The following is a 57,671-nucleotide window of genomic DNA, read 5'->3' on the forward strand; positions in this document are numbered from 1 at the left end:
CGCCGCGTTTTCGCGCGCCTTGCGCGATTCATCTATATTCGGCTACCGCCGAAATCGCTGAATCGCTTCTTTAGGCGTGGCGCGCGGCTGCCCTAAGGGAGGGTACTGCGCTCGGGCCGCGCGGGCCCCACGTCCCGTGGACGGGAAATGCTGGCGCATTTCAACTGGCAGCCTCTACCCCCGTTCTTTGTCCGCGCGCTGGCGGAAATCTTATTCAAACGCGAACAACGCGTTTGAATGATTTCCTTCTCCAGCAGTCGCGCGCGGATGGGCTTTGAACCGTCTTTGCTCAACCCTTTGTTCGCGCGCCTGGGGAAATCGTCAAAACGCGCCAGCACATTTTGACGATTTCCCTCTTTAGGCGAGGCGCGCGTTTACATTGAAGTAATAAAGGCCGCCCGCCGTGGCGCGAACGCGGCCGCCGGGCGGGCGGTGCGTTGACCTGCGGTCTCCCTCGCGCTTGCGAGGCATCGTCGACAAGCCGACGTGCTCTCGCTTCGCTACTCGGGTCCGGCACTCGGAAGGGGCAGCCTCTACCCTATTCTCCGTCTACCCGCAAAATCCCCCAAGGCACGCTACGACGCTGCGACCCAAAACAAAAGCCGCCGCCGCGACAGAGCGCGGAGGCGGCATAGTCTGAAAAAGGCCCAAAAACCGTTACGCCTTGATAAAGCCTTTCGCCAACAGATACTGCGCGATCTGAACCGCGTTCGTCGCAGCACCTTTCCGAAGGTTGTCCGCCACGACCCACATGTTCATCGCCCGAGGGTTCGAGATGTCCCGACGCAGGCGTCCCACGAACACTTCGTCGTGGTGCTGGGCCGTCACCGCCATCGGGTACTCCGACCGCTCGGGACAGTCCACCACCGCAAGCCCCGGAGTCCGTTCGAGCAGCGCGCGAACCTCTTCGATGGTAAAGTCCTTCACCGTCTCGACGTTGATCGACTCGGAGTGGCCCCCCACAACCGGCACGCGGATCGCTGTCGGAGAGACCAGAATCGAATCGTCGCCGAAAATCTTGTGGGTCTCGTTGACCAGCTTCATCTCTTCCTTCGTGTAGCCGTTTTCGGTGAACGAGTCGCACTGCGGGATGCAGTTGCGGTCGATCACGTGCGGATAGATCATCGGGCCGTCCATCACTCCGTTCCGTTCATTCTCCATCTGGGTCACAGCCCGCATCCCCGTGCCCGTAATCGCCTGATAGGTCGAAACCACGATCCGGCGAATCCCGTACGTCCGGTAGATCGGCGCCAGGGCCATCAGCATCTGGATCGTCGAACAGTTCGGGTTGGCGATAATGCGGTCTTCGGGGGTCAGGACGTCGGCGTTGATCTCGGGAATCACCAGCTTTTTGGTCGGATCCATCCGCCAGGCCGAGCTGTTGTCCACCACATAGCACCCCGCTTCGGCGAACCGGGGAGCCCAGTCCAGCGAAACCTGGCCGCCGGCCGAGAAGATCGCCAGCGCGGGCTTCATCTCCAGCCCTGTCTGAGGAGTCACGACCGTCCACTCGCGGCCGCCGAACGAGACCTTTTTACCCGCCGAACGCTCCGAGGCGATCGGAATCAGCTCCGTGACCGGAAAATTGCGCTCTGCAAGCACCGCCAACATGCGTCCGCCCACCAGACCGGTGGCGCCGAATACTGCTACTTTCATATCTGTGTGTCTTTGTTTTCGTTCCGATTGAAAGTCCGTCCGAAGTCCGGACGGAGCGACAAAGGTACGTTTTTTCGGGTCGGGTCGGTGCGAAAAAGGGACGTTTGTTGAATTCTTAACATATTTATCCGAAATCGATTATTTTCCCGTCGCGCCGGAAGCAAATAGTTCCTTATCTTTGCATGCGGGCGTGTGGCGGAGGCGCGCCCGATCACCCATTCAATCGCTATGTCGAAAACTGCGCTCATCACGGGAGTCACGGGGCAGGACGGCGCCTATCTGGCCGAGTTCCTGCTCCGGAAAGGATATGTCGTACACGGAATCAAGCGGCGAGCTTCGTCGTTCAATACCGAACGGATCGACCACCTCTACGAAGACCCGCACGTGGACGGACAGCGGTTCGTGCTCCACTACGGGGACATGACCGACTCGCTGAACCTCACGAAGATCATTCAGGAGGTGCAGCCCGACGAGATCTACAACCTCGCGGCGATGAGCCACGTCAAGGTCAGTTTCGACACGCCGGAATACACGGCCAACGCCGACGGGATCGGCACCCTAAGACTCCTGGAAGCGATCCGGCTGCTGGGCCTGACGGAGAAGACGCGCATTTATCAGGCCTCCACGTCGGAGCTCTACGGGCTGGTGCAGGAGGTGCCGCAATCGGAGCGGACGCCGTTCTATCCGCGGTCGCCGTACGCCTGTGCCAAGCTCTACGCCTACTGGATCACGGTCAACTACCGCGAGGCCTATGGGATGCACGCCTCGAACGGGATTCTCTTCAACCACGAATCGCCGGTGCGGGGCGAGACGTTCGTGACGCGCAAGATCACGCGGGCGGCGGCGCGCATCGCGCTGGGGATGCAGGAGCAGACCTATCTGGGCAACCTCGGCTCGACTCGCGACTGGGGGCACGCCAAGGACTACGTGGAGGCGATGTGGCTGATTCTGCAACAGCCGAGGCCGGACGACTATGTGATCGCTACGGGGGTGACGACTTCGATCCGGGAGTTCCTGCGGATGACGTTCGCCGAACTGGGGATCACGGTCGAGTTCTCGGGCGAGGGGATCGACGAGGTGGGGACGATCGCGGCAGTGGATGCGGCTAAATTTACCGAAGCGGTGGGCGAAGAATACCTGGCGGCGATCGAACGGCGGATCGGCTCGCGGGTGGCGAGCGTAGACCCGCGCTACTTCCGGCCGACGGAGGTGGAGGCTTTGATCGGGGACGCGACCAAATCGCGCACGGTGCTGGGCTGGACGCCGAAGTACGACTTGCCGGCGTTGGTGGCGGATATGGTGGAGTCGGACATCCGGCTCTTCAAGCGCGATGCCTATCTGCGGGCAGGGGGATTCACGGTAAACAGCTATTTCGAATAACCAAACTCTCATACATAATCTTTCATGAAATCGATTCTTACCGTTTGTACGGCGGTGCTGGCGATGAACTTCGTTTCGGCATCGGACGCTCCGAAAGCGAAAAAACAGAAGACGCAAAAGGCCGATACGGCTTACGTGTTCACGGACGTGACGGTGGTGCCGGTCACGCCGATCGACAACCAGAGCAGCTCGGGCACCTGCTGGAGCTTCGCCGGGACGGGGCTTTTGGAAAGCGAGGCGCTGCGGCAGGGGAAAGACACGCTCAACCTGTCGGAGATGTGGATCGTGCGGCACACTTACCTGGACAAGGCGATCAAATACGCCCGCACGCACGGGACGTCGGCTTTCTCGGCGGGGGCCAATACGCACGACGTGCTGACCATCCTGCGCAACCACGGCATCGTGCCGCAGGAGGCTTACGCCGGACTGCGGTACAGCCGGGACAGTGTGCACCGGCACGGTGAGCTGGATGCGGTGCTGGCGGGGTATATGGCAGCGGTGATCAAGGCGCCGAATCGGTCGTTATCGCCGGTGTGGCAGGAGGGGCTGAACGGCATTCTGGACGCCTATCTGGGCGAATGCCCCGAGAAATTCGTCTATAAGGGCAGGGAGTATACGCCGAAGTCGTTCGCCGAAGCGATGGGGATTCGGGCGGACGATTTCGTGTCGTTCACCTCGTTCACCCACCATCCGTTCTACACGCGGTTCGCGGTCGAAATTCCGGACAACTGGGCGTGGGAACCGGCGGCCAATGTGCCGGTGGACGACCTGATCCGGATCATCGACACGGCGCTGGCGCAGGGCTACGCGGTGAACTGGTCGGCCGACGTGAGCGAAAAGGGATTCCGCTACAACGAAGGCTTCGCGATCGTGCCGGTGGACAAGCCGGAACAGGTGGCAGGCTCGGACATGGCGCACTGGACGGGGCTCACCAAAGAACAGCTGGCCAAGATGTCGCGCCGGATCACCGGGCCGATGCCGGAAAAGACCATCACGCAGGAGATGCGTCAGGAGGCGTTCGACAACTACGAAACGACGGACGACCACGGAATGGTCATTGTCGGGACGGCGCACGACCAGTGGGGCAATAAGTTCTATAAGGTCAAAAACTCGTGGGGCGAGACGGGCAAGTACAAGGGATTCTTCTATGTCTCGGAACCTTACGTGCGGTACAAGACGATGAATATCATGGTCAATCGCGCGGCGGTGCCGGAGGAGATCGCCGGACGGTTCGACCGGCTATAGGATGTCGGTCGTGTGCCGGGAAAGGCGCGGCCGATCATTTCGGAACGGGGGAGTGTGGCGCTCTCCCGTTTTTGTCTTCCGGCCGACGCATTCTGGCACGCCGATTGCCGGAGGATCTTTTCCGATCCGACCGACCGGGACGATGTAACTTCGGGCCGTTTCGCACGTCAAAGAAGTAAAACGCAACTACCGCTATGAAAAAATACCTCATACCGCTGCTTCTGGCCGGATGGACGGCAGGCAGCGTCGCGGCGCAGAACGCAGGCTACGTGGACGATCTCTACCGCGGTTCGACGCGGGCGAGCCGGGCGGAGCAACAGCAGCTCCGCGAGAACCGCCGGGCGGCCCGGATCGCGGAGTCCGAACGGAGGCAGGCGCAACAGATGCCGGCCCAGTGGACGCCGAACAGGCCGTCTCAGCCTGCGGCGCCGACGACTGCCGCGGCGCAGGGAACGCAACGGGACGAACTGGTCACGTCGTTCGACGACGCGCTGCAACGCCGGATCTCGGCCTATCGCAACTACCGCGAGATGGACGATGACTATTGGAAGCTGATGGAGGGCTTCCACCGGACGCTCTCGGGCCGGTACGATCCGGATCTCTACAACGTGATCACGTTCGGTAACGACATGTGGGTCGAACCGACCTACATCACCGCCCTCTTCGACGGGAGCGACCCCTCTGCGCGGCTGCGCACCAAGGAGCTCTGGGACGACGACCGCAGCGGCCGGAGCAATGTGAACATCACGCTGAACGTCTCGGCGGGGAGCGGATGGGCAGATCCGTGGAACGCTTACTGGTATTCGCCGTGGAGCCGGCCGTGGCGGTGGAATTCCTATTATTACGGCACGTGGGGCGGCCCTTACTGGAGCTGGAGCTGGAATTGGGGCCCGTCATGGAGCTGGGGGCCGTCGTGGAGCTGGGGATGGGGGCCCGCCTGGGATTGGGGCCCTTCCTGGGGCTGGGGTCCTGGATGGGGGCCTGCCTGGGGGCCGGGCTACTATCCGCCGCCGCCCGCTTGGGGCGGGCCCGGCGGGGGCAGACCGAGACCGATCTACTGGGGAGACGGCCGACCGGCCGGAAGACCGACCTATCGACCGGGTAACGGGCCGAACGGAGCGGGGGGCAGGCCGACCTACTCGGGCGGCTATCGCCGCAACGACAACGGCACGGGCGTAACGATCAATCAAGGCGGCGGTACGCGGCGGCCGGCAACGACGGGCACTCCGGCGGCGACGATCCGACCGGGCGGCAGCAACAACCAGTACACGCCGCAAGGCACGACCCGACCGGGTGTGAACGGCAACGACGGTTACCGGAGACCGGTGAATACGGATCGTTCGTACCGGCGCGAAGTCCGTCCGAACACGACACCGGCCGAGCGGCCGCAACGCTCGGTGCAACGCTCCGAACCGACCCGGACGCCGGCGGTATCGCCGTCGCGACCGGCGGGCGGCAGCTATGGTGGAAGCGGCTCGGGCGGAGGAGGAGGCTACCGGCGACGGTAACCCGACCGAAACGAGCGCCGGTCATCACAACCTGACGTATCAACTAACGGACATGATAAGACGATGAAAAGGAATCTCATACTCTCCGCCTGTCTGACGGCGGGCGCGCTGGCGACCGTATCGGCGGCCCGGGCGCAGGGGCCCGAAGAGCTGCTCCTCTTTTCGCGCCAGAACTTCGGACTGGCCACCGCCCGGACGGCGGGGATGGGAGGGGCTTTCACCTCGCTGGGGGCCGACGGGGCCTCGATGAGCCTCAACCCGGCGGGGATGGCGATGTACAGCCGAAGCGAACTGGCATTGAGCCCCGGGCTCCGGATATCGGCACAGGAGGCCGACTACCGAACGCCGAACGGGAATCTGGACAAGCACCTCAACCGGGTAAAGGCCAATATCGGGAACTTCTCGATGGTCTATGCGGGGAACAACTTCGCGATCGGTTTCGGGATGAACCGTCTGGCGGACTTCAACGGTCGCAGCCGGGCGATCAGCTTCGACGACCGGACGGCGCTGGGCGAGGGGTTCTCGATCGGCGACATGTTCGTCGAACAGCTCTACGGCATCCCGGCTTCGACGATCGGGGCGCCGGAAAAGGACATCTACAAAGCTTTCTACGACTATCCGCCGGCTTTGTGGGGAGCGATCATGGGCTATCAGGCGGGGCTCTTCGACCCGGTGGCGGGTACGGGGGGAGACGGGCAACCGCCGCAGCAATACACCACCCGGGGGATGATTCAGGAGGGAACGCTGCTCTTTCCGGAGTGGTATCGCCGGACGGCGGGGGCGATCAACGAATATACGATCAGCGGGGGATATAATTTCAAGGATATCTTCTACATCGGGGCGACGCTGGGGATTCAGGACATCTACTACAGCCGCGTGGACACCTACTCGGAGATCACTTCGGCGAATAACGTGGGGCTGCTCTCGACTTACTACAACCAGGCTTACGACCTGTCGGGCGTGGGGGTCAACCTGAAGGTGGGGGCGACGGTGAGGCCGGTGCCGTGGCTGCGGATCGGGGTGGCTTACCACTCGCCGACGTGGATCGGCATGACGGACGAATATGCGGCGGACATGACGGTCAATTACACCCATTCGATCGGGGGCTACGACTACGGTTTCAGCGATACGCCGATCCAGCGGCAGGAGTATCGCATGCGGACGCCGTCGCGGCTGATGGCGGGGGTATCGGCGACGATCGGGACGGTGGGGATCGTGAGTGTGGATTACGAACGGACGTGGTATCAGCACATGAAGTACACGTCGGACGACTATCGGGACATCAACACGGGGATCGGGGAGACCTACGGGCCGACGGATGTGATCCGGGCAGGGGTGGAGTTCCAGCCGGCGCGGTCGCTCTTCCTGCGGGCGGGGTACGGCTACAGCACGTCGGTCTATCGGGACGATGCCTATGCTTCGTTCGGCGAGTATCAGCAGATTTCGGGCGGGATCGGTTTCCGGAACCGGTCGGTGAGCGTCGATCTGGCTTACGTCTACGGCAAGGCGAACGGGATGCCGTACAAACCGTTCGACTACACGTCGGAAGACGGCTATCGGGTGGCTACGGAGGGGACGATCTACACGAAGGAGCGGTATCACAATGTGATTCTGACGATGGCGTTCCGATTCTGAGGCTCAGGGGATTTAAGAGGCTTGCACGCTACCCATTTTCCACAGGGGGACTCACCGCGAGTCCCCTTTTTTTATTGCCACTGACAGAGCTATTGTTGTTGAATTATTTTATTTATAAAATAATTCAACAAAATATTACCGCCTTCGATTCTTTGGATTATATTTGAAGTGCGATTTCTCTGAAAACCTTCGGAAAGACACACTTTTTATTTACCTTTAATTTTTGAAGTCATGAAGAAAATGACCAAAGCCCTGTTGGCTGCCGGTGGCGCAGCCCTGATTTGCGGCGGAGCCGTGATGACCTACCTGAAAGCTCAAACCCAGCAGCCGGAAATGTCGGCACTGACCTTAGCTAATATTGAAGCAATGGCTGATCTTGAGGAGGATATTCTTGATTTGCAAAACCGAAGAGAATGGTATGTTAAAAAACTTGACAACAACGGTTCAAAAGACTGTATACCAGGTGGAAGTAGGCGTTGCAAATTTTAATTCCTCCAAGATTCCCTTATCTTCGTGAGGGAATCTTTTTGTTTTAATTCAATGACAATCACGATGAGACCCTTTTTCCTCAGTCTTTGGGGATTACTTCTGGTCGCCTGCGGCAGCAAGCCGCAGCAGACCGCCTCGGAACAGATCACCATCGACTTCGACGCCCCCGAGCCCACCCGGAAGATCGAGAAAGTCGTCCCGCTCGAAACGAACTCCGAATCGCTTTACGGTCGGTTCTTCCGGGTGAGGACGACCGACACCCGCATCTTCGTACAGGACATGCAACAGATTCTGGTCTTCGACGCGAACGGAAAATACCTCTCGAAAGTAGACCGCGTGGGTCACGGGCCGCAGGAATATATCAGTTTATCCCATTTTTGGCCCACCAAAGACGAACTATACGTAGTGGCTGGTCGAAGCGAAAAAATTCTGGTCTACTCTTTTTCCGGTCAATATTTGAGAAGTATCGACGTAGGTTTTCAGGAAGACGCCATAGCGGTCATGGAAGACTATATAGCCTCCCAGTCTACGTATAACGAAGCCGGGACACTGGTCGTTACCGACCGCGACGGGAAAATTCGGTATGAGACCATTGCCCCCATCCTGCCGATAACTACATTTACCATCAGCTCCCTTTTCCCGTTTACCGAAGCCAACGGACAACTCTATTATTTTCCGGATTTCGCCTCGGACATTTATACAGTCGGCCCCGACTCCTCAGACGTAAAACGCATCCACCTCGATTTCGGGCCGCATACCGTAACGGCGGAATATATCAGTACTCTGGGAGATTGGGACGACGTTGATCCGGACGAACAAATGGCCGCCGATCATAAAGTTTGTTTCCCGAGCTTTTTCCCGAGCAACCGTTGGTGGGGCATGACCTTCTCGCTGAGCGGTAAGGAGTACACGTGGTACTACGATCCGGCCACCGGCGCCCAGCGCATCGCTTCGGCCGAAGGGACGATCGCTGTCAAACCGATCGCCTGCGCTACGGAACAGGGCTTCGTCGCCTCGGTAGACGCCGCTCGCTTCTTGGAAGAGCCGGAATACGCCCCCTACCGCGAAGACCTCGACCTCGACGAGAACGACAACGCCGTACTCATCTTTTACACCGTCGAGTAGCATCGCAGCCACCCCAATTAGCGGAAAAGACGCGAAATCACATAGTCGGAAATCAACCACCGAGCCGGAGGGATGGCCCAGCCGAACGGCGTCCGACAGAGATCGCCCGCTGCTTCGAAAACCGTACATTGCGTTTCGAGGCGGCGGGTCTCCGTTTCGCCGAAACGGGCCGAAAACTTGGCGGTGGAAAGGCCGTCGACGGTACGCAGACGGGTCATCAGGTATTCGTTCTGAAGGTCGGTGTCGGTCAGGAGCTCCTCTTCGGGCGGAGTCCCGGACAGATAGAGCGGGTTGCTGGCTACGTTCCAGCTCCGCCGCCGAGAGCCGTCGTAGGAGTGGGCGGAGGGGCCGACGCCCAGATAGGGCGCGCCGAGCCAATAGGCGCTATTATGGCGGGCCCGATAGCCGGGACGGGCGAAGTTCGACACTTCGTAGTGTTCGAAACCGGCGGACTGCAACCGCTCGCGCAGGAGGGAGAAGTGTTGTTCGGAAACGGTCTCTTCGACGGGGGCCAGCCCCTGTTTGCCGAAAACGGTGCGGGGCTCGACGGTGAGGTGGTAGGCCGAAATATGCTGCACGGGCAGGGCGACGGCCTGTGCCAGGTCTTCTTGCCACTCGCGCAGGGTCATGCCGGGCAGGCCGTAAATCAGGTCGATCGTCAGGTTTTCGAAACCGGCGGCATGGGCGGCTTCGACGGCCTCGACGGCGGCACGGGCGGTATGGCGGCGGTTCATCCGTTCGAGGTGTCGGTCGTGGAACGACTGCACGCCGATGCTCAGGCGGTCGATGCCGATGTCGCGCAGGGCGGAAAGATAACCGGGGGTCAGGTCGTCGGGGTTGGCTTCGAGGGTCACCTCTTCGAACCGGTCGACGGCCCACTGCTCCTGCACCTGAGCGACGAGCGGGGCGATCTCGTCGGGGGTGCAAACGGAGGGGGTGCCGCCGCCGAAATAGAGGGTCTCGACGCTCCGGGGGGCGACTTCGTCGCGGCGACGGGCCAGTTCGCGACGGATGGCTTCGATCATCTCTCCTTTCCGAGCGAGGGAGGCGCTGTGGTGGAAGTCGCAGTAATGGCAGAGCTGGCGACAAAACGGGATGTGTATGTAAATTCCGGACATGTAATCTCTCTTGGGGGTTTTGTTCTTGAGGTAGATTTTGGGGGGCGGAGGTTTGAGGTGAAAACAACCGGTTTTCGAGTGCCGGGCGGCGCGCCCCGGGCTACCGCGAGAGGGACAATGGCGGACTGGTGGATGTCGGCAGCCACGGCTATTGCTGGTCGGCTTTGGTGAGCAGTATCTACGTCGATTCTTGTGGTTCGGCACGCAGGGTCTAGGTTCCTGCCACGCGCACGGTCGCGCCTACGGCCTTCAGTTGCGTTGCCTCTCGGAATAAACAGGGACACGAAACACTCGAACCGGGCCGCCTCTACCCTATTTGAGTTGAATCCCTGCGGTTCGCAGAGCCGCGCGGGCCGAAGCCTCCCCCAGCGGAGGCCCGCAACTGACGTTGCTTTTGGGCCCCGCAGGCTTCGACCCGACAAAGCAATGCCCTGATTCTTCCGAGTTCGCAACAGTTCAGCCCAACCCACAGCTCTAAACTCGCCTCAATTCTGTCGGGTTCGGCCTGTCGCCCATCCCCCCCGAGGCGCTCCGCGCCTGGGCGACGAGGCCGGCGACCTAAAGGTCGCAAAAGCAACGCATCATTCAACCGCCCCTATTCTGCGAGGTTCGTCCTCGCCCTATTTACAGATGTTCGCCGCCAGCGGAGAGCAGCAACGAGCCCCGACGAGTTGCAATCCGCCGCGCGGGGTGGCGGCGAACTGCGCGACTCTGCGAGTCGCAGAAGCTCGGCCCAAAGCACTGGCCCTGTGTCCGCCTCACTGCGGCTCCGCTTTCGCTCCGCCGCGTTTTCGCGCGCCGTTCTTTGGCCGCGTGCTGGCGGAAATCTTATTCAAACGCGCATTACGCGTTTGAATGATTTCCTACTTCAGCGATCGCGCGCGGTAGAGCTTTGACCCGCCTCAAACTGTTCTCTTTGTTCACAAAGAGAACCAAAGAAACTTTCAAGGATGCTAACGCATCCTCAAACTGCCGACGGCCCTAATCTCTGTCCGCGCGCCTTGCGCGATTCAACTATTTCGGCAGTGAGCAGAAATAGTTGAATCGCTTCTTTAGGCGGGGCGCGATTACTTTGAAGTAATAAAGGCCGCCCGCCGTGGCGCGAACGCGGCCGCCGGGCGGGCGGTGCGTTGACCTGCGGTCTCCCTCGCGCTTGCGAGGCATCGTCGACAAGCCGACGTGCTCTCGCTTCGCTACTTGGGTCCGGCACTCGGAAGGGGCAGCCTCGGCCCAATTCCTCACCCCGTTCTTCGTTCGCGCCGCTCAGAGCTTCGCTGAGCCCGAACGAACCAACGACTGATAACGGCGCGATGGAGATGGCAAGGGTTCGCCGCTAAAACCGTACTCCGACCAACGCACGTCCACCCGCTCGATCACATCCGGCGACATCGTCACCACGTTCGGCCAGCCCCGTTCCACCTCCGAAGGCTTGAACCGGGCATCCAGCCTCAACACGCCTGCCGAAGTCACCGAAACATCCCGTCCCGGATCGGTATTCCCCGCCGCCAGCCAAACCAAATCTTCGAACTCCAGCCCCGCCGACTCGACAAAATCGTCCCACACCACCTCGACCGGAATCTCCTCACGCCGAGGTCGTTCGCCCCCCTCCTCTTCCAGTTTGCGGGTCAGATCGAGGCACAACTTGCCCCCGAATCCCAGTTGCGGCGACGAGTGATCCAGCACGTCGAGCACCCCTCGCGAAAAAAGCGCATCCCGAGTCGGATCGAATCGATGAAGCCGCTCCCGGATCACCTCGCGGTACCCCTCGCCCGAAACGTCTGCCGCATCTTCCGCCGAAAGCATCACCAGAAACTTATTGAAACTCATCTGCCCTGCCCCCCACAACGCATGGGCCACTTTGAAAGCCTGGCCCGCATAACTCTTTTCGATCACGCACACCGCCAAATTGTGAGCCACCCCCGCCGGAGGCATCCACAGGTCGACCACCTCCGGAGCTACGGACAAACGGATCGGCGCAAGAAATATCCGCTCGGTAGCCAGCTGAATCCAGGCATCCTCCATCGGCGGCACACCCACCAGCGTCGCCGGCCACACCGCATCGCGACGGTGGGTGATACACGTGACATGGAACTGCGGGTAGAGGTCTTTCAGGGAGTAAAATCCCGTATGGTCGCCGAAATCGCCCTCGACTGCCTTCGGCTCGGCCGGGTCGACATACCCCTCGATCACGAAGTCGCAATCGGCAGGCACCCGCAGGTCGTTGGTCAGGCACTCGACCAGCTCGACCGGACGACGACGCAGAAATCCGGCCAACAGGTACTCGTCCATCCCGTCGGGCAACGGGGCGGTGGCGCAGTAGGTGTAGACGGGATCGCCCCCGAGGCAGACCGACACGGGCATCCGCTCGCCCCGCTTTTTATATTCCTGATAGTGCCGCTCGCCGGTCTTGTGGCGATGCCAGTGCATCCCCGTAGTGCGCGCATTGAATACCTGCATCCGGTACATGCCGACGTTCCGCACACCGGTCTCCGGATCGACGGTGTGCACCAACGGCAGGGTCACGAACCGACCGCCGTCGTGGGGCCAGCATTTCAGCACGGGCAGTTTCGACAAATCCGCCGCCTCGCCTTTCAGCACCACCTGTTGACACTCGCCTTTGCGGGAGACGTTACGCGGCATCCACTGCGCCACCTCGCCAAGCAGGGGCAGCATCCGGAGCTTCTCCATCCATCCCGCTTTGGGCCGCAGGGCGTCGGAGAAGAGGGATTCGATCCGTTCGCCGACTTCCGAAAGCCGCTCGACGCCGAGGGCCATGCAAATCCGCCGCTCGGAGCCCATCAGGTTGGTGAGCACGGGGAAGCCGGTGCCGGTATGCTCGAACAGCAGCGCCTTTCCTCCGCCGGGCTGCTTGGCCTGCCGGTCGGTCAGCTCGGCGATCTCCAGCACGGGATCGACGGGGACGGGAATCCGGATCAGTTCGCCGGCCTGCTCCAAGGCGCGGATGTATTCCGTCAAGTTTTTGTACATGGTCGATACATTGGTGGTTCAAAATTAATACTTTTGTAAAATAGTCTCAATCGTTACACCGTTTCCGAGTATGGCCAAACCGATCTACCTTTACAATACCCTGACCCGGCGCAAGGAGGAGTTCGCGCCGTTGCATGCACCGGCTGTGGGGATGTACGTGTGCGGGCCGACGGTCTACGGCGATCCGCACCTGGGGCATGTGAGGCCGGCGGTGACGTTCGACCTGCTGTTCCGGCTGCTGCGGTACGAGGGGTACAAGGTGCGTTATGTGCGGAACATCACGGATGTGGGGCACTTGGAAAACGATGCGGACGCGGGGGAGGACAAGATTGCGAAAAAGGCGCGGCTGGAGCAGCTGGAGCCGATGGAGGTGGCGCAGTACTATACCAACCGGTACCACGAGTTTATGGATCGGCTGGGGGTGTTGCGGCCGTCGATCGAACCGCACGCGTCGGGACATATCATCGAGCAGATTGCTATGACGCAGGCGATTCTGGACGCGGGGTATGCGTATGTGAGCAACGGGTCGGTCTACTTCGATGTGCGGAAGTATGTGGCGGATGGCAACAAGTACGGGATACTGTCGGGCAGGAATCTGGACGACATGCAGTCGGGGGGACGGTCGGAGGACTATGAGGGGGAAAAGCGTTTCCCGGCGGATTTCGCGCTGTGGAAACGGGCTGCGCCGGAGCATATCATGCGGTGGCCGAGTCCGTGGAGCGAGGGTTTTCCGGGGTGGCACATGGAGTGTTCGGCGATGGGGGCGAAGTATCTGGGCGAGACGTTCGATATTCACGGGGGGGGGATGGATCTGATGTTCCCGCACCACGAGTGCGAGATCGCGCAGTCGACGGCGGCGCTGGGACATGCGTCGGCCAGATATTGGGTGCACAACAACATGGTGACGATCGGGGGACAGAAGATGGGGAAATCCTTAGGGAATTTCATCACGCTGGAGCAGTTCTTCACGGGGGATCATGCGCTGTTGTCGCAGGCGTATTCGCCGATGGTGATCCGGTTCTTTATCCTCCAGGCGCACTACCGGTCGACGCTGGATTTCAGCGATGAGGCGTTGCAGGGGGCGCAAAAGGGGCTGGAACGGCTGATGAAGGCGTGGAATCTCTTGGCTTCGGGGCGCATCGCTCCTGCGGCGGCTTCTACTATGCCATCTCCTTCGGCTTTACTGGGCGAGTGCGAGGAGGCGTTGTGCGACGACCTGAACAGTCCGGTGGCGATCGCCCGACTGTTCGACTGGGTGCGGCATGTCAACGCGCTGAACGACGGGACGCTGGCGGCGACGGAGGAGGATTTGCAGACTTTGCGCACAGCATTCGACACGGTGTTGGGGACGCTGCTGGGGCTCTCTCTCTCTGCGGAGGGCGGGGGGGCTCCTGTCGCGGGCGGCAACGACCGATTAGGCGGGGTGATCGACATGATATTGGAGGTGCGCCAGCAGGCGAAGGCGGCGAAGGACTGGGCGACGTCGGACTTGATCCGCGACCGCCTGGCGGCGCTGGGCATCCGGGTCAAAGACCGCAAGGACGGGGCGGACTGGGAACTGGATTGATGGGTTCAAGGGTTCCGGCGCTTTAACCTCGGGAAACATTCGGCAGACACGGCCAAAGAACAGGGCCGTCGGCAGCTTGAGGATGCGTTAGCATCCGTCGAAAGTCTTTTTGGTTCTTTTTCTTCAGAAAAAGAACAGTACCAGCCGGAGCAATGACCAGATCGCGCGCCACGCCTTAAGAGGGAAATCGTCAAAATGTGCTGGCACGTTTTGACAAGATTTCCGCAAGGCGCGCGAACAAAGAACAACGCGCAAACACCGGCGCCCGCCCGCTTAAGAGGGCATATTCTGCCGGGTGGCACTCGGCCAATCCGGCGAGAATTGCCGCGGGCGACGTTTAAGAGCAGATACGCCCAGCTTTCGGGTGCTGAGCGGCAGTGGCGGAGCAACAGCGGAGCCGCAGTGAGGCGGACACAGAGCAATGCTTAAAACTGTGCTCTTGCGACCCTTTAGGGTCGCGCGGGCCGAAGCCTCCCGCAGCGGAGGCCCGCAACTGACGTTGCTGTGGGCCCCGCAGGCTTCGTCCGCTTGAACTGAGAGCAAATAGCGCGATTCCGAGAGGAATCGCCCTTCTTGGAGCGCAGCGACCGCCGTAAGCTGGTGCCGGGGGTGGCTCCGGCCCGCGCGGCTCTACGAGCCGCAGGGTCTTGACCTTATTTTTTGTCCGCGCCTGAAAATCCCAGCCCAACGAAACAAGGCGGAGAGAACACGTGGTCGGCCCAACGGGACGACCTCTGTAAAAGTCTTTTGGGTACCTTTTCTTCAGCGGGTAGACACAGATAAGCGAACGATATAAAAACATGCGATATATGAAACCGGAAGAAATCGACTGGAATAACCTCAAATTCGGATACACGAGAACCCCTGTGAACGTGCGATGCTACTGCCGAGACGGACAATGGGGAGAGATCGAAGAACACGCCGAAGAGACTGTAACGATGCACATGGCGGCGACGGCTTTCCACTACGGGCAGACTGCTTTCGAAGGGCTGAAGGCGTTTCGCTGCCCGGACGGGAAGGTGCGGGTGTTCCGGATGGACGAAAACGCCCGGCGGATGCAGAGCTCCGCGGAATACCTGCGGATGGGGGTGCCGAGCGTCGAACTGTTCTGCGAAATGGTCACCCGCGTCGTGACGTTGAACAAGGAGTATATTCCGCCTTACGAATCGGGCGGGTCGCTCTATATCCGACCGGTGATCGTCGGATCGGGGCCGCAGTTAGGGGTGAAGCCGGCCGGCGAGACGCTGCTGCTGATGTTCGTGAGCCCGGTAGGGCCGTACTACAGCGGGGGGATGAAGGGGATCAGCGCGATTATCGACCGCACGCACGACCGGGCGGCGCCGTTCGGAACAGGACATACCAAGGCGGGGGGGAATTACGGTGCGAGCCTTACTTCGGCGCTCGAAGGACACGAAAAGGGGTATGACAGCGTGCTGTATCTCGATCCGGCACAGCATCGCTACATTGACGAGTGCGGGGCGGCGAACTTCTTCGGAATCCGGGTCGACGCGGCGGAGGGCGGACGGGCGCATTACATTACGCCGGCGTCGCATTCGATTCTGCCTTCCATTACGAACAAGAGTCTGCGGCAGATTGCAGCGGATTTCGGCATGGAGGTCGAAGCGCGGCAGGTGGAGCTCGACGAACTCAATACGTTCAGCGAGGCGGGCTGCTGCGGGACAGCGGCGGTGATTACGCCGGTCTCGACGATCTTCGACCCGGCGGACGGCAAAACCTATCGCTTTGGCGAGGGGGTGGGGACGTGGAGCAAGAAGCTGTACGACGAACTGGTGGCGATCCAGCATGGAGAGGTGGAGGATCGGCACGGGTGGAATACGGTGCTGGATTTATAGGCGGTTTCGGCATAAAGGATTGTATATGCGAAGGGGCGGCTCCACCACCAGTGGAACCGCCCCCTCTTCATATACAAGCGGGAACTAAAATTCCGCATTCTTCGGCGTCCGCGGGAACGGAATCACGTCCCGGATGTTGGTCATCCCGGTCACGAAGAGCACCAGACGCTCGAATCCCAGCCCGAAACCGCTGTGCGGCGCGCTCCCGAAACGACGGGTGTCGAGGTACCACTGCATCGAGTCGGTCGGCACGCCCATCTCTTCCATCCGGGCCACTAACTTGCCGTAGTCGGCCTCGCGCTCAGAACCGCCGATGATCTCGCCGATCTTCGGGAAGAGCACGTCCATCCCACGAACTGTCCGCCCGTCGTCGTTCTGCTTCATATAGAAGGCCTTGATCTCTTTCGGGTAGTCGGTCATAATCACCGGACGTTTGAAATGCTGTTCCACGAGGTAGCGTTCATGCTCGGCCGCCAAATCGGCCCCCCAGAAGACCGGGAACTCGAATTTCACCCCTTTCGCGTCCCGTGCCTCTTCCAGTATCCGGATCCCCTCGGTGTAGGTGAGCCGCACGAAGTCGTTGGCGGTTACGAACCGCAGCCGCTCGGTCAGCTCCTTGTCGTACATCTTTTCGAGGAAGGCGAGGTCGTCGGCGCAATGTTCCAGCGCGTAGTTCACCAGATATTTGATGAAATCTTCGGCCAGATTCATGTTGTCTTCGATCTCGTAGAAGGCCATCTCGGGCTCGACCATCCAGAACTCGGCCAGGTGCCGGGGGGTATTGGAGTTCTCGGCCCGGAAGGTCGGCCCGAAGGTATAGATCTGTCCGAGGGCCATCGCCGCCAGCTCGCCTTCGAGCTGCCCGGAGACGGTCAGGTTGGTCGGACGGCCGAAGAAGTCTTCGTTGAAGTCGGTCTCGCCCGGAGCCAGCGTGGTCACGCGGAACATCGCACCCGCTCCTTCGGCATCGGAGGCGGTGATCAGGGGCGAGTTCCAATAGTAGAAGCCCCGGTCGTTGAAATATTTGTGGATGGCATAAGCCATGGCGTGACGAATCCGGAACACGGCGCCGAAGGTATTGGTACGAGGCCGCAGATGGGCGATCTCGCGCAGAAATTCGAGGGTGTGCCCCTTTTTCTGCAACGGATAGCTGTCGGGATCTGCCGTCCCGTAGATTTCGATCTGCCGGGCCTGAATCTCGACGGGCTGGCCCGAGGCGGGCGAGTCGACGAGCGTGCCGGTCACTTTCAAACAAGCGCCGGTGGTGATCTCTTTGAGCAAGGCTTCGTCGAAGGCGGCGGTGTCGGCCACGACCTGTATATTATGAATAGTCGAGCCGTCGTTCAGGGCGATGAAGGCGACGTTCTTGTTCCCGCGCTTGGTGCGTACCCATCCTTTGGCCACGACTTCGACGTTCCGCTCGCCGGAGGCGAGCAACTCTGCTATTCTCATGGTTCGTACTGTATTATTTTAGACTTCCGTGTGAAAGGCGAAGATATGCAAAATTTCCGTATCTTCGTCAGGCGCCGGGCGGGTTTCGAACGACGGCGCGAGTCGGAATATGCAATTCAAAGATATTATCGGTCAGGAAGAGGTCAAACGACGGCTGCGCGAAACGGTGCGGCAGGGGAGGATCAGCCATGCGCTGCTCTTCACGGGGGCCGAGGGGACGGGGGCGTTGCCGCTGGCGCTGGCTTACGCCCAGTATGTGAACTGCCGCAACCGGACGGAGGAGGATTCGTGCGGGGAGTGTCCGGAGTGTTACCGCATGCAGCGGTTGGAGCATCCGGACTGCCACTATATCTACCCGGTGAATGCGTCGAAGGAGGCGGTGGCGACGGGACGGGCGGACGAAAAACCGCGGAGCGAGCAGTTCGTGCATCTCTGGCGGCAGATGATTCCGGAGACGGGGGGCTATCTGACGGAGCAGGAGTGGTATGCGCGGCTGGGGATCGAGAATCAGCAGGGGATCATCAACAAGACGGATGCGAACGAGCTGGTGCGGCAGATGGGGTTCAAGGCGTTCGAGGGGGGATACAAGACGGTGGTCGTCTGGCTGCCGGAGCGGCTGCACGAGACGGCGGCCAATACGCTGCTGAAGCTGGTGGAGGAGCCGCCGGAACGGACGCTCTTCCTGTTCGTGAGCGTGGAGCCGGAGAAGATCATCGCGACGATCCGATCGAGGACGCAGACGGTGGCGCTGGCGGGGGTGGCGGACGATCTGATCGCCCGGGAGTTGGTGGCTCGCCGGGGGATCACGGCGGAAGGGGCGGAGCAGGCGGCCTATCTGGCGCAGGGGAGCTGGGGGGAGGCGGTACGGCTGGCGACGGGGACGGAGGGGGCGGGAGGCGGGACGGCGGAGCATGGGGAGCGGTTCATTCGGTTGATGCGGCTGTGTTACCAGCAGAAGTACCTGGATCTGTTCAGCTGGGCGGAGGAGATGGCGCCGTTGGGGCGGGAGGTGCAAAAGCAGTTCTGCATAGCGGGGTTGGAGTTGCTGCGGGCGTGTTACCTGACGGGGATCGGCCTCCGGAGGCTGGCTTATACGAATCCGGCGCAGGAGCGGTTTTGTCAAAATTTCGCGCCGTATGTCTCGCATGCGACGGTCGAGGAGTTCGTGCGGGAGTTCGAACTGCTGTTGGGGCATATCCGCCAGAATGGCAATGCGCGTATCCTCTTTACGCATTTCGCGATGAGTATCTGCAAAATCATCGGGACGGCGAGGGCAGCGCTCAAGTAGCCGACGGGGAGGCGGGGGATGTCGGGCGACACGACCCCGGGCTACCGCGGGCATGCGTCGGGCGGGCTGAGCTATGTCTGTAGCCATGGTTACGTCTGGTCTGCTGCTGTCTGCGAGGCGAATGGCATGAACCTGAGTTTCAACGCAACGGGGGTCGATGCTTGCAGCCTGTATGGTCGGGCTGTCGGTTTTCAGTTGCGTTGCCTCTCGGAATAAACGCCGCGGGCCCGCGGGGGGCAAAGGGCGGGAGCTGCCCCATGTAGCCGAACTTTGTGCGGACGGACGCCCGGGAGGAACCGCAATTCTCAACGCGCAAGCGACGTGTTGCGGGACTCCCGAGGGGAGGCGTTCGGCCCGCGCGAGTCTGCGAGCCGCAGAAGCACGGCGCATTCGTCTCTTTTAAGCTGTTCGCCGCCAGTGGGGCGCCATATGAGACAGAGACAGCCAGCAAAAGACACTGTACGTCCTCCGCGGAGGGGGGAGCAACGAGACGCAACCAAGCCTGAGAAAATGCAAGTGCTTTAACGGGTTGAAGCCTGCGGGGCCCACAGCAACGTCAGTTGCGGGCCTCCGCGGCCGGAGGCTTCGGCCCGCGCGACCCTGCGAGTCGCAGAAGCACAGCCCAACCCACGGCCCAAAGCACTGCCCCGTGTCAGCCTCACTGCGGCTCCGCTTTCGCTCCGCCGGTGCCGCTCGGCACGCGAAAACTGGGCGTGTCTACTCCTAAACGTCGCCCGCGGCAATTCTTGCCGGATTGGTCAAGTGCCAACCGGCAGAATATGCCTTCTTATGCGGGCGGGCGACGGATTTTTTTGCACGGATCAAGTTTTTTCGCGCGCCTTGCGCGATTCATTCTATTTCGGCTCACCGCCGAAATAGCTGAATCGCGTCTTTAGGCGGGGCGCGCGGTTGCTTTGAAGTAATAAAGGCCGCCCGCCGTGGCGCGAACGCGTCCGCCGGGCGGGCGCACCCTTCGGGTGGTTTAATGGCAGCCTCTACCCCCGTTCTTTGTCCGCGCGCTGGCGGAAATCTTATTCAAACGCGAACTACGCGTTTGAATGATTTCCTTATCCAGCAGTCGCGCGCGGGTCGAGCTTTGTCCCGCCTCGAACTGTTCCTTTTGGCTTCGCGTTGCCTTCGGCTTCCTCGTGCTGCCTCGGCAAATCCCGCAAGCGGTCTCTGCTCTCGGTACGCTACTCGGTTCCTCCTCGCCGCTCGGCAATTTGCAAACTGCGTTTGCATTGCCCTCGCTGGCAGCGTCGGTTGTGAACAAAAGGAACCGAAAAAACTTTAGAGCGCATCCCTACGGGATGCTTTGGCCGAGTCTACCCTAACCTCGCGGCAGCCTCGGCCCCCACCTTTTTTCCACGCGGGAGAACTTTGACTTACGCTGAAAAATAACCTGAATATGAAAGGAATATACGCTGTCTTGCTTTTAGTCGTCTCCAACTCCTTCATGACGCTCGCCTGGTACGGACAACTCCGATTCAAATTCTTCCAGGGGCTGCCTCTCTGGGGAATCATCTGCATCAGCTGGTGCATCGCGCTGGTCGAATACATGTTCATGATCCCGGCCAACCGGATCGGATTCCAGGGGATGGGAGGGCCGTTCAGCCTGCTGCAACTCCGTGTCATTCAGGAGGTCGTCAGTCTGGTCGTCTTCGCTCTCTTCACCACTCTCTTCTTCAAAAACGAGGCGCTCAGGCTGAACCACCTGTTCGGTGCGATGTTTTTGGTGCTGGCCGTCTATTTTATGTTCAAGAAGTGAGGCGGCGCGGAGGGAAAAGTTTATATTTGCAGTCGGACTTATCTCAAAACAGAGCATACTTATGACGAGAAAACAGATACTTGCGCTGACTGTCGCAGCCGGATTGCTGGTCGGTTGCTCGGGCAACGGGGTGACGATCCGAGGCGAAATCGCCGAAGGCGGAAAGGACAGGACGATCGTCGTCGAACGGATCGTTCCGGCTGGGGCACGGTTCGTCGATTCGGTGCGGACGGATCGGCACGGAAAATTCAACCTCTTTCTGGAACAGACGTCGAGCACGCCGGAGTTCTACTCGTTGCGGATTGCGGGCGGAGGCAGCATTCCGTTGCTGACGGAGGCGGCCGAAAAAGTCGTCCTGCGGATCGCGGATAGCACGGGGGCGGTGTACGAGGTGTCGGGATCGGAGGGGTCGGCGCTCGTGCAGGAGGCCAACGGCATTTTGCAGGAGGCGGATCCGATCGCTCGCAAACAGGCGGCGGCGATATTCATTTCGCAACATACGGGCTCGCTGGCGGCGATCGTGCCGCTTTACCAAATTGCGACGGACGGGTCGTTCCTCTTCACGGACGATGCGACGGACGTGGTCTACTTCCGGATGGTGAGCGACTCGCTGAATGCCCGGTATCCGGGGTCGCCGTATGCGCAGGCGCTGGCGGCGGATGTGCAGAGTTTCGACAATGTGGCGACGGCGGGACGGATGGTCGAAGCGAATCGGGACAACGTGGTCTCGTTTCCGGACTTGGACATGCCGGATGTCTTGGGAAAGAGACGGAAGTTGTCGGAGTTGACGGGAAAGGTGATTTTGCTTTCGTTCACGGCATCGAACCTGCCGGAATTGAAAATTCTAAATCGGGAGCTGGCGGAGGTCTACGAGAAATATGCGGCGCAGGGGTTCGAGGTCTATCAGGTGTCGCTGGACGCGAACAAGGCGCAATGGATCGGGAGTGTGGCGGAACAACGGTTGCCGTGGATTTCGGTATGCGACTTGCGGGGAGGGGACTCGCCGGCGGTGAAGCTCTATAATGTCCAAAAAATCCCGGCGAATTTCCTGATCGACCGCGAGGGAAACATCGTCCGGCGCAATGTGGCTTCGACGGGGATCGAGGAGGCGGTCAAGGAGTTGTTATAATCGAATTTCCGACTCTTTTTGCATGCTCGGCCGGGAGGAATCCATAGGATTCCTCCCGGCTTCGTTTTTCGATCTCTCCCCGCTCCGGGCTACCGCTCGGCAGCTTCGGGCGCGCTGTGCGACGTCGGTCGCCACGGGTACGGCTGGGCGTGTACACCGGTGACGGGCGACATCACGGTGCGGTATTTGGCTTCGGAACCGGGGATGTTCAATCCCAGTTATGTGGGTAACCGTGGCCATGGTCTTCAGTTGCGGTGCCTCTCGGAATAAACGGGAAAGGCATGGGCGGTGTGGGTAAGGGGCTGAGACTATCCTACCCTCTTGGGCGGGCCGAAAACTGCGGGGCCCACGGCAACGTCAGTTGCGGGCCTCCTCTGCGGGAGGCTGCGGCCCGCGCGGCTCTAAGAGCCGCCAATGGTTGTTGGATTCGTCCTCGGGCGCACCCCCCGGCGCCCGCCTACGGCGTTCGCTGCACTCCGAGGACAGCGATTCTCTTCGGAATCGCGCTACTCGCTCTCAGTCTTAGCAGTTCGCCGCCAGCGGAGAGCAGCAACGAGCTCCGACGAGTTGCAGCCCGCCGCGCGGGGTGGCGGCGGACTGCGCGGCTCTGTGAGCCGCAAAAGTTCAGCCCAATTCACCGCCTTAATCCTTTCGGGGTTCGGGCTGCGCGCTCCGGGGGTGGGCCAAAGGCCCAGCGCGCAGGCCCGGCGGTTCTACGAACCACAAAAGCACAGCCAACAGCTCGGCCCAGCGCAGCGGGAAAACCGCAATCGGTTTTCCCGCCCGAAGAACAAGCACAGCCCAAAGCACGGCCCCGTGTCAGCCTCACTGCGGCTCCGCTTGCGCTCCGCCGCGTTTGCCGTCGCCCGCGGCAATTCTTGCCGGATTGGCTCACCGCCAACCGGCAGAATATGCCCTCTTAAGCGGGCGGGCGACGGATTTTTTGTATGCAGATCGAGTTTTGTCGCGCGCCTTACGCGATTCATCTATATTCGGCTAATCGCCGAAATAGTTGAATCGCTTCTTAAGGCGTGGCGCGCGTTAGTTTGAGGGTACTGCGCTCGGGCCGCGCGGGCCCCACGTCCCGTGGACGGGAAATGCTCGCGCATTTCCACTGGCAGCCTCTACCCCCGTTCTCTGTCCGCGCGCTGGCGGAAATCTTATTCAAACGCAGATCATGCGTTTGAATGATTTCCTACTTCAGCGATCGCGCGCGGGTCGAGCTTTGACCCGCCTTGAACTGTTCTTTCTGTGAACAGAAAGAACCAAAGACTTTCGACGGATGCTTACGCATCCTCAAGCTGCCGACGGCCCAAAAAGGCGTGGCGCTCGTCTTTGGCTACAGGAGGGGACTGCGCTCAGGCCGCGCGGGCCCCACGTCCCGTGGACGGGCGAAACTGCGTTTCGCTGCGGCAGCCTCTACCCCTATGCAACGCGGGCAACCTCGGCCCAATTCCTCGCACCGCTCTTTGTTCACGTGCTTCGCAAAACAAAGCGGCAAGTCCTTATGTGGACTTGCCGCCAATGCTAAAACAATAACGTTACAAAAAATGTCTACTGGAAGAATTCGTCGCCTCCGGACTCTCCCGTTGCCGTAGCGCCCGGTGTCGAAATCGCCTGCTTCGGATCGCAATCGTACCGAACGACGCCGATCGGCTCCATAAAACGGTCGTTCATGCTTATACCCAACGATTTGTCCGCATAAACTTTCTTCATGAATATCCCGAAAATCGGTAAGGCAACCCGGGAACCGTCTGCGCCGCTCATCAAGTGTGTCGCCGGGTCTTCGCCACCGACCCAGGTGCCGGCCACCACATGCGGTGTCACGCCCATAAACCAGGCATCCGCACTGTTGTTGGTCGTCCCTGTCTTGCCGCCGATATCGCCCCGAAGGTTGAACTGATAACCCAACCGACCCGCAGTACCTGCCGTCACGACCCGCTTGAGCATGTCGAGCATCGTATAGGCCGTCTGCTCGCTGATCGCGTCGTAGGTCTGCGGTGAGAACGAGGCCAGAACATTCCCCTGTTTATCTTCGATGCGGGTGACGAAAATCGGTTCGGTATGCACTCCCCGATTGGCAAAGGTGCTGAAGGCGCCGGCCATCTCGAAAACCGAGACCTGAGGCGTACCCAAACACAAGGCATAGACCGGGTCGATATAGCTGTGGACGCCGATTTTATGGATCATATCGGCCACGGCCTGCGGCTGGGCCTGTTTCATGATCCAAGCCGAGTAGTTGTTCCGGCTGTTGGCCAGCCCCCAATACAGGGGACGCAACTCTCCTTCCTGCGGCACATTGCCGGCCTCTTTCGGCGACCAGGGACCGGTCGAGGCTTCGATGGTCACCGGAGAGTTGGGCACCAGCGTACAGGGGTTGTACCCGAGCATGTCGAAGGCGAAGGTGTAGATGAACGGTTTGATGGTGGAACCGACCTGTCGTTTCCCCTGTCGCACCATGTCGTACTTGAAGTTCCGGAAGTTAGTCCCTCCGACATAGGCCGTGACGTAGCCGGTGGCGGGATCCATCGACATGAAACCGGCCCGGAGGAACGATTTCATGTGCAGGATCGAGTCTTTGGGCGAAAGCACGGTGTCGCGATCTCCGGCGTAGGTGAAGACGGTCATCGGGATCGGTTTCTCGAAGGCGGCCAGGATGCGGTCGTCGCTCATCCCGTTCCGTTTCATGGCCATCCCCCGGTCGCTCTGGAGAATCGCCCGGTGAACGATCTTGGTCTCTTCCTTTTTGTTGATGTTGTAGAAGATGGTTTTATAGCCTTTGCGCTGCTTTTCGAACTGGGGCTGGATGGTCTTCACCATATGTTCCCGGACGGCCTCTTCGGCGTACTTCTGCATCCGGGAGTTGATGGTGGTGTAGAGTTTCAGGCCGTCTTTGTAGAGGTTGTACGGGGTGCCGTCGGCTTTGGTGTTCTTGTTGCACCAGCCGTAGAGGGGATCGTTCTGCCAGCGTTCGAGTTCGGTCTGATAGTCCCAGTCGGTGAGGTATTGTTTCCGTTTGGGTTCGGTGGCGGTCATATACTGCCGCAGCATTTCGCGGAAGTAAGTGGCGATTCCTTCGTTATGGGAGACGGGGTGGTAGTCGAGCCGGATGGGTTCGGCGGTCAGCCGGCGCACGTCGGCGTCGCTGAGGAAGCCGGCGCTGCCCATTCGTTCGAGAACGGTATTCCGCCGCTTCAATGCCCGCTCGGGATTCCGCACGGGGCTGTACCGGCTCGGGGCGTTCACCACGCCCACCAACATAGCTGCCTCCTCGGGAGCCAGCTCGGCCGGGGTCTTGTTGAAAAAGGTGGCGGAGGCGGATTTGATCCCGAAGGCGTTCGACCCGTACTCGACGGTGTTGAGGTACATGGCCACGATCTCTTCCTTGGTGTAGTTGTGTTCGAGCATCACGGCGGTGATCCACTCTTTGAGTTTGGCGATCACGAGTTTGCCGGCTTTCGCGAGCCCGGAGCTATGGACGGTATCGCGGGGATAGAGGTTCTTGGCGAGCTGCTGGCTGATGGTGGAGCCGCCGCCTTGTCCGCGGTCGCCGAGCAGGACGGTCTTAAAGCCCACGCGGGCGAGGCCTTTGAAGTCGATGCCGGAGTGGCTGTAAAACCGGGCGTCTTCGGTGGCGACGAGGGCGGCGACCAAGTTGGGGGAGAGGTCGCCGTAATCGACGTAGGAGCGGTTCTCGATGAAAAAGCTCCCGAGATTCTTACCGTCGGCGGAGATGATTTCGGTGGCGAGGTTGCTCCGGGGGTTTTCGAGCTCTTCGAAGGTGGGGAGTTTGCCGAACACGCCGAAGCCGATCATCAGCAGGAGGGTGCCGAGGATCAGAACGGGAGTGGCGAGGATACTCCAAAAGATGAGGGTGATCTTCCGCCGATGGGCGGGATCCTGGACGTAATTGCGTATCTTGAGGTAGGTCTTGTTGGCCATAAAATCCTGAGAATAACTCGTTGCGTGATTGCAAAGATACGATTTTTAATCGTCGGTGCTGCGGTTGGACAGGAGGGAACCCCGCCCCGGGCCAACGCACCGATTATGCGGGGGGGGGGTGTATGGCGCAGGGTATCTCGGTTACAGTTGGTCGTCTTTCACCGGCTCTGCCGTGGGCTGCATTCTTCTGAATTTCGGCGTGGAGTGGCTCCATACCAGCAGTGGGGGTAACCGCGATTACGGTTTCCAGTTGCGGTGCCTCTCGGAATAAACAGAGGGAGGTGTGCCTGCGACGAGCAATGTAGGGAGGCAACGGTCTATTCTTGGGATGGAGGCTTTAGGGCAGAGACGGCCATTAAAACGCCCGGTGGGCGCGCCCCGGGCTGCCGCTACGGCATTAACACGGATGCTTCGAGCTTCGTCGGGGGCAGCGGATATAGCTGGTCGTCCACATGCGATGCTTTGACGGCCAAATTTGTAGATTACACGGCTACGGGACTTAATCCGGGCAATTCGCATCCTCGCACCTTCGGTTTTCAGTTGCGTTGCCTCTCGGAATAAACGGGGCGCGGGCCCGCGGTGGGCAATGGGCTGGAGTTGCCCCATGTAGCCGAATTTTGTGCGGATGGACGCCCGGGAGGAACGACAACTCTCGACGCGCAAGCGGCGTGTTGCGGGCCGCCCGTGGGCAGGCGGCCGGCCCGCGCGACCCGTTGGGTCGCAGAAGCACGGCCCAAAGCACCGCCCCATTCTCAGAAGTTCGTCCTCGGCGCGCCCCCCACGCGCCGCTAATGCGTCGCTCTCGCCGAGGACGGCGGTTCGAAGAACCGCAAAAGCTCGGCCAACGGCGCGGCCCAGCGCAGCGGGAAAACCGCAATCGGTTTTCCCGCCTGAAGAACAAGCACAGCCCAAAGCAAAGCCCAGCTCTCGGCCCGTGTCGGCCTCACTGCGGCTCCGCTGTCGCTCCGCCGCGTTTTCGCGCGCCTTGCGCGATTCATCTATATTCGGCTCACCGCCGAAATAGTTGAATCGCTTCTTTAGGCGGCGGCGCGCGTCTGTCCTACGGGAGGGGACTGCCCTTACGCCGGGCGGGCGCACCCTTCGGGTGTTTTACTGGCCGCCTCTACCCCCGTTCTTCGTCCGCGCGCTGGCGGAAATCTTATTCAAAGCGTTTTACGCTTTGAATGATTTCCTACTCCAGTGATCGCGCGCGGTTAGGCTAAGAAGGAATAGTAACGGCCGCGCGCCATGACGCGAACGCGTCGGCCAAGCGGGCACCACGTCCCGTGGACGGGAAATGCTTACGCATTTCTACTGCCAGCCTCTACCCCAACAACGCGCAGCAACCCACGGTCTCTCAAACCCCGACGCCCCTACACGGCGATCGGGGCCTTAATGGATGGCCACGGGTCGTAGCCTTCCAACGAGAAATCTTCGTAAGAAAATCCGAAAATATCCCGGACGTCCGGATTGATTCGCATCGTCGGCAACGGACGCGGCGTCCGGCTCAGCTGGGTCTCCACCTGCTCCAGATGATTCAGATAGATGTGCGCATCGCCCAACGTATGGATGAACTCGCCCGGTTCGAGCCCCGTCACCTGGGCCATCATCAGGGTCAGAAGGGCATACGAGGCGATGTTGAACGGCACGCCGAGAAACAGGTCGGCTGACCGCTGATAGAGCTGACACGACAGCCGCCCGTCGGCCACGTAAAACTGGAACAAAGCATGGCAAGGCGGCAAAGCCATGGTCGGAATGTCGGCCACGTTCCATGCCGAAACGATGTGCCGCCGGCTGTCGGGATTGTGCCGCAGCGAATCGACGACCTGAGCGATCTGGTCGATGTGTTCGCCGGAAGGGGTCGGCCAGCTCCGCCACTGGTAGCCGTAGACATGTCCGAGGGCGCCCGTCGCCGGGTCGGCCCACTCGTCCCAAATCGTCACCCCGTTGTCATTGAGGTACTTGATATTGGTATCGCCGCGCAGGAACCACAGCAGTTCGTGGATGATCGACCGCAAGTGCAGCTTTTTCGTCGTCAGGCACGGAAATCCCTGGCTCAGGTCGAACCGCATCTGATAGCCGAATACGCTGACGGTGCCGGTGCCGGTTCGATCGCTCTTGCGCGTGCCGTGGTCGCGCACGTGGCGCAACAGGTCCAGATATTGTTGCATAGGATGTTCGATTCTCTCTCGGTTGCGGTGCAAATTAACGAAAATATCCCGACTCTCAAACCGCTTCGGCCACCACTTCGGCGATGTCGGCCACCCGCACCCGATCGTTGCCGGCTGCACGCTGAAGCGATTTTTTGCACTGGGGACAGCTCGTCACGATGGTTTCGGCACCGGTCGCCGTCAGGTTCCGCACGACGGTCGCCCCGATCCGGGTCTGCGCGGCCGTGTCCAGGGTCAGATTGGCGAGGCTGCCGCCGCAACAGTGCACGCGGTCTTTTTCAAGGCTCTCGGCGTTGGTCAGGGTAGCGACGTGAGAGAGCACATACCGCGGTTCGGCATAAATCCCCCGCAATTCGCACGGGTCGTGATAGACATACGAGGACTGCACGACCGAAGTCTTGAGCCGCCCTCCGGCAATCAGCTCGGCGATATACTGGGTGTGGTGCAGAACGCGTATCCCCATACTTTTCAGCTCTTTATACTCTTGCGTAAAGCTCTTATAGCAGATGGGGCAGCCGGTCACGAGGGTCGTAATCCCGTGGCGGCGGAACAGTTCGGTATTATACTGCTGCATCTTTTCCGCTGCCGGAAGGTTGCCGCTCAGCCGCATCGGACGACCGCAGCAGACTCCGCCGTTTTTGTCGGCCCACCAGACGTCAACACCTGCGGCGGCGAAGATCTTCTCCATCGACCGCATCACGCCGGGGGTGAGCTGGGTCATGCAGCCGGCGAAAAAGCCGACGCGGCCCTCTCCTTCCGAGCGGTCGGGGGCGGAGGCGAGAAATTCGTACCGGGGGGCATCGTACAAGGAGCTCTGACGGGCAAAACCTACACGGCTGCTCAACCGCAAGGTTCCCTGGTCGATCCCCACGGGACAGGCTTCGGCGCACCGGCCGCACATCAGGCAGGTGTCGGCCACTTGCGAGGTCAGGTGTCCGTACCGCCGGTCGCGCAGGAAATAGGCGGCCTGAATGTGATTGATGTTCAAGTCCGAAGCGATGGGACAGGGGTCAAGGCATATCCCGCACCGGGAGCAGGCTTGTATCTGGAAGTGGTCGAAGCTGCTCCCTTCGGGCTTCGACTGCACTTTGTAGGTGCGCAGAAAGATCAGCGGTATCTCTGTGAAGATGTGCATGTACCGCGAGTAAGGCATGGAGACGAAAAAGAGGCCGAGCACGATGGAGTAGGCCCACCAGGCGGGATACTCCATGGCGGAAAGCATGCCCATCGGCACTACGGAGGCGAGCATATCGCCTGTTCCGCCGGTGAAGAAGCTGCCGCTGTCGTGCACGCCGCAGGTGACGGATTCGGCCAGATAACGCAGGGGGAAAATCAGCCAAAGCGATGCAAGTGCAATTCGGTCGAAGGGGGTGTGTTTAGTGGTGCGCCGCATCCCCATCATCCGAGAATAGAGCCGCTTACCCCACGCCAGCGCCACGCCGCACAGCACGAATATCAACAGGCAGTCCATCAACAGGGCGTAGTTGAAGTGTCGCACGTAGCTGGCGGGTTCTTCGGGGAAGAAGTATCGGAAAAAGACGTGGACGTGGGGCGGATTCACGGCGTCGTGGATGTAGGTGGAGGTCTCTAACTTCCCGACGACGATCAACAGAAACCATCCCAGAGCCAGACTCATGTGCATGAACCCGAGCAGGGGGTTGGTCTTCCATATTTTCCGGTGAATGAGGCATTCCAAGAGGACTTCTTTCGTCGCTTTGAGGCTCTTGGCGCTGAAAAAGTTATGCCGAACAAGGGCTTTGTCTTCTTGCGGAAGCTCGACGAACCATTTGCCCCATTTCCAAAGGATGGCGCCGAATAACCATACGACGCCGAGGGTAAAGGGGATGACAAAGGGATCGAAATACCAGGGAGAACCGGCCATAACGCTATATCATTGTGTATTATCCGTTTGTTTATCTATTCTTTGTGCCAGACGGAACCGTACCTTTCTTGAAAGAAAGGTACCCAAAGAACTTTTGCAGAGGTCGTCCCACAGGGACGACCACGGGTTCTCGCCCATTATTAGCGCGCCCGCCGAAAATCCAGCCCAACCTACCGGGCAGACACGGCCAGAGTATCCCGCAGGGATGCGCTCTGAAGTTTGGCTTCGCCGTCCTCCTCGCCGCTCGGCAATTTGCAAACTATGTTTGCATTGCCCTCGCTGGCAGCGTCGGTTTTTCGGTTCTTTTTGTTCACAAAAAGAACAGTTCGAGGCGGGACAAAGAACGAGAAAAGAACGGTTATTTCAGATCGTGTTTGATTCGGCGAGCCGCCGCGATTGCCTCGTTCAGCGTCTCGCCGATCGTCTTCGGCCCCGTCGCCGTACCCGCCAGGTAGACACCCCGCTGCGTGCTCAGCACCGTACCCGTATAAGGGTTCTGCGGCGCGAAAAAGCCGTTCGCCTGCGTCGGAAGCCCCAGCGAACCGCAACACGCCGGTGCACGCATCCCCACCAACAACACCAGCATGTCCACCGTCATCCGCAGCGGACGCCCCACCAACGTGTCCTCGACCTTGAGCTGGATGCGTTTGTCGAGCGTCTCGCCCGCCTCCGAAATCCGGCCCCGGATATAGGTCACGCCGTGTTCGACCTGCGATTTCCGGTACAGCTCCTCGTAGCCGTTGCCGAAAGCGCGCAAATCCATGTAAAAATTGGTCACCTGCACCCCCGGCACCGCCTCGGTCAGCTCGATCGCCTGCTTGATGCCCGTGATGCAACACACTTTAGAGCAGTGGAACTGTCCCACCTTCTCGTCCCGCGAGCCTACGCAATGCAGTATCGCGACCCGTTCGGGCGCCTCGCCGCTGCGCATCGCGACCCGTCCCGTGCGGAACATCCGTTCAAGTTCGGCCGAGGTGACGACGTTTTCATACATCCCGTACCCGTACTCCTCCTTGAGCCGCGCATCGAACAGGTCGAAGCCCGTCGTCACCACCGCGGCGCGCCCCTCATACCGTTCGCCGTCTGCGGTCACTGCGATCACGCCGCTTGCATCGGAGGTCAGGGAGGCGATTTCGCACCCGATCTTCGTTTCGATCTCCTGCACGGCCGCCGAAAGTTCGTCGATCACCTCCCGGGCGGGCAACTGGGTGGGAAAAAGCCGATCCCAATCGGCTACGTGGCCTCCCAACGAGGAGGAACGTTCGAGAATCAACGGCGAAAAACCCTCTTCGCGCAAAACTGCGGCGGCTTGCATTCCCGCGATGCCGCCGCCGATCACCAATATGCGTTCCTGTGCCATAGGCTGGTTCATGTGGTCGTTTATAAGGTGGTGGAATTGTAGGCTTCGGTCGATAAGGGCTGGCCGATGAATTTGCCGTTCTTGCCCAGATATTTGGCCGAGGGGTCGTACTCGACGCCCAGTTTGTCCAGCAGGGGCTCGACGGGCACCTGGTGCATCTGAAGGCCCAGGTCCCACGGGTCGATCCCCATCACGAGGCCGGCCATCTCTTCGTAGGTGAGGACGGGGATGGCATACCGGCTGCCGGTCATGGCGTTGAGGGTGAATTGCCACCGGTCGAGAAACATGGCACAGCCGGGACAATTGGCGACGATAAAGTCGGGGTGATACGGGGCCATGGATTCAAGTTTCTTCTGGGAGTTGGCGACGGAATAGCCGCGGTTGGCCTGCACGAGGTAGTTCCGGAAGCCGAATCCGCAGCAGTGGCGCCGTTCGGGGTAGTCTACGGAGGCGCCGCCCCAGGACTCGACCATGCCGGCCAACACGTAAGGAAACTCTGCCCCGCCGATCCCTTTCTTGGGAAAAACTTTGGCGTAGTGGCAGCCGATGTGGTCGACGACTTTGAGGGGTTCGCCGGTCTCGGCATTCACCAACCGCCGCACGCCTTTGGCGGCGATCTGTTCGCGCACGTGGAACATCAAATCGGAGGTGTGAACCAAGGTCTTGGGTTTCCGAAATTCGCGGCCGGTGGCTTTGAAGAGGTTCTCGCGGGCTTTTTCTTCCAATTCGGGAAAGTGATGCCACATGTCGAGCACTTCGCTATAGATCCCGAAGGAGGTGATGCACGAGGCGACGTAGTTCTCGTAGCCGCACTCGGTCATCAGGGCGAACTGACGGGCTACGATGGCCATGGTGGTCTCCAGGGGTACGACGTCGGAGTGGTAGCCGATGCCGGTACAGGTGGTGTGCCGGGGGTCTTCGATGATGTCCATCCCGAGGTCGTTCCGCAGGATATCAAGAAAGGCTTTCTCGGAACCGGGAAAAAAGTTCTGCCGAATGCAGCTCCGAGCGTAATAATAATGATCGTCGGCGATCTCTTTGCTGTATTCCTGCCAGTTGGCGAATCTATATTGCATCTCGCGTTGTTATCACTTGATTATTTGTACTTGCTTGGGAGGGTACTGTTCTTTTTAACTTCGCTATGCTCGTTTTCCTCCTCGCCGCTCGGCAATTGGCAAACTACGTTTGCATTGCACTCGCTGGCAGCGTCGGTTGTGAACAAAAAGAACAAAAAAACTTCAGAGCGCATCCCTGCGGGATGCTCTGGCCGTGTCTGCCCTTGGGTTGGGCTGGATTTTCGGCGGGCGCGCTTGGGTGATATCCCCGATTAACGCGCCTCGCCTGAAAATCTCAGCCCAACGAAACAAGGCGGAGAGAACCCGTGGTCGGCCCATCGGGACGACCTCTGCAAAAGTTCTTTGCGCCGCTTTCTTACAATAAAGCGGCAGTTCCATGCGGGTAGACACAGCAAACGAACGGTCAATCACAAGGTGTGATTACCGCTGTTGAACGTATAGACATAGTTCAGGTATTCCTCCTCATCCATCCCCAATTCCGCCGCCTTTCGCATCGAACAGCACTCGATGTTTTCAAGAAACTCCGTGCCGCCGCTCACATCGAAAATGCGGCGAAACTCCGCCAGGCTCTCCGGATCGATCGCACGAGCCGGGCCCGGCCCCGCCTTTTTGTAATTGTCCGTAAACCGGGCGAAAAGGTCGTCGTCGTGGTCGTGCACCCACGCCCACACCGGGCCCTGTTCCGGGTGCATCCGCGGAGCGACACGCGTCGGATGAACGCAATACCCCAGCTCCATCATATTCTGCCCCAACAATCTCCCCAAGGCATACTGCTGGCGTCCTTTTTCGGACTCGGTGAAAAAGCCGTATTTCTGGGACAACCGCCGCAAGGCCTGAATTACATAAGCCGGCGTATTCCCCCGCGGACACCGCGGACGGCACGACATACATTCGCCGCAGTACCAGATGGTATCGCTTTTCATCAAGGCTTCGATGCTGGCATCGTCGCGGGCTTGCACGTCGTCGACGATCTGCCGCGGGTCGTAGTTGTAGTACTCCGCAGCGGGACAAACCGCGGTGCAGGCTCCGCAATTCATACAGGCGTTCAGCCCCTCGCGGAAGCGGTGATCCTGCATCAGTTCGTCGAAATATTTTCCCATGGATAGAGTCGGTGTCAATTACCGGTAAACAAAAGTACATCGGGCGATAAGATCGTCGGATAGTCTTATCACCTATTTTAGATGGGTATTTATACGTAAATCCCTGTTTGGATCCACAAGGTCTGGATGAGGGACTCGGTCGCTCCGGGCTTCCGCGACGCGGGGAACAATGGACGACTGGGTGTGCTGGGCCGTGTCGGCAACAACGGTTACAGCTGGTCGTCCGGGGGCAGCGGAATCAACGGCTTATTTTTGCATTTCGCGGCGCAGTATTTCGATCCCTGTGATACGAGTTCTCGTGGCCACGGTCTTCAGCTGCGTTGCCTCTCGGAATAAACGGTGCCGCTCGGCACGCGAAAGCTATCCGGGTCTACCCTATCTGTGGATTGACTTTATGCGGCCGGGGCCAGCGGGGGCTGCATGAGCATAGCAAGGTTGCGGGCCTACGCCGGGGTGGCGCCGGCCCGCGCGACTCTGCGAGCCGCAAATGCTCAGCCTAACTCATCACCCAAATCTCTTGGGTTCGGCCTGTCGCCCACTCCCCCGAGCGGCTTCGCCGCTGGGCGACAAGGTCGGCGATTCGGAGAACCGCAAAAGCTCGGCCCATTCGTCCTCGGTTTTAGCGGTTCGCCGCCAGCGGGGACGCAACGAGCTCCGTCGAGTTGCAGTCCGCCGCATGGGGTGGCGGCGAACTGCGCGGCTCAAAGAGCCGCAGAAGCTCGGCCCAAAGCACCGCCCCAATTCTCCGCCCCGTGTCAGCCTCACTGCGGCTTCGCTTTCGCTCCGCCGCGCTTTTCGCGCGCTTGCGCGATTCATTCTATATTCGGCTCACCGCAAAACGAGTGAAATCCCTTTTTAGGCGGGCGGGCGACGGAGTTTTCGCACACGATCGAGTTTTTTCGCGCGCCTGTTCTTTGTCCGCGCGCCTTGCGCGATTCAGCTATATTCGGCTACCGCCGAAATAGTTGAATCGCTTCTTCAGGCGTGACGCGCGTCGTCTTACGGGAGGGTACTGCCCTTACGCCGGGCGGGCGCACCCTTCGGGTGTTTTACTGGCCGCCTCTACCCCTGTTCTCTGTCCGCGCGCTGGCGGAAATCTTATTCAAACGCGAATCACGCGTTTGAATGATTTCCTTCTTCAGCGATCGCGCGCGGTCGAGCTTCGTTCGCGCGCCTTGGGAAATCTTGCCAAAACGTGCAAGCACATTTTGACGATTTCCCTTCCTAAGGCGTGGCGCGCGGATGGGTTTGAGGATACTGTTCCTTTTGTTCACAAAAGGAACCGGAAAACCGACGCTGCCTGCGAGGGCAATGCAAACGTAGTTTGCAAATTGCCGAGCGGCGAGGAGGACGGCGAAGCCAAACTTTAGACGGATGCTAACGCATCCTCCAGCTACCGATGACCCAAACCAGCGCACGACACAAAAAAGCCCGGCGAAGGCCGGGCTGGAAACATCTCAACTACAAAATCTTCGTCCGCTTCCGCGACTTACCTACCCCCGCTTTCAATTCGCCTCGCACACTGCTCTTAACCGACGGCGAAACTCTCCCCGCATGCTCCGACGACGGCAGCTTGCGCTGCAAAGCAAACATCTCGTCCCGATAACGCGCCGCGGTCAGGAAGTCCAACTCTTTGGCCGCCTGTTCCATCATCTCCCGCGCCCGGGCGATCGCACTCTCGATATCCGATGCCGACATGTAATCCACCACCGGGTCTGCCACCATCGACAACGGAGCCTCCATATCGTACACCACTCCCGCATCTCCCGTCGCGCTACCCGTTCCGAACGGCCGTTCGACCGTCGTCGCCCCCGCGGCAGCCAACTTGGCGGATGGCAGAGAGGCCGCCAGCGGAGAACCTTCTCCCAAGGTCGATTTGCTCATCTTCTGCACCGCCTGAGGCGTAATTCCGTGCGACAGGTTGTAATTCATCTGCTTCTCGCGCCGCCGCTCCGTCTCGTCGATCGTCTGGCGCATCGAGTCGGTAATCTTGTCGGCATACATAATCACCCGCCCCTCCAAGTGGCGCGCCGCACGACCCGCCGTCTGGGTCAGCGAACGCGCCGAACGCAGGAAGCCCTCCTTGTCGGCGTCCATTATCGCCACCAGCGAGACCTCCGGCAAGTCCAGCCCCTCCCGCAGCAGGTTGACCCCCACCAGCACGTCGAATCGACCGGCACGCAGGTCGTCCATGATCTCGATCCGTTCCAAAGTATCCACATCGGAATGGATATACCGACACCGAATCCCCACCTTTTCGAAATAGCGGGTCAGCTCTTCGGCCATCCGCTTGGTCAGCGTCGTGACCAGCACGCGTTGGTCTTTCTCGGCCCGTACCTCGATCTCGCCGATCAGGTCGTCGATCTGGTCGGCTGTCGGACGGATCTCGATCTCCGGATCGAGCAGCCCCGTCGGGCGAATCACCTGCTCGACCACTACCCCTTCCGACTTGTTCAGCTCGTAATCGGCCGGGGTGGCGCTCACGTAAACGGCCTGGGGCACCAACGCTTCGAACTCTTCGAACTTCAGCGGCCGGTTGTCGATGGCCGCAGGAAGCCGGAAGCCGTACTCCACGAGGTTCTTTTTCCGGGCGTGGTCGCCGCCGTACATGGCTCGTATCTGAGGTATGGTCACGTGGCTCTCGTCAATGATGATCAGGAAGTCGTCCGGGAAGTAGTCCAGCAGACAGAATGGCCGTGTCCCGGGCAGCCGCCCGTCGAAGTAACGCGAATAGTTCTCGATTCCGGAGCAATAGCCCAGCTCTTTGATCATTTCGAGGTCGTATTCGACCCGTTGCTTGAGCCGCTTGGCGTACTGCTCTTCGCCGCGCTGCATGAAAAAGTCGTACTGGGCCGAGAGGTCGTGCTGGATCTGGATCACGGCCGAGTTAATGCGATCGCGGGTGGTAACGAAGATATTGGCCGGGTAGATGGTCACGCGGTCGAGCTGCGCGAGTCGCTGGCCGGTAATCGGGTCGATGGAATGGATCTCTTCGACGGTGTCGCCCCACTGCACGATGCGATAGGCTTTATCTCCGTAGGCCACGTGCACGTCCACCGTATCCCCCGCCACGCGGAATGTGCCTCGGCTGAATTCGATGTCGTTCCGGGAGTAGAGGCCGTCGACGAGCTGATAGAGCAATTTTTGCCGCGGCAGGTCTTCGCCCTGTTTGATTTGAATGGTATTGGCGTGGAAGTCGGAGGGGTTCCCGATCCCGTAGAGGCAGGATACGGAGCTGACGACGACGATATCGTTCCGCCCGGAGAGCAGCGAGCTGGTGGTGCTGAGCCGCAGTTTCTCGATCTCGTCGTTGATGGAGAGGTCTTTCTCGATGTAGGTGTCGGAGGTGGGGAGGTAGGCTTCGGGCTGGTAGTAGTCGTAGTAGGAGACGAAGTATTCGACGGCGTTCTCGGGGAAAAATCCGCGGAATTCGCCATAAAGCTGTGCGGCGAGGGTCTTGTTGTGGCTGAGCACGAGGGCGGGTTTGCCGAGCTCCCGGATGACGTTGGCCATGGTGAAGGTCTTCCCGGAGCCGGTGACGCCCAGCAGGGTGTTGTGCCGTGTCCCGTCCTGCAACGAACGAACCAAAGCGGCGATCGCTTCGGGTTGGTCGCCGGTGGGGGCGAAGTCGGAATGCAGTACGAAGTCCATCTTATCGGTTAATTAACGTCGCAGGAGAAGATATATGTTGTACTATGGGTAATTTTGAAAGGTCGGTCAGCTGCGACTATCGCTCCGCCCCGGGCTTCCGCGATCCGGGACGCTATGCGGCATTGGGTGACATAACGGGCTGCGGCCGGTATGGGCTGGGCTGGTCGATTACGGCTACTGAGGCTTACAGTGTGCTTTTGAATTTCGGCGAAACGCATCTGGTGCCTACAAGTCCGGCTGATCGTGCTCACGGTCTTCAGTTGCGTTGCCTCTCGGAATAAACAGGCACCCACAGGATGTTTTAATGGCAGCCTCTACCCTACTTTTGGTTGACTTTGGGTGGACGGACGCCCGGGAGGTGCCGCAATTCTCGACGCGCAAGCGGCGTGTTGCGGGCCGCCCGTGGGCAGGCGTCCGGCCCGCGCGACCCGTTGGGTCGCAGAAGCTATCCCCATTCGTTCTAACGCGATAACAGTTCGCCGCCACCCCGCGCGGCGGGCTGCAACTCGTCGGAGCTCGTTGCTGCTCTCCGCTGGCGGCGAACTGCGCGGCTCTGCGAGCCGCAGAAGCAAAACACCCATTCACTGCTCCAATTCTGTCGGGTTCGGGCTGCGCGCTCCCGGGGTGGGCCGAAGGCCCAGCGCGCAAGCCCGGCGGTTCTACGAACCGCAAAAGCAACGCCCATTCGTCCTCGGTGCGCCCCCACGCGCCGCTAATGCGTCGCTGCGCCCGAGGACGGCGATTCCCTTCGGAATCGCGCTACTCGCTCTCAACTCAAAGCTCGCCCCAATTCTCCGCCCCGTGTCCACCTCACTGCGGCTCCGCTTTCGCTCCGCCACGCATGCCGTCGCCCGCTGGGATTTCAGCTCGATTTTGCTCACCGCAAAATGAGTGAAATCCCCCTTTACGCAGGCGGGCGACGGATTCCGCGCACCGTTCTTTGTCCGCGCGCTGGCGGAAATCTTATTCAAACGCGCACTACGCGTTTGAATGATTTCCTTATCCAGCGGTCGCGCGCGGTCGAGCTTTGCCCCGCCTAAAACTGCGCTCGGGCCGCGCAGGCCCCACGTCCCGTGGACGGGCGAAACTTACGTTTCGCTGCGGCAGCCTCTATCCCAATACGTCTAAGGTACTGATGCACTCGGCCAGGCTCTCGCGCCAATCCGGTACGAGAGCGCCGAAAGTCGCCCGGATCCGTTCGGTCGACAGCACCGACCACGCCGGTCGAGCTGCCGCTGCCGGATACTCGGCCGTCGTAATGGCACGAACCGCGCAATTCCGTCCCCCCAACCGCATAATCTCCTGCGCAAACTCGCACCAATTCGTCCGACCGCCGTTCGTATAATGATACAACCCGAAACCTGCCGCATCCGGATGCTCGTCAGCAAAAACGACCATCTCCATAATCGCCGCCGCCAAGTCCCGCGCATAGGTCGGCGTCCCCCACTGATCCGCCACCACGCCCAACTCCGACCGCTCGGCACCCAACCGCAACATCGTCTTTACGAAATTATTCCCGTAGGTGCTATACAGCCACGCCGTCCGCACGACAAAACTCCGATCGTAAGCCAAGGCTGCCGCTTCGCCCGCCAGCTTCGTCCGCCCGTAGACAGACTGCGGACCGGTCGGTTCCTCCTCGGTCAGGGCATGTTCGTCGGCCGGACGAAGCCCGTCAAAGACATAGTCGGTCGAAACCTGTACGAATCCCGCGCCCACCGCCTCGGCGGCAGAAACGAGATTCCGAACGGCCGTGGCATTGAGCAGTTCGGCCCGTTCCGCATCCGACTCGGCCCGATCCACCGCCGTATAGGCCGCCGCATTCACGATCCACTGCGGACGTTCATGCCCGACAAAAGCCTGGACTGCCACCGCATCCGTAATATCCAGTTCCGCGACGTCCGTAAAGACGAACTCGTACCCGGCCCGATACCTCCCGGCGCGGTCGATCGCCCGCAATTCGCTCCCCAACTGACCGTTGGAGCCCGTAACGACTATCTTTTTCCGCATCGTTCCCTTCATTCAGATTCGTTACCGATTGCCGTACATCTCGGCATAGTACTTTTCGTACGCGCCGCTGGTGATGTTATCCATCCACTCCTGGTTGTCCAGATACCACCGGATGGTCTTTTCGATCCCCTCCTCGAACTGCAACGAAGGCTCCCAGCCCAGCTCCTCGTGCAGCTTGGTGGAGTCGATGGCGTACCGTTTGTCATGCCCGGCCCGATCCTGCACGTAGGTGATCAGCCCGTCGGAATGGCCCTCGGGATTCCCCAGCAGGCGGTCGGCGGTGCGGATCATCACTTTGATCAGGTCGATGTTGCGCCACTCGTTGAAACCGCCGATGTTATAGGTCTCTCCGTCCCGCCCCCGGTGAAAGATGGTGTCGATGGCCCGCGCGTGATCCACCACGTAGAGCCAGTCGCGCACGTTTTCGCCCGTCCCGTAAACCGGCAGCGGTTTCCCGTGACGGATGTTATTGATGAACAGCGGGATGAGCTTCTCCGGAAACTGATTGGGGCCGTAGTTGTTGGAGCAGTTCGAGATCACGATCGGCAGGCCGTAGGTATTCCCGAAGGCCCGGACGAAGTGGTCGCTCGACGCCTTGGAGGCGGAGTACGGCGACTGTGGGTCGTAAGCGGTGGTCTCGACGAAGAAGGTGCCGGGGTCGTGCAACGAGCCGTAGACTTCGTCGGTCGAGATGTGGTAGAATCGCTTGCCGGCCATCCCGCCGCCCGCTTCGGAAGACCAGTACTCCCGAGCGGCCTGCAACAAGGCGATTGTCCCCAGTACGTTGGTCTGGGCAAAGGCGAAGGGGTCTTTGATCGAGCGGTCTACGTGGCTCTCGGCGGCCAGGTGGATAACGCCGTCGATCCGGTGGTCGGCGAAAATCCGACGCAGATGGTCGATGTCGCAAATATCGCCTTTGATAAAGTGATAATTCGGACATGCCGAAGCCACGTCTTTCAGGTTCTCCAAATTCCCGGCATAGGTGAGTTTGTCGAGGTTGTAGACCTGATAGTCGGGATAGTTCTTGCAAAAGAGCCGCACGACGTGCGAGCCGATAAAGCCGGCACCGCCGGTAATCAGTATGTTTCTCACTGTTTTGTATGTTCCTGTGGAGGTGAAATCGCTGAGCGAAGGAACCTCTTTTTTGTCTTTTCGCGAAAAGGTGGAGATCAGTCCCATTGCTTAATGACGTTCGGAGCGATCTATTTATTGTCGTTGCGTGCTTTCAACAGGTCGCGGATCTCGGTCAGGAGCTCCTGATCCTTGGTCGGCGCAACGGGTGCGGCCGGTTCGTCGGCTTTCGCTTTCTCGGTCTTGCTCTTCAGGGTGTTCATCACTTTCACAAGGGCGAAGATGGAGAAGGCGATGATGATGAAGTCGATGACGGTCTGGATGAATTTCCCGTAACCGATCACCACGGCGGGCTCGTCGCCGACGGCTTTTTTCAGGGTGAAAGCGAGGTCGGAGAAGTCGACGCCGCCGAGCAGCACGCCGATCGGGGGCATCATCACGTCGCTGACCAGCGAGCTGACGATCTTGCCGAAAGCGGCACCGATGATGATACCGACGGCCATATCGACCACGTTGCCGCGCATGGCGAATTGCTTGAATTCAGATAACCATTTCATAGCGTTGATGTTTTTTAATCGTTTATTTCCGAATGTTTCTATGCCTGACCGCCGAATTCCATCAGGTAGGCTTTGATAAAGTCGTCGATCTCGCCGTCCATGACGCGTTCGACGTCGGAGGTCTGGTGGGAGGTGCGGTGGTCTTTGACGCGGCGGTCGTCGAAGACGTAGCTGCGGATCTGGGAACCCCACTCGATCTTCTTTTTCTGCCCTTCGAGCTCGGCTTGGGCGGCCATGCGTTTCTCCATTTCGAGCTGGTAGAGCTTCGACCGCAGGATGCGCAGGGCGTTCTCCTTGTTCATGATCTGCGAGCGGGTCTCGGTGTTCTCGATGACGATGCCGGTCGGGATGTGGTACAACCGAACCCCGGTCTCGACTTTATTGACGTTCTGTCCCCCTGCGCCGCTGCTGCGGTAGGTGTCCCACTTGATGTCTCCGGCGTTGATGACGATCTCGATGGTGTCGTCCACGGCGGGCGAGACGAAGACGCTCGCAAAGGTGGTCTGACGCTTGTTGTTGGCGTTGAAGGGCGAGAGCCGTACCATCCGGTGGACGCCGTTTTCGCTCTTGAGGTAGCCGTAGGCGTAGTCGCCGACGAATTCGATCATAGCGGATTTGACGCCGACTTCGTCGCCGTCCTGGATGTCGAGCACTTTGACGGTATAACCATTCCGTTCGCCCCAGCGGGTGTACATGCGCAGGAGCATCGAGGCCCAGTCCAAGGCTTCGGTACCGCCGGCGCCGGAGTTGATCTCCATAATGGCGCCCATCTTATCTTCCTCGGAACGGAGCATGTTGCGCATCTCCAAGGCTTCGATCAGCTTCAGGGCTTTGTCATACGCCGTGTCGAGGTCTTCTTCGGTGGCCGCGCCTTCTTTGATGAATTCGGGAACGAGGTTGAGTTCGTCCATGGCGGTGGCGATGGCGTCGTAGTCCACGACCCAGGATTTGATGGAGGCCACTTTCTTCAATTGTGCCTGGGCGCGCTCGGCGTCGTCCCAAAAGTCGGGGGCGAGGGTGGCTGCCTCTTCTTTCTTTAACTCCAGACGTTTGCCGTCCAGGTCAAAGATGCCTCCTCAGCGCATCCTGGCGCCTTACAAGCTCTTTAATTTGTTCTGTGGTAATCATTTGTATTTTGTTGTTTGTTCTTTATCGTTCTGCCGGGCGGGGTTCGAAGTGTCCCGCCCCGGGCTACCGCGAGAGGACCAATGGCGGGTTGGAGGGTGTCGGCAGCAATGGGCTCAACTGGGCTTCTACGGATATCGAGCCGAATGCGGTGTTCTTGTTTTTCCGCCCACACGATCTCTATCCGAACTATGCCAGTTACCGGGCTCACGGTCTTCTGTTGCGTTGCCTCTCGGAATAAACGGGGACGCGTGCCCGCGGTGGGCAATCGGCTGGAGCTACCCTACTAACAACCGGCAGCCTCTACCCTACTTTAATTTGACTTTGCGGACGGACGCCCGGGAGGGACAGCAACTCTTGACGCGGAAGCGGCGTGTTGCGGGCCTCCCGTGGGGAGGCGTCCGGCCCGCGCGCCCCAAAGAGTCGCAAGAGCACCACCTCATCACGGAAAGTTCGCCGCCAGCGGAGAGCTGCAACGAGCTCCGACGAGTTGCAATCCGCCGCTGGCGGCGGACTGCGCGACCCTGCGGGTCGCAAAAGCTCGGCCCAAATCACTACCCGTTTATCACCACATTCTTTCAGGTTCGGCCTGTCGCCCACTCCCCCCGAAGCCGCTATGGCGTCGCTGCGCCCGAGGACGACGATTCCTCACGGAATCGCGCTATTCGCGCTCAGCCTATATATAATGTAGTTCGCCGCCAGCGGTGAGTGCAACGAGCTCCGTCGAGTTGCAGCCCGCCGCGTGGGGTGGCGGCGGACTGTGCGACCCAAAGGATCGCAAAAGCATGGACAACAGCTCAGTCCAATCCACAGCCCAATTCTCCGCCCCGTGTCCGCCTCACTGCGGCTCCGCTGTCGCTCCGCCGCATTTTCGCGCGCCTTGCGCGATTCAGCTATATTCGGCTACCGCCGAAATAGTTGAATCGCTTCTTTAGGCGGGGCGCGCGATTTAGTTTGAGGAAACTGCGCTCGGGCCGCGCGGGCCCCACGTCCCGTGGACGGGAAATGCTTACGCATTTCCACTGGCAGCCTCTACCCCGTTTTCTATCCGCGCGCCTGGGGAAATCTTGTCAAAACACGCAAGCGAGTTTTGACGATTTCCCTTTTAAGGCGACGACGCGCGGTTTAGTTAGAGGGGACTGCGCTCGGGCCGCGCGGGCCCCACGTCTCGTGAACAGGAAATGCTTACGCATTTCCACTGGCCGCCTCTACCCCTGTTCTCTGGCCGCGCGCTGGCGGAAATCTTATTCAAACGCGAAACACGCGTTTGAATGATTTCCTTATCCAGCAATCGCGCGCGGTCGAGCTTTGGCCCGCCTCGAACTGTTCTTTCTGTGAACAGAAAGAACCAAAGAAACTTTAGAGCGCATCCCTACGGGATGCTATGGCCGGGTCTAACCTAACCTCGCGGCAGCCTCGGCCCAACCTATTGTTCGCGCACAGGCCTTAATTCTCTCGCGCTACGCCAGCGCTCCGACAACCGCATCGTCCAAACAACCGCTATCGCCATAATCACCCGGGGTACCAACAGCCAAAATAACCCCAAACCCAAAGTAAAATAAAGCAACGTATCCTCCAGCGTCGAGTGCGTCATCGCCGCATGAGCATTCAACAGCCGAGCGTCGCGACGAGCGATCCGCCCCGACTCCACCTCGCCGATCATCACCGAAGCCCCATAGGCCAGACCCAGCGTATTCAGCACGATCCAAAGGAATGCGCAATCCCGCGAAAGACCGAAAAACCGCATGACCGAAGCCATCGGAGCGGTCAGGTAGTCGATCAGCGAAAATTCCCGCAAAATCTGTTGCAGGACATTCAGGCTGACGATCATCGCCAGCATCAGCGGGAAAAGCCGGGCCTGCGTCAGCGCCCAGTTCCGCAAGATCGCTCCGAACGACAGCTCGCCTGCCTCGCGATGCTCCAACAGGAGCCTCCCCGTAAAATCCGCCGGCAGAATCCGATTCAATATCCATGCCGTAAAGATCGCCATCGTCAGCCGCAAAGCAGCCATCCCCCACCCAGACCGGCAACCCGAACGACGCTGAACCACCGACTCCACGATCAGGTTATGGGCAATCAGCGTCATCACCGCCACGATCGTCACGCTCCGAAAATCGAGATTCAACGTCCCCATCACGCCGATCGCCGCATAGATCGAAGTCAAAGTAGCCGTCAGAAAAGTCAGCACCCCCTCGCCGTCGAGCCCGATGTAGGAGAAAGCCGGCGTCAGCCACCGCGAGATCGTCCCGATCACCCCCAGCCACTGCAACACCGCCACACCGAACGTAATCGGCAACATCATCTTCACCAGCCACCACCAGGTACGCACACCGGCCTGCACGCCCTGCACCAGGCAGCCGAGCGCCCGAAATTTCAATGCCTGTTGCATGCTCTACTGTCGTTTGATACGAAGATAGTCGATAAATTCGAATCCCGGAACCGATCCGTCGAGGGCCGCCGGATGAGCCTCGCGCCACACTTCGCGCCACTCCTCGGGCCGCACCTCCGGAAAGTAAGTGTCTCCCTCCGGCCGGGCCGCGATGCGGGTGAGGTAGAGTTTGTCGGCCAACGGCATGGTTTGGCGGTAGATTTCGCCGCCGCCGATAATGAAGAGCTCCTCGTCGGAGTCGGCATACCGCGCAAAAGCCTCTTCTGGCGAAGCCACGACCACTACCCCGTCCGGCACACGGAAATCCGCCGCCCGGCGCGTCATGACGATGTTGGTACGATTCGGCAAGGGCCGTCCGCCGAGCGATTCGAAGGTCTTGCGCCCCATCACCACCGGATGGCCCGTCGTGATACGCTTGAATCGCGCGAGGTCTTCGCGCAGATGCCACGGCATCCGGCCGTCGCAACCGATAACGCCGTTTTCGGCAACTGCTACGATAAGGGAGAGAATCATACCCGAAGTGTCGTTCTGAATGTTTCGGCAAAGGTAAGGAATCTCCGTCATTCCGCCTCCCCGGCCGGTTCGTCCGACGACGGACAACGGTGGGTGCGGAAGGTATAGAACCGCTGGGCCAGATAGCTGAAGAGGGTGGTGACGACCTGCAAGGCGGCATACGACAGCGAAGGATAGCATCCCAGCACATCCACCAACAGTTTCAGTCCGAAATAGTTGATGGCGATATTGACCCCGACCACCTGGGCATAGCGAAAGAGTTGTTTGGCGCCGTGCACCTGCGATCGGTCGAAGGCCACTTTCCGCACCAGCCAAAATCCGGTAAAGAAGGTGATGACGAAAGCGATCAGAAAGGCCAGGATCGGGGCCGAGACGGTGACGATGCCGAAATCGGTGTCCCGTTTGCCGAGCACATAATTGAAGCAGAACCAGTAGAGTACCAGATTGAAGAGCAGGTTCAGCCCCCCTACGAACGCATACCGGAAAGTCTCCTGGGGCACGAACCGCCGCAAGGGTTTGAGATAGAAAAGGTCGGCCAGTCTGGCGACGAATCCGTGTATAGCCGTCAAAACCATCGATTTATTCGCTCTTGCGCCCCATCCCCAGCCGGTAGACGAAGGTCACCCCCGCTTTGTAAGGAATCCACTCGCCGCTCGCGTTCCAGTCCGCATAATGCTGTCCGGTGGTCCGATCCACGCCGTAGTACCAGCCGTAGTGCCAGCCGCCGCCGACATAGAAGTCCATCCCCCACCGCCGCGCGATATCGATCTGCCCCCCCAGCGTAAGCCCGATACATGTCCCGTAACCATGCTGCACGTCGGTCTTCGGGTGATCCCACTTGCTCACTTCGTACCAGTCGTACGAGACATATGCCCCGGCATAAAATCCCCGGAAAGCCTGCTTGGGATAGAAACGCACCTCGGGAATTACCTGCACCCCCTTCATCGGCCGCCCTTTGACGCTCTCCCACGGCGACCAGACGACATCGCCGTTGAAAGTAAACCGGTTGCCGAGCCGTGTCTCGACCGACATATTAGGCACCCCCACGGCCCAATACAAGGCGTTCCACTTCAAAGCCGTGCCCTGGGCCGCCGACCGGGCGACACACATCGCCAGAAAAAGAAAAACCGAAACCGCAATTTTACGCCGCATAAATCGTTGGTTTAACACACCAAAGATAGCATAAAATATTATCTTTGCCGAAAATGGTAATTTTATCGATGAAGTGGCACCTGTTTTTGGCCTCCGTACTGGGCGGCGGCATGATGTGGGCGACCGGCCTGTCCACGGCTTCGGCCCAAAACCGCGAAATCACGCCGGAGATGATCCGGCAGGCGCAGGCGGCGGGCTATAACCCCGATCTGCGCGAGGGGCTGGAGGGGCTCGGGGACTTGGAAAAGCTGAAAAACAAAGTTTCGTCGACCACCAAGAACTCCACGACCGACAAGGGAAAACTGGATAAGCAATCGACCACGACCGACCGGACGCGAAAAGATTCCGACCTGAAAAATCTGGAGTACGACCGGCGGAACAACGGGGTGGATACCCGCGGGACGGAGTATCGGCGGGAGCAGGAGCGACAGAACGACTACCGGGTGCGTACCATCCGGGATCAGGACGGGAATCTGGTGGACGCCGAGACGGGCGAGATTTTCGAGACGGCGGACGGCACGGTGACGGCGGCCGGGAAACAGAATATGACGGTGGGGAACAGGACGGTGACCGACCCGCGGCTGGACGCCTCGGGCAAGCTGACGCCGGAGGAGGAGCAGCGGCTCAAAGATGCCGAAAAACGGATACAGGACTCGGTTTTGCGGAACAGCGTCTTCGGGCGGGAGATTTTCTCGGCCCGGAACCTCACTTTCGCGCCGACCTATAACCTGCCCACGCCGGCCAATTATGTACTGGCGGGGGGCGACCAGCTCTTCATCGACCTCTGGGGAGATGCGGAGGCCAATTACGACCTGAAGGTGAGCCCGGACGGAATCATCGCCATCCCGGACGCCGGGGTGGTACAGGTGGGGGGACTCACGATCGAGGCGGCGGAAAAACGGATCCGGAACAAGCTGGCGAAATCGATCTCGGGGCTCAACGACGGCTCGGTGCAGCTCAAACTGTCGTTAGGCAACATCCGCTCGATCAAGGTCAACATCATCGGCGAGGCGTCGATGCCGGGGACTTACACGCTGCCGTCGCTGGCCACGCTGTTCAACGCGCTGTACGAGGCGGGAGGGGTGAGCGACATCGGCTCGCTGCGGAGCATCAAACTGATCCGGGGAAATAAACAGGTGGCCGAGCTCGACGTCTACGACTACCTGCTGGGGGGGAAGCAGGAGGTGAACGTGGGGTTGCAGGACAACGACATGATCGTGGTGCAGCCGTACGAAAACTTAGTCAAAGTGACGGGGAAGGTGAAGCGGCCGCGGATCTATGAGCTCAAAAAAGGCGAGACGGCGGCCAATCTGCTGGACTATGTCGGGGGGTTCATGGGGGAGGCTTATAAGGACAACCTGACAGTAAACCGCAAGTCGGGCCGGATGATGAGCGTGCACAGCGTGCCGGCGGAAGATTTTGCGATATTCGCCATGGCCGACGGCGACAGTGTGGCGGTGGGCGAGGTGATCCGGCAGTATGCCAACCGGGTGACGATCGACGGAGCGGTGTGGCGGCCGGGAGACTACGAATTGGGCGACAGCGTGACCACGCTGCGCCAACTGATCGAACGGGCGGAAGGGATTCGCGGCGACGCGTTGACGAGTCGGGCACAGATCGTGCGGCTCAACGACGACTATACGTTCACCGTGGAAGCGATCGACCTGCGGGGGGTGCTGGACGGGACGGCGGCAGACATCCGGCTCCGACCGGAAGACCTGGTGCGGATTCCGTCGATCAACTCGCTGCGCGAAGGGTACACCATCGAAGTGAAAGGCGAGGTGAATACGCCGCAGACGCTGCTCTACCGCGACAATATGACCATCGAGGATGCCATTCTGATGGCCAACGGGCTCAAGGAGTCGGCTTCATTATCTCGGATCGAGGTGGCCCGGCGGGTGAAAAACCCCAACTCGACGGAGCAGTCGGATCGGATCGCGGAACTCTTCCAGTTCAACATTCCGGCCGACCTGGGGCTTTCTTCCGAAACCGCATCTTTCAAATTACAGCCGTTCGACCAAATCTACATCCGTCGGTCGCCGGGGTATAACGAACAGACCAGCGTATTTGCGCAGGGCGAGCTGCTCTTCGACGGCGAATACGTGCTCTCGACCAACAACGACCGGCTGAGCGATCTGGTGGCCAAGGCGGGGGGCTTGACGACGGAGGCTTATGCGCCGGGAGCTTACCTGAAGCGGAAGCTGACCGAGGAGCGCTTGGCCCGGTTGGAGACGCTGGCCGACCTCTCGGCCCGGGGACGCTCGGCGACGGGGGACACCATCGTGCTGAAACAGATGGAGGTGGGAGACTACTTCCCGATCGCTATCGACCTGCCGGCCGCGCTGGCCAATCCGGACGGACTGGACAATCTGGTGCTGGAGGACGGCGACATTCTGATGGTGCCGAAGTTCAACAACACGGTGACGATCAGCGGCGCAGTGCTCTATCCGTGTACCGTCACCTACGTCGAGGGGCAGAAGATCAGAGACTACATCGCTCGGGGCGGCGGATATGCCGACCGGGCCAAGAAGCGGCCTTTCGTGATCTACGCCAACGGGCTGCCGGACGCCAAGCGGGGCGGCAAGTGGCCGAAGGTGGAGCCGGGGTGCGAGATCGTCATCCCCTCGAAACCGCCGAAGGGGCGCGGGATGAGCGCGGCCGAGGTGATGGGGTTGATGACCAATACGGTTTCGATGGCGGCGATGCTGACCTCGATTATCAAGTAACCATTCGGATCGGATTAGACCGTGAAATACCTGTATAACTGTTTCATACGCGCTTTCAGCCTGGTCATCGCGCTGGCCGCGCCGTTCCACCGAAAAGCACGGCTTTTGTGGCGGGGACGGAGAGGCTTGTTGCGGCGGATCGAGCGGGCGGAAGCCGCGGCCTCTTCGGTGGGAGGGGGATTGCAGACCATATGGGTGCACTGTGCTTCGCTCGGGGAGTTCGAGCAGGGAAGACCGCTGATCGAGGCGATTCGGGCGAAACATCTGGTCGGGACGCCGGATTATCGGCGGATCGTACTGACCTTCTATTCGCCGTCGGGGTACGAAATCCGGAAAGATTACCCGCTGGCGGACGCCATCTACTACCTCCCGGCGGATACGCCGCGGAACGCACGACGATTCGTGGCGGCGGTGAGGCCGGAACAGGCCGTTTTCGTCAAGTACGAATACTGGTACAACTACCTCTCGGCGCTGCGGGATTTCGGGGCGAAGAGTTGTGTAGTGTCGGCGATTTTTCGTCCGGACACCGTTTTTTTCCGGAAGAATGCCATGGGGAGGTTCATGCGCCGGACGATCGGGCTGCTCGACCGGTTTTTCGTCCAGAACGACGATTCGGCACGATTGTTGGGCTCGATCGGATTCGGGCCGGAGCGGGTGACGGTGAGCGGAGACACGCGGTTCGACCGGGTCGTGGCATTGGCCGATTCGGCGGCGGCGCGGGAAATGCCGTGGGCGGAGGCTTTCGTGGAGGGCGTTCAGGCGCCGGTGATGGTCTGCGGCAGCACGTGGGGGCCGGACGAGGAGATATTGCTCGAACTGATGCACGCACGGCCGGAGATGAAGTTCATCGTGGCGCCGCACGAGCTGGATTCGGTACGGATCGACGCCCTGATCGACAGGAGCGGGCGGAAAAGCGTGCGCTACACGCATTTGACCGCATCTGACGATGGGTCGACGGAAATTTTGCGGGAGGCCACATTATTGGTGATCGACACGATCGGGATGCTGTCGGGCGTTTATCGATACGGACAGCTGGCCTATATCGGCGGGGGGTTCGGACGGGGGATACACAACACGCTGGAGGCGGCGACATGGGGGATGCCGGTGCTCTTCGGGCCGAAATACGAAGCTTTTGCCGAGGCGGTGGAGCTGGTGGCTTTAGGAGCGGCGGCCTCTGTATCGGGGGCGGAGGAGTTGAAGGCGACCGTGGCGGCGTGGGTGGACGATCCGGAGACGCTGCGGAGGCGGGGAGGATCGGCAGGGGAATATGTCCGAAGCCGGGCGGGGGCGACCCGAAAGATACTCGACGCGCTGGGCATGTGACCGAGACGCTCGCCGAAGGGGCGGCAATTTTGTCAGTAATTCTGAAATCACTACATTTGCTCACGTAATAAACCAGTTACGCGCTATGTCAAGATTCATCATACGATTCGCTCTTCCGGCGCTGATGCTCGGAGGGGTCGTTCTTTTCTCCTCCATCGAAGAGCTCCCGGCCCGGAACCGGCGGGCGGCGCGGCAGCGGGCCGAAGCGCTCAGCTACCAGCAGGCCGGAGGGGTGGCACCCAAGAAAGGCGAATGGGTCGACCCGAACGCCACGGTGGTGCGGGGAACGCCGCGGGCACAGCTCAATCCGTCGGGACGGCTCGTCTGCAACCTCTCGGAACGGCGGGCCGAGCTACAACGACAGGTCGATATGCTCGGAGCCGAGCTCCGGACGGCACGCGGGCCGAGGGCACGGAAAATCACCAAAGAGCTGGCGGAACTGGCGGATCAGATCGCGGTGCTGGATCGGAAACTCGAATCGCTGCCTCAGGAGCGTACCTTTTCCGACATCTACTCCAGCGGACGGTCGTTCCGGCACTTCGTCGATTCGCTCGTAGACCTGCGGATCCAGGAAGAGGGATATGTGAAGGGGACGGGCGAGGTGACCGCTACCGAAAGCTATGTCGCACCAACTCAGACGGCACAGGCGGCGATTCCGGCCGAATCCAGAATCGTCTTCCGGATTCAGGTGGGACTCACGGCGAGACCGAGCGAAGATACCTACTCCGACGTACAGGGGATTCGGATGGTGCGCAGACCGGACGGGAAATACGCCTACTACTACGGCGCCTATCCGACCCATGCGGAGGCACAGGCGGCTTGCCGGCGCTTCCGGGCGACCCATCCGCGGTATCGGGACGCCTTCGTGGTGGCATTGCAGGGGGGGCAGCGGATCAGCGTGCAGGAGGCGATGCGCCTGACCGGAGGGATGTAGCGAGGCGGGAGCGGGCCTGCGTGACAGGCACACCTTTTTTCGATTCCCGGCGAAAAATTCCGATCGCCGCTCGTCCATACGAAACGAGCGGCGATTTTCATAGAAAGAAATCAGCCCGAAAATCCGTACATTTGCCTGAATTACCGTTTATACGCAGCTAACCACAACCTACTTTTTATGGCGGCCATCAGTCAAAGTTTAGAACAGAAACTCCAACAGCGGCTCTCGCCTCAACAGATACAAGGCATCAAGCTGCTGGAGCTGCCCACGCTCCAGCTCGAACAGCGCGTCAAACAGGAGATCGAAGAGAATCCGGTGCTCGAAGAAGAGGAACGCGAACCCGAAACGGACGAAACGCAGCTGACGCTCGAAGACTACCTCCGGAACGAAGAGAGCGCCGCCTCGTATAAGCTCAAAGTCAACAACACCTCCAAGGACGACGACAGACGGTCGCCCACCTTGTCGCAGGGGATGTCCCTCCAGGATTTCCTGATCGAACAGCTCGCCTACCACGACCTCGACGAACGCGAAATGACCATCGCCCGATTCATTATCGGGACACTCGACGACGACGGCTACCTGAGGCGGCCCGTCGCTTCGATTACCGACGACATCGCCTTCACCCAGGGGGTCGAGGTGACCGAAGAGGAGGTGGAACGCATCGTCGGCGTCATCCAGATGCTCGATCCGGCGGGGATCGGGGCGCGGAACCTCGGCGAGTGTCTCATTATCCAGCTCCGGGCCTTGCGCGAGCAGACACCGGCCGTGAAGCTGGCCATTGCGATTCTTTCCGACCACTACGACGCTTTCCTGAAGAAGCACTACGAGCGGATGATCCGGCGGTTAGGGGTGACCGAAGAGGAGTTCCGGGCGGCGCTGGAGGAGATCATGCACCTCAACCCGAAGCCCACCAACGGATATGCCGACGAGAGCTCGGCCGCCTCGCCCAACATCATTCCCGACTTCCTGCTCGACTACAACAACGGCAACTTCGACCTCCAGCTCGCCTCGCGGAGCGTGCCCGACCTGAAGATCAACAGCGGCTACCTGCGGATGGCGGAGCGGGCGATGAACACCTCGGAACAGAGCGAAGCGGACAAGGAGGCCTTGCAGTTTATCAAACAGAAGATCGAGTCGGCCAAGTGGTTCATCTCGGCCCTCAAGCAGCGGCAGGAGACCCTGATGAAGACCATGCGGGCTATCCTCCACTTCCAGCGCGACTTCTTCATCGAGGGCGACGAAGCCAAGCTCCGGCCGATGATCCTCAAAGACATCGCCGACGCCACGGGGTTCGACATCTCGACCATCTCGCGGGTGGTCAACAGCAAGTACATCCAGACCCACTTCGGCGTTTTTCTGCTGAAATACTTCTTCTCGGAAGGGCTGCTCACCGAGAGCGGCGAAGAGGTCTCCACGCGCGAAATCAAACGCATACTGGCCGAAGCGATCGAGGGCGAGGACAAGCGCGACCCGCTGACCGACGAGGCCTTGATGGATACCCTGACGGCCAAAGGATACAAGATCGCCCGGCGGACGGTGGCCAAGTACCGCGAGATGCTCGGCATTCCGGCTTCGCGGCTCAGGAAAGAGCTGTAACCGGCTTCCACACCTTTGGGGCCGTCGACCACTCGTAAAACAGCTACCTTTTTATAACCCCGGCGCACGATGCGCCCCTCTGTCGATATGAAAAACTACATCCGCTACGCTTTCGGACTGGCCCTGCTGGTCGTCCTGATGACCGTCGGACTGAACTATATTCCCGAGAACGCGGTTCGCGCTGTCGGGCTCAAACCCGTCGATATCCTGGCCGACCTCAACGAGGGGAACACCGTCGCGAACCTCGACCAGCTGGTGGGCGAAACCGAAGCCGGGCGACGGCCGGAGGGGGGCGAATACGTAGCCCGTTCGGTGTCGGAACCGGACACCGTCGCTTCGGCGGCGGGCGACAGCACACGGGCGGTGAGCACCATCTTCGTAGAGCCGGAACCGGAGCCGGAGGAGACGGGGCGGGCGGCGGATACGACCCGTACCCTTTTCGACACCGCTTTGCCGAGCGTGCCGGCCCCTGCCGACACGACGGCTGCCGAGGAGCGGGCGGGCGCGACGACGACACAAACCGCGCAACCGACACAGGGGGTGATTCCGATCATGGACTACTCGTCCGACGGGAATATGCTGCGCAATTTCATGGGGAAACTCGGCCGGACGCGCCAGATGCGGCGGCCGGTGCGGATCGGCTTCATGGGCGACTCGTTCATCGAGGGCGACCTGCTCACTTCGGACTTCCGCGAGCTGATGCAGACCCGATACGGGGGCGGAGGGGTCGGCTTCGTGCCCATTACTTCGCAGGTCGCGGGCTTCCGCCAGACGGTGGGACACAAGTTCGGCAAATGGAAACAGAGCTCGATCGTCAATAACAAATCGGGCGCCTATACCATCTCGGCTTTCCGCTACACTCCCTCGGAAGACAGCTACGTGGAGTACAAGGGCTCGTCCAACAAGAAACACCTCGACCGGTTCCGGCGAGCGCGGCTGCTCTTCATCAGCAAAGGGCAGTCGGTGGTGCGGGCGACGGTCAACGGCGAACGGGAGTTCCTGCTCAACACCGAGCCTTCGGAGGCGTTGCAAGAGATGACCATCGATGAAGATATCCGGACGATCCGCTACTCGGTCAACGACGTCGAGGGTTTTACGGCCTACGGGGTCTTTCTGGAGAATCCGACGGGCGTCTGCGTCGACAACTTCTCGGTGCGGGGCAATCCGGGGACGGTCATGGGGCGGATCAACCCGACGCTCACGAGCCAGTTCGGCAACCTCTCTCCCTACGACCTGATCATCCTGCAATACGGCCTGAACGTGGTATCGAGCCAGGTGACGGACTATTCGACCTACCGCAAACAGATGGCTGCGGTGGTGAACCACATCAAACGGTGTTTCCCGGGGGTGGCGATTCTGATCATGAGCGTGGGCGACCGGGCGACGCGGAACAACGGAGCGTTCGTCACGATGCCGGGCATTCGCGCGATGGTCTCCACTCAGGAAGAGGTGGCCAAAGAGTGCGGGGTACTGTTCTGGAACACCTACGACGCGATGCGGGCGGCGGGTGGCATGGGCGCTTTCGTCAAGAACGGATGGGCGGCCAAGGACTATACGCACATCTCGGCACGGGGCGGCAAGAAGATCGCCACGGCCCTCTACGACGCATTCCAGGCGGCAGAAAAGTAATGGCAACGACGATGGAAACACTGAAAGTCATCAAGATCGGCGGAAACGTGGTCGATCATCCGGAGAAATTACAGCAGTTTTTGCGCGACTTCGCGACGCTCGAAGGGCACAAAGTGCTGGTACACGGCGGGGGCAAAGTGGCGACGGCCATAGCGCGGGGGCTCGGCATCGAAGCGCAGATGATCGACGGGAGGCGGGTGACCGATGCCGAAATGTTGCGCATCGTCACGATGGTCTACGCAGGCTTGATTAACAAAAATATTGTGGCTGCTTTGCAGGAGGAGAGGTGCAACGCGCTGGGGCTCTGCGGGGCGGACGGAGGGCTGATCCGTTCGAAACGGCGGCCGGTGACTGCGAAGGGGATAGACTACGGCTTTGTGGGCGATCCGACCGATTTCAACCTCGACACCGCTGCGACGCTGATCGAGGGAGGTTTGGTACCGGTCGTGGCGCCGATTACCTTCGACGCGGATTCGGAAACGGGGGGCGGTTTGCTCAACACCAATGCCGACACGGTGGCGCAGGCGGTGGCGGTGGGGCTGGCGAAACGGTATGCCGTCGAGCTGGTCTACTGCTTCGAAAAGCGGGGTGTGCTCAAGGATGTGGAGGACGACAATTCGGTGATCTCCGGTATCGACCCGGCACTCTACGAACGGCTCAAGGCCGACGGGGTGGTGGCGGACGGGATGCTGCCGAAGCTCGACAACGCCTTTACGGCCATCCGGTCGGGGGTGAAAAGCGTGGTGATCTGCGCTGCCGAGCGGCTGACGCTGCCGGGCTACGGGGGGACGACACTGACCCTTTGATCGACGGGAGGAGATGGAGTATCGGATTGTTCGGTTAGAGGAGGTCACCTCGACGAACGACGTGGCGATGGCTTCGCCCGCTTCGTATCGCGAGGGGACGATCATTACGGCGCGGCGCCAGACGGCGGGACGGGGCCAGCGGGGGAATCGCTGGGTGAGCGAACCGGGGATGAACCTGATGTTTTCGTTGGTACTGGAGCCGACGCACATACCGGTCGAACGGCAGTTCCGGATTAGCGAAGCGGCGGCGCTGGCGGCGAGCGATGCGGTGCGGAGGGTGACACGGGGGGCGGTGGCGTGCGATATCAAGTGGCCGAACGACCTCTATGCCGGCGACCGGAAGCTCGGCGGGATTCTGATCGAGCACTCTCTCCAAAGCGAATACCTGAGCCGGTCGGTGATCGGCATCGGCATCAACGTGCGGCAACGGAAGTTCGACCCTTCGCTGCCCAATCCGACTTCGATCGCCAACGAGTTGCCGCCGGATGCGGCGCCGGTCGCTCCGGACGAGCTGTTGGCTGCGTTTTGCGAGGCTTTTTCGCTGCGTTATGCACAAGTGGGGACGGATGCCGGGTGCAAGGTTTTACACGCCGATTTTACGGCCCGTTTGTGGCGGGGGAAGACTCAGGAGAGCTATCCTTATCGCGATGTCGCTTCGGGCGAGCGGTTCGAGGCGACGGTGGCGGGGGTGGACGCGGATACCGGGGAGCTGATTTTACGCCTCTTTTCAGGCGAAATCCGACGATACTGGTTCAAGGAGATCGAAGCGATCTTTTAATTGCAAAATCGGGGCTCTATTCCTTTCGGAATAGAGCCCCGATTCCTATCTCCGCCTCGAAGAAAGTTACGCCAACAGTTTGCGCAGCGAAGCCAGCAGCCGGTCGCAATGCGCCTGCGTAATATTCAAGGCAGGCAAGAGCCGGAAGGTGTTCTTGTCGGACGACGACCCCACGAAGATATGTTCGTCGAACAACAGCCGTTTGCGGAACGGCGCGCTCTCTTCGTTCAGTTCGACGCCGATCATCAGCCCTTTGCCGCGCACCTCTTTGATGTTCGGCAATTTCTTCAATTCGGTCATCAGGTAGTCGCCTATCTTCTTCGCATTCTCCACCAGTTTGTCTTCGGTCATCACCTCGGCCACCGCCAGCGCAGCGGCGCAAGCCAAATGGTTCCCGCCGAAGGTCGTTCCGAGCATGCCGTATTTCGGCGCGATGTGCGGCGCAATCGAGACCGCAGCCACCGGAAACCCATTCCCGATCCCTTTGGCCATGGTGTAGATATCGGCATTGACTCCCGCCCAGTCGTGGGAGTAGTATTTCCCGGTTCGTCCGCAGCCGCACTGCACGCTGTCGGCGATATACAAGGCTCCATACTGGTCGCAAAGCGAACGTATTTTCCGCAGGTAGTCGTCGGAGGCGATCCGAATGCCGCCGACGCCCTGGATCCCTTCCAGAATCACAGCAGCAATCTCGTTCCCTTGTGTGGCAAACAGTTTTTCGAGTTCCTGCTCGTCGTTCAGGGTGACGAAAATGACGTTCTCTGTCCGGTTCACCGGAGCGGTGATGTTCGGATTGTCAGTCGCGGCGACGGCGAGCGAGGTCCGACCGTGAAACGCGCCGTGCATGGCAACGATCTTTTTCCGTCCGGTGTGGAACGAGGCGAGTTTCATGGCGTTCTCGTTGGCCTCGGCTCCGGAGTTGCACAGAAAGAGCTGGTAGTCGTCATGTCCGGACAGTTTGCCGAGTTTCTCGACAAGCTCTTTCTGGGCGCTGATCCGCACGGAGTTGGAGTAAAATCCGACTCTACCGAGCTGGTCGGTCAGCCGCTTCACATACCGCGGATGGGTGTGCCCGATCGAGATCACGGCGTGGCCGCCGTAAAAATCGAGGTATTCTTCTCCTTTTTCGTCCCACACGGTGGAACCTTCCGCCTTGACGATCTCGATGTCGTAAAGGGGATATACGTCGAATAATTTCATGGTCTTGTATTTTTTCGGTTATTCGTGTCTACCCGCAGAGAACTGCCGCTTTTTGGAAAAAGCGGCACCAAAACCGACGCAGCAGCCGAGTTGCCATCAAGTTTACTTGAATGGCCGAGGCGCAAGGAGGAAACCTTAAGGTAAACTTTTATGATAGCTACGCTACTCCTCAGGCTCCGCAGTCTTTAGTCTTCGAAAGTCTTTTGGGTCGGGGTTGTAGCGCGCTAATGTGAGCTAAACCTTATTGCGTGCTACAACTCCCGGCCCAAAGAAGAGTCCGAGATCTGGGCCGCCGGCAGCTTTAGGATGCGTGAGCATCCTCTAAAGTTTTTCTGGTTCTCTTTGTTCACAAAGAGAACAGTTCACTCCAGGGCAAAGAACGATAACAGAACAATTAAAAAGCCTGTGGTTTGAGGTGGAGCCCCATCGTTTCCGGAAGACCGCACATCAGGTTCATGTTCTGCACCGCCTGACCAGATGCA

At 60.1% G+C, this 57,671-nt stretch carries 43 protein-coding genes (1 of these 43 running past the window's edge); 22 read left to right on the forward strand and 21 right to left on the reverse strand.

Features of this window, described 5'->3' with window-relative positions:
- Positions 1-657 precede the first annotated feature (657 nt).
- Positions 658-1,656 carry an aspartate-semialdehyde dehydrogenase gene (locus Q9S52_RS04850; RefSeq protein WP_297628356.1) on the reverse strand — a complete coding sequence of 333 codons (999 nt, stop codon included), beginning with the start codon at positions 1,654-1,656 and terminating at the stop codon, positions 658-660.
- Between the two features lie 228 nt (positions 1,657-1,884).
- Between Q9S52_RS04850 and gmd the strand changes: the two genes are divergently transcribed.
- The 6 genes from gmd to Q9S52_RS04880 all read left to right on the forward strand — a co-directional run bounded on the left by gmd (position 1,885) and on the right by Q9S52_RS04880 (position 9,038).
- Entirely contained in the window at positions 1,885-3,036 is a 1,152-nt protein-coding gene (gene gmd, locus Q9S52_RS04855; protein ID WP_304708346.1) for a GDP-mannose 4,6-dehydratase, read from the forward strand.
- A gap of 24 nt (positions 3,037-3,060) precedes the next feature.
- Entirely contained in the window at positions 3,061-4,281 is a 1,221-nt protein-coding gene (locus tag Q9S52_RS04860; RefSeq protein ID WP_297628360.1) for an aminopeptidase C, read from the forward strand.
- 194 nt (positions 4,282-4,475) lie between these two features.
- Complete coding sequence (locus Q9S52_RS04865; RefSeq protein WP_300727415.1) at positions 4,476-5,789, forward strand: hypothetical protein; 1,314 nt, start codon at positions 4,476-4,478, stop codon at positions 5,787-5,789.
- 63 nt (positions 5,790-5,852) lie between these two features.
- Positions 5,853-7,424 (forward strand): OmpP1/FadL family transporter, encoded by a 1,572-nt coding sequence (locus tag Q9S52_RS04870; protein ID WP_297628365.1) that lies wholly within the window; start codon positions 5,853-5,855, stop codon positions 7,422-7,424.
- A 231-nt stretch (positions 7,425-7,655) separates the two neighbouring features.
- Positions 7,656-7,913: an NVEALA domain-containing protein gene (locus tag Q9S52_RS04875; protein WP_304708347.1), complete on the forward strand. Its 258-nt coding sequence runs from the start codon at positions 7,656-7,658 to the stop codon at positions 7,911-7,913.
- 63 nt (positions 7,914-7,976) lie between these two features.
- Positions 7,977-9,038, forward strand: a complete 1,062-nt coding sequence (locus tag Q9S52_RS04880; RefSeq protein ID WP_304708348.1) for a 6-bladed beta-propeller — start codon at positions 7,977-7,979, stop codon at positions 9,036-9,038.
- Positions 9,039-9,055: 17 nt separating this feature from the next.
- Here the strand turns inward: Q9S52_RS04880 and hemW are convergent, their stop codons facing one another.
- Both hemW and Q9S52_RS04890 read right to left on the reverse strand, forming a co-directional pair.
- The gene (gene hemW, locus Q9S52_RS04885) at positions 9,056-10,156 is read right to left on the reverse strand and encodes a radical SAM family heme chaperone HemW (protein ID WP_304708349.1); all 1,101 of its coding nucleotides are present in this window, start codon (positions 10,154-10,156) and stop codon (positions 9,056-9,058) included.
- Between the two features lie 1,263 nt (positions 10,157-11,419).
- Positions 11,420-13,144: a menaquinone biosynthesis decarboxylase gene (locus Q9S52_RS04890; protein ID WP_304708350.1), complete on the reverse strand. Its 1,725-nt coding sequence runs from the start codon at positions 13,142-13,144 to the stop codon at positions 11,420-11,422.
- A 70-nt stretch (positions 13,145-13,214) separates the two neighbouring features.
- On the opposite strand from Q9S52_RS04890, the gene cysS reads away from it, so the two are divergent.
- A complete protein-coding gene (gene cysS / locus Q9S52_RS04895) occupies positions 13,215-14,711 on the forward strand; it encodes a cysteine--tRNA ligase (protein ID WP_304708351.1) in 1,497 nt (498 codons plus the stop codon).
- A gap of 800 nt (positions 14,712-15,511) precedes the next feature.
- Positions 15,512-16,564 (forward strand): branched-chain amino acid aminotransferase, encoded by a 1,053-nt coding sequence (locus Q9S52_RS04900; RefSeq protein WP_304708352.1) that lies wholly within the window; start codon positions 15,512-15,514, stop codon positions 16,562-16,564.
- An 84-nt stretch (positions 16,565-16,648) separates the two neighbouring features.
- Here Q9S52_RS04900 and asnS read toward each other — a convergent pair whose 3' ends face one another.
- On the reverse strand, positions 16,649-18,016 hold the full coding sequence (asnS, locus tag Q9S52_RS04905) for an asparagine--tRNA ligase (RefSeq protein ID WP_304708353.1): 1,368 nt from the start codon (positions 18,014-18,016) through the stop codon (positions 16,649-16,651).
- Between the two features lie 109 nt (positions 18,017-18,125).
- Here asnS and Q9S52_RS04910 point away from each other — a divergent pair, with 109 nt between their 5' ends.
- The 4 genes from Q9S52_RS04910 to Q9S52_RS04925 all read left to right on the forward strand — a co-directional run bounded on the left by Q9S52_RS04910 (position 18,126) and on the right by Q9S52_RS04925 (position 22,201).
- Positions 18,126-19,304 carry a DNA polymerase III subunit delta gene (locus tag Q9S52_RS04910; protein ID WP_300829490.1) on the forward strand — a complete coding sequence of 393 codons (1,179 nt, stop codon included), beginning with the start codon at positions 18,126-18,128 and terminating at the stop codon, positions 19,302-19,304.
- Positions 19,305-19,322: 18 nt separating this feature from the next.
- Positions 19,323-19,520, forward strand: coding sequence for a hypothetical protein (locus tag Q9S52_RS04915; RefSeq protein ID WP_300829491.1), 198 nt, complete (start codon positions 19,323-19,325; stop codon positions 19,518-19,520).
- Between the two features lie 1,192 nt (positions 19,521-20,712).
- Positions 20,713-21,072 carry a DMT family protein gene (locus Q9S52_RS04920; RefSeq protein WP_294594903.1) on the forward strand — a complete coding sequence of 120 codons (360 nt, stop codon included), beginning with the start codon at positions 20,713-20,715 and terminating at the stop codon, positions 21,070-21,072.
- Positions 21,073-21,133: 61 nt separating this feature from the next.
- Positions 21,134-22,201 carry a peroxiredoxin gene (locus Q9S52_RS04925; protein WP_304708354.1) on the forward strand — a complete coding sequence of 356 codons (1,068 nt, stop codon included), beginning with the start codon at positions 21,134-21,136 and terminating at the stop codon, positions 22,199-22,201.
- Between the two features lie 1,554 nt (positions 22,202-23,755).
- On the opposite strand, the gene Q9S52_RS04930 is transcribed toward Q9S52_RS04925, so the two are convergent.
- The 6 genes from Q9S52_RS04930 to Q9S52_RS04955 all read right to left on the reverse strand — a co-directional run bounded on the left by Q9S52_RS04930 (position 23,756) and on the right by Q9S52_RS04955 (position 33,732).
- Entirely contained in the window at positions 23,756-26,143 is a 2,388-nt protein-coding gene (locus Q9S52_RS04930) for a penicillin-binding protein 1A (protein ID WP_294594755.1), read from the reverse strand.
- Positions 26,144-27,516: 1,373 nt separating this feature from the next.
- Entirely contained in the window at positions 27,517-28,314 is a 798-nt protein-coding gene (locus tag Q9S52_RS04935) for a thymidylate synthase (protein WP_304708355.1), read from the reverse strand.
- A gap of 55 nt (positions 28,315-28,369) precedes the next feature.
- Positions 28,370-30,196 carry a (Fe-S)-binding protein gene (locus Q9S52_RS04940; protein ID WP_304708356.1) on the reverse strand — a complete coding sequence of 609 codons (1,827 nt, stop codon included), beginning with the start codon at positions 30,194-30,196 and terminating at the stop codon, positions 28,370-28,372.
- Positions 30,197-30,554: 358 nt separating this feature from the next.
- Positions 30,555-31,568: an FAD-dependent oxidoreductase gene (locus tag Q9S52_RS04945; RefSeq protein ID WP_304736209.1), complete on the reverse strand. Its 1,014-nt coding sequence runs from the start codon at positions 31,566-31,568 to the stop codon at positions 30,555-30,557.
- 8 nt (positions 31,569-31,576) lie between these two features.
- Positions 31,577-32,632, reverse strand: a complete 1,056-nt coding sequence (locus Q9S52_RS04950; protein WP_297628392.1) for a CoB--CoM heterodisulfide reductase iron-sulfur subunit B family protein — start codon at positions 32,630-32,632, stop codon at positions 31,577-31,579.
- A gap of 407 nt (positions 32,633-33,039) precedes the next feature.
- Positions 33,040-33,732: a 4Fe-4S dicluster domain-containing protein gene (locus Q9S52_RS04955; protein ID WP_300729475.1), complete on the reverse strand. Its 693-nt coding sequence runs from the start codon at positions 33,730-33,732 to the stop codon at positions 33,040-33,042.
- 126 nt (positions 33,733-33,858) lie between these two features.
- Between Q9S52_RS04955 and Q9S52_RS04960 the strand changes: the two genes are divergently transcribed.
- On the forward strand, positions 33,859-34,068 hold the full coding sequence (locus tag Q9S52_RS04960) for a hypothetical protein (RefSeq protein WP_304708358.1): 210 nt from the start codon (positions 33,859-33,861) through the stop codon (positions 34,066-34,068).
- Between the two features lie 1,125 nt (positions 34,069-35,193).
- On the opposite strand, the gene uvrB is transcribed toward Q9S52_RS04960, so the two are convergent.
- Positions 35,194-37,383: an excinuclease ABC subunit UvrB gene (uvrB, locus tag Q9S52_RS04965; RefSeq protein ID WP_304708359.1), complete on the reverse strand. Its 2,190-nt coding sequence runs from the start codon at positions 37,381-37,383 to the stop codon at positions 35,194-35,196.
- Positions 37,384-37,427: 44 nt separating this feature from the next.
- Here uvrB and Q9S52_RS04970 point away from each other — a divergent pair, with 44 nt between their 5' ends.
- On the forward strand, positions 37,428-37,664 hold the full coding sequence (locus Q9S52_RS04970) for a hypothetical protein (protein ID WP_304708360.1): 237 nt from the start codon (positions 37,428-37,430) through the stop codon (positions 37,662-37,664).
- Positions 37,665-38,493: 829 nt separating this feature from the next.
- Here Q9S52_RS04970 and rfbD read toward each other — a convergent pair.
- From rfbD to prfB, 4 genes are all read right to left on the reverse strand, one after another.
- Positions 38,494-39,402: a dTDP-4-dehydrorhamnose reductase gene (gene rfbD / locus Q9S52_RS04975; RefSeq protein ID WP_304708361.1), complete on the reverse strand. Its 909-nt coding sequence runs from the start codon at positions 39,400-39,402 to the stop codon at positions 38,494-38,496.
- 9 nt (positions 39,403-39,411) lie between these two features.
- On the reverse strand, positions 39,412-40,482 hold the full coding sequence (rfbB, locus tag Q9S52_RS04980; protein ID WP_294593117.1) for a dTDP-glucose 4,6-dehydratase: 1,071 nt from the start codon (positions 40,480-40,482) through the stop codon (positions 39,412-39,414).
- 110 nt (positions 40,483-40,592) lie between these two features.
- Positions 40,593-41,018, reverse strand: a complete 426-nt coding sequence (gene mscL / locus Q9S52_RS04985) for a large-conductance mechanosensitive channel protein MscL (protein WP_297628402.1) — start codon at positions 41,016-41,018, stop codon at positions 40,593-40,595.
- A gap of 38 nt (positions 41,019-41,056) precedes the next feature.
- Positions 41,057-42,146 (reverse strand): peptide chain release factor 2 gene (gene prfB / locus Q9S52_RS04990; protein ID WP_294593113.1). Its coding sequence is split into 2 segments (ribosomal slippage): positions 41,057-42,082 and positions 42,084-42,146, totalling 1,089 coding nucleotides; the frame shifts between segments, so codons are not numbered across the junction.
- 7 nt (positions 42,147-42,153) lie between these two features.
- Between prfB and Q9S52_RS04995 the strand changes: the two genes are divergently transcribed.
- Positions 42,154-42,384 (forward strand): hypothetical protein, encoded by a 231-nt coding sequence (locus Q9S52_RS04995; RefSeq protein ID WP_294593111.1) that lies wholly within the window; start codon positions 42,154-42,156, stop codon positions 42,382-42,384.
- Between the two features lie 1,185 nt (positions 42,385-43,569).
- Here Q9S52_RS04995 and Q9S52_RS05000 read toward each other — a convergent pair.
- From Q9S52_RS05000 to Q9S52_RS05015, 4 genes are read right to left on the reverse strand one after another with little or no spacing between them, the layout of a single operon-like run.
- Positions 43,570-44,532, reverse strand: a complete 963-nt coding sequence (locus tag Q9S52_RS05000; protein ID WP_304708362.1) for a hypothetical protein — start codon at positions 44,530-44,532, stop codon at positions 43,570-43,572.
- A 3-nt stretch (positions 44,533-44,535) separates the two neighbouring features.
- Positions 44,536-45,045 (reverse strand): dihydrofolate reductase, encoded by a 510-nt coding sequence (locus tag Q9S52_RS05005; RefSeq protein ID WP_304708363.1) that lies wholly within the window; start codon positions 45,043-45,045, stop codon positions 44,536-44,538.
- A gap of 47 nt (positions 45,046-45,092) precedes the next feature.
- Positions 45,093-45,614 carry a GtrA family protein gene (locus tag Q9S52_RS05010; protein WP_294593104.1) on the reverse strand — a complete coding sequence of 174 codons (522 nt, stop codon included), beginning with the start codon at positions 45,612-45,614 and terminating at the stop codon, positions 45,093-45,095.
- Between the two features lie 10 nt (positions 45,615-45,624).
- Positions 45,625-46,197, reverse strand: coding sequence for a DUF3575 domain-containing protein (locus Q9S52_RS05015; RefSeq protein WP_297628412.1), 573 nt, complete (start codon positions 46,195-46,197; stop codon positions 45,625-45,627).
- 53 nt (positions 46,198-46,250) lie between these two features.
- Between Q9S52_RS05015 and Q9S52_RS05020 the strand changes: the two genes are divergently transcribed.
- The 7 genes from Q9S52_RS05020 (at position 46,251) to Q9S52_RS05050 (ending at position 55,989) form a co-directional block, all read left to right on the forward strand.
- On the forward strand, positions 46,251-48,923 hold the full coding sequence (locus Q9S52_RS05020; protein WP_304708364.1) for an SLBB domain-containing protein: 2,673 nt from the start codon (positions 46,251-46,253) through the stop codon (positions 48,921-48,923).
- 21 nt (positions 48,924-48,944) lie between these two features.
- Positions 48,945-50,246: a 3-deoxy-D-manno-octulosonic acid transferase gene (locus Q9S52_RS05025; protein WP_304708365.1), complete on the forward strand. Its 1,302-nt coding sequence runs from the start codon at positions 48,945-48,947 to the stop codon at positions 50,244-50,246.
- 85 nt (positions 50,247-50,331) lie between these two features.
- Positions 50,332-51,180, forward strand: coding sequence for a hypothetical protein (locus Q9S52_RS05030; RefSeq protein WP_294593093.1), 849 nt, complete (start codon positions 50,332-50,334; stop codon positions 51,178-51,180).
- A 177-nt stretch (positions 51,181-51,357) separates the two neighbouring features.
- Entirely contained in the window at positions 51,358-52,776 is a 1,419-nt protein-coding gene (gene rpoN, locus Q9S52_RS05035; RefSeq protein ID WP_304708367.1) for an RNA polymerase factor sigma-54, read from the forward strand.
- Between the two features lie 87 nt (positions 52,777-52,863).
- Positions 52,864-54,405: a hypothetical protein gene (locus Q9S52_RS05040; RefSeq protein WP_304708368.1), complete on the forward strand. Its 1,542-nt coding sequence runs from the start codon at positions 52,864-52,866 to the stop codon at positions 54,403-54,405.
- 11 nt (positions 54,406-54,416) lie between these two features.
- On the forward strand, positions 54,417-55,211 hold the full coding sequence (argB, locus tag Q9S52_RS05045; protein WP_294593085.1) for an acetylglutamate kinase: 795 nt from the start codon (positions 54,417-54,419) through the stop codon (positions 55,209-55,211).
- Positions 55,212-55,224: 13 nt separating this feature from the next.
- Positions 55,225-55,989: a biotin--[acetyl-CoA-carboxylase] ligase gene (locus Q9S52_RS05050; protein ID WP_304708369.1), complete on the forward strand. Its 765-nt coding sequence runs from the start codon at positions 55,225-55,227 to the stop codon at positions 55,987-55,989.
- A 66-nt stretch (positions 55,990-56,055) separates the two neighbouring features.
- Here Q9S52_RS05050 and Q9S52_RS05055 read toward each other — a convergent pair whose 3' ends face one another.
- The gene (locus tag Q9S52_RS05055) at positions 56,056-57,189 is read right to left on the reverse strand and encodes an aspartate aminotransferase family protein (RefSeq protein ID WP_304708370.1); all 1,134 of its coding nucleotides are present in this window, start codon (positions 57,187-57,189) and stop codon (positions 56,056-56,058) included.
- A gap of 394 nt (positions 57,190-57,583) precedes the next feature.
- On the reverse strand, positions 57,584-57,671 hold the 3' portion of the coding sequence (gene argC / locus Q9S52_RS05060; protein ID WP_304708371.1) for an N-acetyl-gamma-glutamyl-phosphate reductase. It continues 905 nt past the right edge of the window; the window shows 88 of its 993 coding nt (coding positions 906-993); its start codon lies beyond the right edge, outside the window — the gene reads right to left on this strand; its stop codon occupies positions 57,584-57,586.

The organism is uncultured Rikenella sp. (genome assembly GCF_948810725.1).
Taxonomy (GTDB): domain Bacteria; phylum Bacteroidota; class Bacteroidia; order Bacteroidales; family Rikenellaceae; genus Rikenella.

What these genes read in the sequence shown, in the direction of transcription:
- Q9S52_RS04850 (WP_297628356.1), bottom strand. Translation starts at nt 1,656, where the DNA reads ATGAAAGTAGCAGTATTCGGCGCCACCGGTCTGGTGGGCGGACGCATG.
- gmd (WP_304708346.1), top strand. Translation starts at nt 1,885, where the DNA reads ATGTCGAAAACTGCGCTCATCACGGGAGTCACGGGGCAGGACGGCGCC.
- Q9S52_RS04860 (WP_297628360.1), top strand. Translation starts at nt 3,061, where the DNA reads ATGAAATCGATTCTTACCGTTTGTACGGCGGTGCTGGCGATGAACTTC.
- Q9S52_RS04865 (WP_300727415.1), top strand. Translation starts at nt 4,476, where the DNA reads ATGAAAAAATACCTCATACCGCTGCTTCTGGCCGGATGGACGGCAGGC.
- Q9S52_RS04870 (WP_297628365.1), top strand. Translation starts at nt 5,853, where the DNA reads ATGAAAAGGAATCTCATACTCTCCGCCTGTCTGACGGCGGGCGCGCTG.
- Q9S52_RS04875 (WP_304708347.1), top strand. Translation starts at nt 7,656, where the DNA reads ATGAAGAAAATGACCAAAGCCCTGTTGGCTGCCGGTGGCGCAGCCCTG.
- Q9S52_RS04880 (WP_304708348.1), top strand. Translation starts at nt 7,977, where the DNA reads ATGAGACCCTTTTTCCTCAGTCTTTGGGGATTACTTCTGGTCGCCTGC.
- hemW (WP_304708349.1), bottom strand. Translation starts at nt 10,156, where the DNA reads ATGTCCGGAATTTACATACACATCCCGTTTTGTCGCCAGCTCTGCCAT.
- Q9S52_RS04890 (WP_304708350.1), bottom strand. Translation starts at nt 13,144, where the DNA reads ATGTACAAAAACTTGACGGAATACATCCGCGCCTTGGAGCAGGCCGGC.
- cysS (WP_304708351.1), top strand. Translation starts at nt 13,215, where the DNA reads ATGGCCAAACCGATCTACCTTTACAATACCCTGACCCGGCGCAAGGAG.
- Q9S52_RS04900 (WP_304708352.1), top strand. Translation starts at nt 15,512, where the DNA reads ATGCGATATATGAAACCGGAAGAAATCGACTGGAATAACCTCAAATTC.
- asnS (WP_304708353.1), bottom strand. Translation starts at nt 18,016, where the DNA reads ATGAGAATAGCAGAGTTGCTCGCCTCCGGCGAGCGGAACGTCGAAGTC.
- Q9S52_RS04910 (WP_300829490.1), top strand. Translation starts at nt 18,126, where the DNA reads ATGCAATTCAAAGATATTATCGGTCAGGAAGAGGTCAAACGACGGCTG.
- Q9S52_RS04915 (WP_300829491.1), top strand. Translation starts at nt 19,323, where the DNA reads ATGTCGGGCGACACGACCCCGGGCTACCGCGGGCATGCGTCGGGCGGG.
- Q9S52_RS04920 (WP_294594903.1), top strand. Translation starts at nt 20,713, where the DNA reads ATGAAAGGAATATACGCTGTCTTGCTTTTAGTCGTCTCCAACTCCTTC.
- Q9S52_RS04925 (WP_304708354.1), top strand. Translation starts at nt 21,134, where the DNA reads ATGACGAGAAAACAGATACTTGCGCTGACTGTCGCAGCCGGATTGCTG.
- Q9S52_RS04930 (WP_294594755.1), bottom strand. Translation starts at nt 26,143, where the DNA reads ATGGCCAACAAGACCTACCTCAAGATACGCAATTACGTCCAGGATCCC.
- Q9S52_RS04935 (WP_304708355.1), bottom strand. Translation starts at nt 28,314, where the DNA reads ATGCAACAATATCTGGACCTGTTGCGCCACGTGCGCGACCACGGCACG.
- Q9S52_RS04940 (WP_304708356.1), bottom strand. Translation starts at nt 30,196, where the DNA reads ATGGCCGGTTCTCCCTGGTATTTCGATCCCTTTGTCATCCCCTTTACC.
- Q9S52_RS04945 (WP_304736209.1), bottom strand. Translation starts at nt 31,568, where the DNA reads ATGAACCAGCCTATGGCACAGGAACGCATATTGGTGATCGGCGGCGGC.
- Q9S52_RS04950 (WP_297628392.1), bottom strand. Translation starts at nt 32,632, where the DNA reads ATGCAATATAGATTCGCCAACTGGCAGGAATACAGCAAAGAGATCGCC.
- Q9S52_RS04955 (WP_300729475.1), bottom strand. Translation starts at nt 33,732, where the DNA reads ATGGGAAAATATTTCGACGAACTGATGCAGGATCACCGCTTCCGCGAG.
- Q9S52_RS04960 (WP_304708358.1), top strand. Translation starts at nt 33,859, where the DNA reads ATGAGGGACTCGGTCGCTCCGGGCTTCCGCGACGCGGGGAACAATGGA.
- uvrB (WP_304708359.1), bottom strand. Translation starts at nt 37,383, where the DNA reads ATGGACTTCGTACTGCATTCCGACTTCGCCCCCACCGGCGACCAACCC.
- Q9S52_RS04970 (WP_304708360.1), top strand. Translation starts at nt 37,428, where the DNA reads ATGGGTAATTTTGAAAGGTCGGTCAGCTGCGACTATCGCTCCGCCCCG.
- rfbD (WP_304708361.1), bottom strand. Translation starts at nt 39,402, where the DNA reads ATGAAGGGAACGATGCGGAAAAAGATAGTCGTTACGGGCTCCAACGGT.
- mscL (WP_297628402.1), bottom strand. Translation starts at nt 41,018, where the DNA reads ATGAAATGGTTATCTGAATTCAAGCAATTCGCCATGCGCGGCAACGTG.
- Q9S52_RS05000 (WP_304708362.1), bottom strand. Translation starts at nt 44,532, where the DNA reads ATGCAACAGGCATTGAAATTTCGGGCGCTCGGCTGCCTGGTGCAGGGC.
- Q9S52_RS05005 (WP_304708363.1), bottom strand. Translation starts at nt 45,045, where the DNA reads ATGATTCTCTCCCTTATCGTAGCAGTTGCCGAAAACGGCGTTATCGGT.
- Q9S52_RS05015 (WP_297628412.1), bottom strand. Translation starts at nt 46,197, where the DNA reads ATGCGGCGTAAAATTGCGGTTTCGGTTTTTCTTTTTCTGGCGATGTGT.
- Q9S52_RS05020 (WP_304708364.1), top strand. Translation starts at nt 46,251, where the DNA reads ATGGTAATTTTATCGATGAAGTGGCACCTGTTTTTGGCCTCCGTACTG.
- Q9S52_RS05030 (WP_294593093.1), top strand. Translation starts at nt 50,332, where the DNA reads ATGTCAAGATTCATCATACGATTCGCTCTTCCGGCGCTGATGCTCGGA.
- rpoN (WP_304708367.1), top strand. Translation starts at nt 51,358, where the DNA reads ATGGCGGCCATCAGTCAAAGTTTAGAACAGAAACTCCAACAGCGGCTC.
- Q9S52_RS05040 (WP_304708368.1), top strand. Translation starts at nt 52,864, where the DNA reads ATGAAAAACTACATCCGCTACGCTTTCGGACTGGCCCTGCTGGTCGTC.
- argB (WP_294593085.1), top strand. Translation starts at nt 54,417, where the DNA reads ATGGAAACACTGAAAGTCATCAAGATCGGCGGAAACGTGGTCGATCAT.
- Q9S52_RS05050 (WP_304708369.1), top strand. Translation starts at nt 55,225, where the DNA reads ATGGAGTATCGGATTGTTCGGTTAGAGGAGGTCACCTCGACGAACGAC.
- Q9S52_RS05055 (WP_304708370.1), bottom strand. Translation starts at nt 57,189, where the DNA reads ATGAAATTATTCGACGTATATCCCCTTTACGACATCGAGATCGTCAAG.